General features: G+C 70.3%; 47 protein-coding genes (1 of these 47 running past the window's edge). 29 read left to right on the forward strand and 18 right to left on the reverse strand.

Going from position 1 to position 57,671, the window contains the following annotated elements:
• Positions 1-67 precede the first annotated feature (67 nt).
• Together acpA and ODJ79_RS36805 are read right to left on the reverse strand one after the other, a co-directional pair.
• Complete coding sequence (gene acpA / locus ODJ79_RS36800) at positions 68-1,705, reverse strand: acid phosphatase (RefSeq protein ID WP_263028296.1); 1,638 nt, start codon at positions 1,703-1,705, stop codon at positions 68-70.
• A 113-nt stretch (positions 1,706-1,818) separates the two neighbouring features.
• Positions 1,819-2,706, reverse strand: a complete 888-nt coding sequence (locus ODJ79_RS36805; protein ID WP_263028297.1) for a phosphotransferase family protein — start codon at positions 2,704-2,706, stop codon at positions 1,819-1,821.
• A 71-nt stretch (positions 2,707-2,777) separates the two neighbouring features.
• Between ODJ79_RS36805 and ODJ79_RS36810 the strand changes: the two genes are divergently transcribed.
• The 4 genes from ODJ79_RS36810 to ODJ79_RS36825 all read left to right on the forward strand — a co-directional run bounded on the left by ODJ79_RS36810 (position 2,778) and on the right by ODJ79_RS36825 (position 7,164).
• On the forward strand, positions 2,778-3,296 hold the full coding sequence (locus ODJ79_RS36810; RefSeq protein ID WP_263028298.1) for a GbsR/MarR family transcriptional regulator: 519 nt from the start codon (positions 2,778-2,780) through the stop codon (positions 3,294-3,296).
• A 2-nt stretch (positions 3,297-3,298) separates the two neighbouring features.
• Positions 3,299-4,195 carry an SAM-dependent methyltransferase gene (locus ODJ79_RS36815; protein WP_263028299.1) on the forward strand — a complete coding sequence of 299 codons (897 nt, stop codon included), beginning with the start codon at positions 3,299-3,301 and terminating at the stop codon, positions 4,193-4,195.
• 163 nt (positions 4,196-4,358) lie between these two features.
• Positions 4,359-6,782, forward strand: a complete 2,424-nt coding sequence (locus ODJ79_RS36820; protein WP_263028300.1) for an ATP-binding protein — start codon at positions 4,359-4,361, stop codon at positions 6,780-6,782.
• Between the two features lie 4 nt (positions 6,783-6,786).
• Positions 6,787-7,164 (forward strand): response regulator, encoded by a 378-nt coding sequence (locus tag ODJ79_RS36825; RefSeq protein WP_263028301.1) that lies wholly within the window; start codon positions 6,787-6,789, stop codon positions 7,162-7,164.
• On the opposite strand, the gene ODJ79_RS36830 is transcribed toward ODJ79_RS36825, so the two are convergent.
• Positions 7,159-8,661: a cellulase family glycosylhydrolase gene (locus ODJ79_RS36830; RefSeq protein ID WP_263028302.1), complete on the reverse strand. Its 1,503-nt coding sequence runs from the start codon at positions 8,659-8,661 to the stop codon at positions 7,159-7,161. The two genes, ODJ79_RS36825 and ODJ79_RS36830, sit on opposite strands and share 6 nt — an antisense overlap.
• Positions 8,662-8,867: 206 nt before the next feature.
• Between ODJ79_RS36830 and ODJ79_RS36835 the strand changes: the two genes are divergently transcribed.
• Both ODJ79_RS36835 and ODJ79_RS36840 read left to right on the forward strand, forming a co-directional pair.
• Positions 8,868-9,587 (forward strand): hypothetical protein, encoded by a 720-nt coding sequence (locus tag ODJ79_RS36835; protein ID WP_263028303.1) that lies wholly within the window; start codon positions 8,868-8,870, stop codon positions 9,585-9,587.
• Between the two features lie 8 nt (positions 9,588-9,595).
• The gene (locus tag ODJ79_RS36840; protein WP_263028304.1) at positions 9,596-10,978 is read left to right on the forward strand and encodes a glutamate decarboxylase; all 1,383 of its coding nucleotides are present in this window, start codon (positions 9,596-9,598) and stop codon (positions 10,976-10,978) included.
• Between the two features lie 73 nt (positions 10,979-11,051).
• Here the strand turns inward: ODJ79_RS36840 and ODJ79_RS36845 are convergent, their stop codons facing one another.
• From ODJ79_RS36845 to ODJ79_RS36860, 4 genes are all read right to left on the reverse strand, one after another.
• On the reverse strand, positions 11,052-12,023 hold the full coding sequence (locus tag ODJ79_RS36845) for a helix-turn-helix domain-containing protein (protein ID WP_263028305.1): 972 nt from the start codon (positions 12,021-12,023) through the stop codon (positions 11,052-11,054).
• A gap of 56 nt (positions 12,024-12,079) precedes the next feature.
• Positions 12,080-15,751, reverse strand: coding sequence for a S8 family serine peptidase (locus tag ODJ79_RS36850; RefSeq protein ID WP_263028306.1), 3,672 nt, complete (start codon positions 15,749-15,751; stop codon positions 12,080-12,082).
• Between the two features lie 195 nt (positions 15,752-15,946).
• Entirely contained in the window at positions 15,947-16,909 is a 963-nt protein-coding gene (locus tag ODJ79_RS36855) for a pectinesterase family protein (protein WP_263028307.1), read from the reverse strand.
• A 144-nt stretch (positions 16,910-17,053) separates the two neighbouring features.
• Positions 17,054-18,232 (reverse strand): ROK family transcriptional regulator, encoded by a 1,179-nt coding sequence (locus ODJ79_RS36860; protein ID WP_263028308.1) that lies wholly within the window; start codon positions 18,230-18,232, stop codon positions 17,054-17,056.
• Between the two features lie 80 nt (positions 18,233-18,312).
• On the opposite strand from ODJ79_RS36860, the gene ODJ79_RS36865 reads away from it, so the two are divergent.
• The 5 genes from ODJ79_RS36865 (at position 18,313) to ODJ79_RS36885 (ending at position 25,494) form a co-directional block, all read left to right on the forward strand.
• Positions 18,313-19,239, forward strand: a complete 927-nt coding sequence (locus tag ODJ79_RS36865; protein WP_263028309.1) for a carbohydrate ABC transporter permease — start codon at positions 18,313-18,315, stop codon at positions 19,237-19,239.
• Positions 19,240-19,249: 10 nt separating this feature from the next.
• Positions 19,250-20,191, forward strand: coding sequence for a carbohydrate ABC transporter permease (locus ODJ79_RS36870; protein ID WP_263028310.1), 942 nt, complete (start codon positions 19,250-19,252; stop codon positions 20,189-20,191).
• Complete coding sequence (locus tag ODJ79_RS36875; protein WP_263028311.1) at positions 20,188-21,561, forward strand: ABC transporter substrate-binding protein; 1,374 nt, start codon at positions 20,188-20,190, stop codon at positions 21,559-21,561. Before ODJ79_RS36870 ends, ODJ79_RS36875 begins: the two co-directional genes overlap by 4 nt.
• Positions 21,558-23,693, forward strand: coding sequence for an alpha-galactosidase (locus ODJ79_RS36880; RefSeq protein WP_263028312.1), 2,136 nt, complete (start codon positions 21,558-21,560; stop codon positions 23,691-23,693). Before ODJ79_RS36875 ends, ODJ79_RS36880 begins: the two co-directional genes overlap by 4 nt.
• Positions 23,694-23,832: 139 nt before the next feature.
• The gene (locus tag ODJ79_RS36885) at positions 23,833-25,494 is read left to right on the forward strand and encodes a methyl-accepting chemotaxis protein (protein ID WP_263028313.1); all 1,662 of its coding nucleotides are present in this window, start codon (positions 23,833-23,835) and stop codon (positions 25,492-25,494) included.
• A gap of 27 nt (positions 25,495-25,521) precedes the next feature.
• Here ODJ79_RS36885 and ODJ79_RS36890 read toward each other — a convergent pair whose 3' ends face one another.
• The gene (locus ODJ79_RS36890) at positions 25,522-25,986 is read right to left on the reverse strand and encodes a group II truncated hemoglobin (protein ID WP_263028314.1); all 465 of its coding nucleotides are present in this window, start codon (positions 25,984-25,986) and stop codon (positions 25,522-25,524) included.
• A 55-nt stretch (positions 25,987-26,041) separates the two neighbouring features.
• Between ODJ79_RS36890 and ODJ79_RS36895 the strand changes: the two genes are divergently transcribed.
• The 3 genes from ODJ79_RS36895 to ODJ79_RS36905 all read left to right on the forward strand — a co-directional run bounded on the left by ODJ79_RS36895 (position 26,042) and on the right by ODJ79_RS36905 (position 29,632).
• Entirely contained in the window at positions 26,042-26,374 is a 333-nt protein-coding gene (locus ODJ79_RS36895; RefSeq protein WP_263028315.1) for a winged helix-turn-helix transcriptional regulator, read from the forward strand.
• Positions 26,375-26,458: 84 nt separating this feature from the next.
• Positions 26,459-27,745: a carbohydrate-binding protein gene (locus tag ODJ79_RS36900; RefSeq protein ID WP_263028316.1), complete on the forward strand. Its 1,287-nt coding sequence runs from the start codon at positions 26,459-26,461 to the stop codon at positions 27,743-27,745.
• Between the two features lie 168 nt (positions 27,746-27,913).
• Complete coding sequence (locus ODJ79_RS36905) at positions 27,914-29,632, forward strand: glycosyl hydrolase family 18 protein (protein ID WP_263028317.1); 1,719 nt, start codon at positions 27,914-27,916, stop codon at positions 29,630-29,632.
• 46 nt (positions 29,633-29,678) lie between these two features.
• On the opposite strand, the gene ODJ79_RS36910 is transcribed toward ODJ79_RS36905, so the two are convergent.
• Both ODJ79_RS36910 and ODJ79_RS36915 read right to left on the reverse strand, forming a co-directional pair.
• Entirely contained in the window at positions 29,679-30,248 is a 570-nt protein-coding gene (locus ODJ79_RS36910) for an NADPH-dependent FMN reductase (RefSeq protein WP_263028318.1), read from the reverse strand.
• A gap of 259 nt (positions 30,249-30,507) precedes the next feature.
• Positions 30,508-30,999 (reverse strand): RDD family protein, encoded by a 492-nt coding sequence (locus tag ODJ79_RS36915; RefSeq protein ID WP_263028319.1) that lies wholly within the window; start codon positions 30,997-30,999, stop codon positions 30,508-30,510.
• Between the two features lie 375 nt (positions 31,000-31,374).
• Here ODJ79_RS36915 and ODJ79_RS36920 point away from each other — a divergent pair, with 375 nt between their 5' ends.
• The 4 genes from ODJ79_RS36920 to ODJ79_RS36935 all read left to right on the forward strand — a co-directional run bounded on the left by ODJ79_RS36920 (position 31,375) and on the right by ODJ79_RS36935 (position 35,908).
• Positions 31,375-32,316 (forward strand): hypothetical protein, encoded by a 942-nt coding sequence (locus tag ODJ79_RS36920; protein WP_263028320.1) that lies wholly within the window; start codon positions 31,375-31,377, stop codon positions 32,314-32,316.
• 97 nt (positions 32,317-32,413) lie between these two features.
• Positions 32,414-32,740, forward strand: coding sequence for a hypothetical protein (locus ODJ79_RS36925; protein WP_263028321.1), 327 nt, complete (start codon positions 32,414-32,416; stop codon positions 32,738-32,740).
• The gene (locus tag ODJ79_RS36930; RefSeq protein ID WP_263028322.1) at positions 32,737-33,186 is read left to right on the forward strand and encodes a MerR family transcriptional regulator; all 450 of its coding nucleotides are present in this window, start codon (positions 32,737-32,739) and stop codon (positions 33,184-33,186) included. The genes ODJ79_RS36925 and ODJ79_RS36930 overlap by 4 nt, the downstream gene beginning before the upstream one ends.
• A gap of 61 nt (positions 33,187-33,247) precedes the next feature.
• The gene (locus ODJ79_RS36935) at positions 33,248-35,908 is read left to right on the forward strand and encodes a PEP/pyruvate-binding domain-containing protein (protein WP_263028323.1); all 2,661 of its coding nucleotides are present in this window, start codon (positions 33,248-33,250) and stop codon (positions 35,906-35,908) included.
• Here ODJ79_RS36935 and ODJ79_RS36940 read toward each other — a convergent pair.
• The 3 genes from ODJ79_RS36940 to ODJ79_RS36950 form a co-directional block, all read right to left on the reverse strand.
• Positions 35,886-36,467 (reverse strand): DUF305 domain-containing protein, encoded by a 582-nt coding sequence (locus ODJ79_RS36940; RefSeq protein WP_263028324.1) that lies wholly within the window; start codon positions 36,465-36,467, stop codon positions 35,886-35,888. The genes ODJ79_RS36935 and ODJ79_RS36940 overlap by 23 nt on opposite strands.
• A gap of 71 nt (positions 36,468-36,538) precedes the next feature.
• A complete protein-coding gene (locus ODJ79_RS36945) occupies positions 36,539-37,804 on the reverse strand; it encodes a primary-amine oxidase (RefSeq protein WP_263028325.1) in 1,266 nt (421 codons plus the stop codon).
• Between the two features lie 11 nt (positions 37,805-37,815).
• Positions 37,816-38,541, reverse strand: a complete 726-nt coding sequence (locus ODJ79_RS36950) for a hypothetical protein (protein ID WP_263028326.1) — start codon at positions 38,539-38,541, stop codon at positions 37,816-37,818.
• 134 nt (positions 38,542-38,675) lie between these two features.
• Here ODJ79_RS36950 and ODJ79_RS36955 point away from each other — a divergent pair, with 134 nt between their 5' ends.
• Both ODJ79_RS36955 and ODJ79_RS36960 read left to right on the forward strand, forming a co-directional pair.
• Entirely contained in the window at positions 38,676-39,188 is a 513-nt protein-coding gene (locus ODJ79_RS36955) for a hypothetical protein (RefSeq protein WP_263028327.1), read from the forward strand.
• A 7-nt stretch (positions 39,189-39,195) separates the two neighbouring features.
• The gene (locus ODJ79_RS36960) at positions 39,196-39,798 is read left to right on the forward strand and encodes a class I SAM-dependent methyltransferase (protein ID WP_263028328.1); all 603 of its coding nucleotides are present in this window, start codon (positions 39,196-39,198) and stop codon (positions 39,796-39,798) included.
• Between the two features lie 7 nt (positions 39,799-39,805).
• Here ODJ79_RS36960 and ODJ79_RS36965 read toward each other — a convergent pair whose 3' ends face one another.
• Positions 39,806-40,735 carry a LysR family transcriptional regulator gene (locus tag ODJ79_RS36965; protein ID WP_263028329.1) on the reverse strand — a complete coding sequence of 310 codons (930 nt, stop codon included), beginning with the start codon at positions 40,733-40,735 and terminating at the stop codon, positions 39,806-39,808.
• Positions 40,736-40,855: 120 nt separating this feature from the next.
• Here ODJ79_RS36965 and ODJ79_RS36970 point away from each other — a divergent pair, with 120 nt between their 5' ends.
• From ODJ79_RS36970 to ODJ79_RS36995, 6 genes are all read left to right on the forward strand, one after another.
• Positions 40,856-42,073, forward strand: a complete 1,218-nt coding sequence (locus tag ODJ79_RS36970) for an MFS transporter (RefSeq protein WP_263028330.1) — start codon at positions 40,856-40,858, stop codon at positions 42,071-42,073.
• The gene (locus ODJ79_RS36975; RefSeq protein ID WP_263028331.1) at positions 42,070-42,453 is read left to right on the forward strand and encodes a PadR family transcriptional regulator; all 384 of its coding nucleotides are present in this window, start codon (positions 42,070-42,072) and stop codon (positions 42,451-42,453) included. The genes ODJ79_RS36970 and ODJ79_RS36975 overlap by 4 nt, the downstream gene beginning before the upstream one ends.
• Entirely contained in the window at positions 42,450-43,826 is a 1,377-nt protein-coding gene (locus ODJ79_RS36980) for a permease prefix domain 1-containing protein (RefSeq protein WP_263028332.1), read from the forward strand. The genes ODJ79_RS36975 and ODJ79_RS36980 overlap by 4 nt, the downstream gene beginning before the upstream one ends.
• 193 nt (positions 43,827-44,019) lie before the next feature.
• Positions 44,020-44,631 (forward strand): DoxX family protein, encoded by a 612-nt coding sequence (locus ODJ79_RS47050; RefSeq protein ID WP_317620736.1) that lies wholly within the window; start codon positions 44,020-44,022, stop codon positions 44,629-44,631.
• A gap of 202 nt (positions 44,632-44,833) precedes the next feature.
• Entirely contained in the window at positions 44,834-46,396 is a 1,563-nt protein-coding gene (locus tag ODJ79_RS36990; protein ID WP_263028333.1) for a methyl-accepting chemotaxis protein, read from the forward strand.
• An 83-nt stretch (positions 46,397-46,479) separates the two neighbouring features.
• On the forward strand, positions 46,480-46,842 hold the full coding sequence (locus ODJ79_RS36995; RefSeq protein WP_263028334.1) for a PleD family two-component system response regulator: 363 nt from the start codon (positions 46,480-46,482) through the stop codon (positions 46,840-46,842).
• Positions 46,843-46,872: 30 nt separating this feature from the next.
• On the opposite strand, the gene ODJ79_RS37000 is transcribed toward ODJ79_RS36995, so the two are convergent.
• The 4 genes from ODJ79_RS37000 to ODJ79_RS37015 all read right to left on the reverse strand — a co-directional run bounded on the left by ODJ79_RS37000 (position 46,873) and on the right by ODJ79_RS37015 (position 54,814).
• Entirely contained in the window at positions 46,873-50,427 is a 3,555-nt protein-coding gene (locus ODJ79_RS37000) for a PAS domain S-box protein (protein WP_263028335.1), read from the reverse strand.
• Positions 50,428-50,647: 220 nt separating this feature from the next.
• The gene (locus tag ODJ79_RS37005; protein WP_263028336.1) at positions 50,648-52,876 is read right to left on the reverse strand and encodes a M4 family metallopeptidase; all 2,229 of its coding nucleotides are present in this window, start codon (positions 52,874-52,876) and stop codon (positions 50,648-50,650) included.
• A gap of 157 nt (positions 52,877-53,033) precedes the next feature.
• Entirely contained in the window at positions 53,034-53,789 is a 756-nt protein-coding gene (locus tag ODJ79_RS37010; protein WP_263028337.1) for an SDR family oxidoreductase, read from the reverse strand.
• Positions 53,786-54,814: a zinc-dependent alcohol dehydrogenase gene (locus ODJ79_RS37015; RefSeq protein ID WP_263028338.1), complete on the reverse strand. Its 1,029-nt coding sequence runs from the start codon at positions 54,812-54,814 to the stop codon at positions 53,786-53,788. The genes ODJ79_RS37010 and ODJ79_RS37015 overlap by 4 nt, the downstream gene beginning before the upstream one ends.
• A gap of 110 nt (positions 54,815-54,924) precedes the next feature.
• On the opposite strand from ODJ79_RS37015, the gene ODJ79_RS37020 reads away from it, so the two are divergent.
• The 3 genes in view from ODJ79_RS37020 to ODJ79_RS37030 are tightly spaced (at most 2 nt apart) and all read left to right on the forward strand, a layout consistent with a single transcriptional unit that may run on beyond the window.
• Complete coding sequence (locus tag ODJ79_RS37020; protein WP_263028339.1) at positions 54,925-56,277, forward strand: ABC transporter substrate-binding protein; 1,353 nt, start codon at positions 54,925-54,927, stop codon at positions 56,275-56,277.
• Complete coding sequence (locus ODJ79_RS37025; RefSeq protein ID WP_263028340.1) at positions 56,274-57,206, forward strand: carbohydrate ABC transporter permease; 933 nt, start codon at positions 56,274-56,276, stop codon at positions 57,204-57,206. Before ODJ79_RS37020 ends, ODJ79_RS37025 begins: the two co-directional genes overlap by 4 nt.
• A 2-nt stretch (positions 57,207-57,208) precedes the next feature.
• On the forward strand, positions 57,209-57,671 hold the 5' portion of the coding sequence (locus tag ODJ79_RS37030; protein WP_263028341.1) for a carbohydrate ABC transporter permease. Its footprint extends 437 nt past the window's final position; the window shows 463 of its 900 coding nt (coding positions 1-463); the start codon lies at positions 57,209-57,211; the stop codon falls past the right edge of the window.

Raw genomic sequence — 57,671 nt, forward strand, 5'->3', positions numbered from 1 at the left:
GGCGTTCAGCCGTGCCGGCCGGGCGCCTCCGGGCGTTCAGCCGTGCCGGCCGGGCGCCTCCGGGGGCTCAGCCGTGCCGGATGCCGCCGGTGCGGAGTGCGGGGCCGAGGTCGTTGACCCGGGCATCGCGTCCGAAGCGGGTGTCGAGCGGCGCCAGGCCGTACTGGCGTTCGATGGTGCGCACGATCGACGTCGTGTCGTAGGAGGTGTGGTCGACTCCGGACCTGCGCAGCCCTCCCGAGATCAGCAGGGCGGGGATGCGCGTGCCGGGACCGTACTCGTCGGACGGCCCGGGCGTGGCATGCCGGCCCTGGCCGGGCGGGACGACGTGGTCCCACTGGCCGCCGAACTCGTCGTAGGTCACCACGACCAGGGTGCTGGCGGCCTGCGGTCCGGTCATGACCGCGGTGAGCAGGTCGACCAGGTGCCGCTCGCCGTTGTCGGTGCTCGCGTAGCCGGGGTGCTCGTTCTCCGCGCCGTACGGCTTGACGAAGCTGACCGCGGGCAGCGTGCCCTGCCGGGCGGCGGCGAAGAACGCGGTCTCGTCCCGGAGGTGGTCGCGGGGGTGCTCGCCGGTGCGCGGGTCGACGTAGCCGGGCGCGTACCGGGCGAAGTAGTTGAACGGCTGGTGGTGGTACTGGAAGAGCGGCCCGGGGTGCCCGGCCGCCGCGTCGTCCCAGCCGCCCGCATACCAGGCCCAGGGAATGTTCCGGTCGGACAGCTCGTCGCCGATGGTGCGGCGGTAGTTCGGCGCGGTCGGGTCGACGTCGTTGACCAGCGGCAGCGTGTTGGCGCCACCCGCGCTGGGCGGGTTGGCCGGCTGGACCGTGTTGACCGCGTAGTCGCCGCAGGCGAAGCCGGGCCGGCCGGGGCACGCCTGGGTGACCGGGCCGTCGTTGAGCGACGGGTCGCTGGTGTGCAGCGGGTAGGAACGGGCGCCCGTTCCCGCGGCGGGCGGATTCGGGTTGGGGAAGCCCTGGGCGTCGACCACCGAGTGTGCGGTGGCGGGCGCGCCCGGCCATGGTGGCGCCTGCGCGGCGACCAGGTACTGGTGGTTGAGGAACGACCCGCCGAACGCGGCCTGGAAGAACCGGTCCGCGACCACGTAGTTCGGCGCGTCGGCGGCGTGCAGGTATTGGTAGATGGGCAGCTGACGGGTGTCGTAGTAGCCCTGAGTGAGGCCGGCCGCGTCGCTGCCGGTGCTGTAGCGGTCCATCCGGCCGCCGTCGAGCTGGTACTGCTCCTGGTAGAACCGGTGCACCAGGTCGCGGGTGCAGCCGCCGGGCGTACCGCCCGGGCAGGTGGGGCTCTCCGGGGTCAGATGGTCGTTGAGCGAGAACGGCCGGTTGGTGAAGTGGCTCGCGTACGAGAATCCGTTGGTCGCCGTGTCGGTGCCGCAGGCGGCGTCCAGCGGCGGCGTCGCCAGGCTGGGGTCGTTCTGGTACAGGCACCGGTACGGGCTGCCGTCCTGCCGGACCTGCACACTGCGCCGCGCGTAACCGGGAGCGCCACGCCCGTCGACGCGCTGGTCGCCGACCTGGCCCCAGCCCGCGTACAGGTTGTCGAAGCTGTGGTTTTCCTGGTAGATCACCACGAGGTGGGTGAACGGGCCGAGCGGTCCGTGCCGCGGATGGGCCTGAGCGGGGGCGACGACCAGCCCGAGCACGAGAACGAGCACACCGAGCACCACGCCAACCCGCCTCATCCGTCCGCTCCTTCCAGCCGGCTCACCGCAACCTATCGCGATGACATGATCGCGCACGGTGTCGGTCGTGGCGTCCATCATCGAATGCGACGAGCCGGGCGAGTCTTCTCGGATCAGGCCAGTGCCAGCAGCCACTCGGCGTTCAGGGCCACGTCGTCCCAACGGTCGCGGGTGGCGCAGTAGCCGATCGAGCCCAGACCGATGTGAATCCGGTACGCGCGCAGCGCAGCCGGATCAGGGTCCCAGCGGCGTCCGATCGCCGCCTCGATGTCGACCGAGGACCACTGCGGGTACCACCCCCAGCAGTACAGCAGCCAGGCGGCGTCGTAGAGCGGATCGCCGAAGCAGGCGCTGCCCCAGTCCAGGACCCCGGCGATGCGGTCGCTCCCGACCAGCACGTTCCGGGCGAGCAGGTCGTCGTGGATCATGCGGCGCTCGTCCGGCAGGCCCGGCGCGAGCCGGCGCAGCGTGGCCAGGCCCCGTTCGAACGGCTCCAGACCGACGTCGGACGCGGCCAGCGCGGCCCGCCAGCCCGGGACGCGTGGGGTCTCGTGTTCGACCGCGAGCAGGTATTCCGGCCAGGAGCGGTGGGGCGCCGTCCGGGACGGGTCCCAGATGCCGTAGCCGCGGCCGCCGACCTCGATCCGGCCGATGGCGTCCATGACATCGAACAGATCGGGCAGGACGGCGGCGAGGGCGCCGGCGTCGAGATCGTCGAGCGGCGTGCCGGTCAACCGCTCCGACACGGCGTACGCCCACCCGCCGGTCTCGCCGCGGGCGATGACCGCGGGTACCGGCAGCACGCCGCGCACGACCGCGCCGACGGCCTCGTCCTTCGCGAAGTCCCCGCCGTACCGGCTGACCCGCAGCACCATGTCCTGCCCGGCGACGGTCAGCGCGTACGCCGTCGACCAGGCCCCGGCGGCCAACCGCTGCGGAAAGCCCGCGTCGCCCAACAGGCTGCGGGCGACGTAGCCGGCCACCTGATCGGGATGGTCCATCCGGCCACCGTATCCAGGCGACGCAGCCACCGGCCTGGACAGGCACGCCGCTTCAGTGAAGACTGAAACTTATGAAACGGCCATCCGATGCTGAAGCGTCTGACAACGATGCAACAGGCGCTCCCTCGGCAGCCGTCCTGGAGTGGGTCGAACGGCTCGCCAAGTACTGCTCCGACCAGGACGGCGTGCCGCTGATCGCCGGGCGCGTGCTCGGCTGGTTGATGATCTGCGACCCGCCCGAGCAGTCCGCGCAGCAGATTGCGACCGCGATCGGGGCCAGCCGGGCCTCCCTGTCGACCAACCTTCGCCTGCTCAGCTCCGTCGGGTTTGTTCGCGTCCTGACCAAGCCGGCGTCCCGGACCGTGTACTACCGCGTCGACGACGACGCCTGGGAGAAGGTCGTCCAGCGGCAGATCGCCTCGCTGGCCGCCCTCGGGAAGATCTTTCAGGATGGCGCGCCCCTGGCCGGTTCGTCGCCCGATCGCGGTGGGCGCATCGCCGCGGCCAACGAGGTCTTCCGATGGATGCAGCAGATCTTCGACGACGCGCCGCCGCTGCCGTCGACCGCCCGCGCAGCCAAGGAGTCATGAGGATGACAGCGCTACCGGCCGTGTCACAGACCGCCTTCGGCCCGATGGTCATCGCCGCCTGCGAGCAGATCCGCCCGCCGGATCAGCGGCTGTTCGACGACCCGGACGCCGTCCGCCTGCTGCCACCCGGCCAGCGGCTGATCGTCGGCGCTTGCCGATGGAAACCGGTCCACCGACTGCTCGTCCGGGCCACCGACAGCAAAGCGCACGGGCTGTGGGCCGGCATGCTGTGCCGCAAACGGTACGCCGACGACAAGGTCCGAGATGCTCTGCACGACGGCATCAAACAGTTCGCCTTTCTCGGCGCCGGCCTCGACACCCGCCCCTACCGGCTGGTGACACCGACCGGCGCCCGCTCCTTCGAGACCGACCTGCCGGCCGGCATCGCCTACAAGCGCCGCCGCCTCACCGACGCCTACGGCCAGCTGCCGCCCAACACCACCCTCACCGCGGTCAACCTCGAAACCGACGATCTCACCGCCGCGCTGACCGCGGCCGGCTTCGACTGGAACGAACCGGCCATGTTCGTCTGGGAAGCCGTCACCCAGTACCTGACCGAGGACACGGTCCGCAAGACGCTTGCCTGCCTCGGCTCGTCCGCGCCCGGGAGCCGGCTCATCTTCACCTACCTCCGCCGGGACTTTCTCGACGGCACCGAGGACTACGGCGCCGCGCCCGCGCGGCAGGAGTTCGTGACGAAACGCCACGTCTGGCACTTCGGGCTGCGTCCCGAAGAAACGCCTACGCTGCTGCGCGACTACGGCTGGATCGAACGGGAACAGGTGGGACCCGCCGAGTATGCCGAACGATATCTCGTCCCCCTCGGACGAGACCTGACCGTGTCGCCGATCGAACGATTCGTGTACGCCGACCGCTCGACGAACGAAGCTCAGACCTAGGCCGAACCATCGGGGACGCGGTGTGACCTGCTGCACCTGCCCATCTGTCTGATGCCCGGAAATTTGCGCTGCGGGGTGTCAGGGTGGTGGTCATGCGGGAGCGGTCTGACGGGTTGGCCGCGCCGGACCCCCGCTCCGATGCGCGGCCGGCATGAAGGCGATCGTGCAATGGATTGACGGCACGGTCGCCTCCCTGCCGCTCGGCGTTCTCGAGGTCTGGGGCAAGCTGGCCTACCTCGTCGGGATTCTGCTGGTGGTCGTCGCGTACGGCGGCTTCACCTTCAGGCCGGGCGGGCATTGGCGGCTGGGACGGGAGCGGCAGGCCTGGGATGCGAAGGCCGTCGTCAGCATCCCGTTGACCTTCATCCTGATCGTGGTGTCGGGCTACCTCGGGTCCTTCATCGTGCTCGTTCCCGAAGCGCAGACCTTTGAGTCACTCAAGGATTTGGCCGTCTTTGTCTGCATCCTGCTGCTCGGCTATCCCGCCCTCATCACGGTGCCCTTCGCGTACGGGTTGTCCGACCTGATCGAGGGCGTACCGCCCGGATTCCTGCTGGACTGGCTGCCGGGCTACTTCATCAACCCGGCCTGTTTCTGGGTCGCCTATCTTCTGATCGGCCGGAACCCGGACTTCCGCCGGCTCCGGACCTGGCGGCGGTACCTGCTGTTCGTCGCGGTGTTCCTGGCCGTCGAGCCGATGCTGTGGGGTCACCTCACCGCGGAGCAGTTCACCCCCGCGATCTCCTACCAGGGCGTCAGCTCCGCGCTGTTCTTCACCACGAGCATCACCTGGATCCTGGCGCCGGTGGCGATGCTCGCCGCGTTGCCGGCCGCGCGGAGGTTCGGACTGTTCTGGGCGGAAATCCCGGGCCATGTCCGGGAACGGGTCGTGGGACGTAAGGAGTGGGTCTGGACCTCCGGCACCGGCACCGAGGATCCGGCAACGGTCGCGACCCGTGAGGTCTGGCCCATCCGCATGGTGCTCCTGACGCCGTTCATGACCCTCGTGCTGTTCATGGTGGGTGCGACATCCTATGTCACGCTCCGAAGCGCGGAGGAGGATTCGGACAACCTCGCGTCCCGGCTTCATGAGGAGATCTCGGACAACATCCGCCTCCGCCTCGCCGGGCGTCCGGCGGGCGCCGAGGACGACATCAGCGGTTTGCTCCGGAGCCTCCCGGTAGCGCGTCACGGCGTCGCGCTCGTCGTCGATCGCTCGGGGCAGGTGGTCGGCTCGTCGGCGGCCCCGGGGGACCCGGTGGCGGCGAAGGCGGTCGCCGAGCTCGGCCGGACACCGCTGGATCCGGACCGGTTCCGCGCCGGCTTGCCCTATCGCTTCGTGCAGGTCACGCGTAAGCCACTGCACCGGGAGACCTGGCTGGCGCGCGCCATCGCCTACCCGGACCCGCAGACCGGCAACGACTGGCTGGTGCTGACGGTGATGCCGGAGTCGTACTACCAGGCCGGCGCGCAGGCCGGCAGCAGCCGCACGGCCGTGGTTTTCGCGCTGGCGCTGCTCTTGTCGCTGGCCATGGCCGCGGTGCTCGCGGCCATGTTGACCGCACGGCTGCAGCGACTTTCGCTCGCCACGCGCCTGCTGGCACTGGGAGATCTCCGGCAGCGGGTGCCCGGCAGCCGGCTGGCCGAACTGGACAGTCTGGCCGGCTCCTTCAACGACATGGCCGAACAACTTCAAAGGTCCTTCAAGGATCTCAACGACGAGGTGCGGCTGCGCAAGCACGCGGAGAGTGCCGTACGTGAGTTGAATGACGACCTCGAACACAAGGTCGCCGAACGCACCCTCGAGCTGCAGATCGCCACGGCCCATGCGGAAGCGGCCGACCGGGTCAAGTCGACGTTCCTCGCGCAGATGTCCCATGAGCTCCGGACTCCGCTCAACGCGATCATCGGCTTCGGGGAGATCCTCTACGACCGGCAGGTCGATCCCTCGTCACCGCAGGCGCAGGAGTTCCTGGGTGACATCCTGACCAGCGGCCGCCACCTTCTGCAGCTCGTCAACGACATCCTCGACCTGTCCAAGATCGAGGCCGGCGGGTGGGTGTTCCGGCCCGAGAGCATGGATGTCAGCGCGGTCGTCGGCGAGGTGTGCGGCATCGTGCGGACGGCTGCCGCCGAGAAACACATCCGGGTCGAGGCGGAGGTCGAGCCCGGGCTCGACGCCACCCTGGATCCGGCCCGCTTCAAGCAGGTGCTCTACAACTACGTGTCCAACGCGCTGAAGTTCACGCCGGAACGGGGACGTGTGGTGGTCCGGGTACGGGCTGAGGACCCGGATCGGCTCCGCCTGGAGGTGGAGGACACCGGCGTCGGGATCGCACCCGACGACATCGCGCGACTCTTCGCCGAGTTCGTCCAGCTCGATCCCGGCAAGGATCGCGTGCTCGGCGGGACCGGTCTGGGGCTTGCGCTCACCCAGAGACTCGTCGAGGCGCAGGGTGGCTCGGTCGGGGTCACCAGCGAGCTCGGCAAGGGGAGCCTGTTCTTCGCGGTCTTCCCGCGACACGGCCCGATTGATGAACGGACACCGCACCGAACTGCAAGGGAAGGTGAGACCGATGCCGGGTGAGCCCGTGCTCATCGTCGATGACCATCCAGCCAACCTGAAGCTCCTCGACTTCGTGCTGGCCCGGCAGGGCTACGAGGTCCGTACCGCGCCCGATGCCGAGGAGGCGCTCAAGATGCTGCAGGACTGGCAGCCGCGGATGATACTTCTCGACCTGCAGATGCCGGGGATGGGCGGCTTGGAAATGGCGCGGCGGCTCAAGGCCGACCCGGCGACGCAGGGGATTCTGCTCGTCGCGGTCACCGGGGCTGCCATGAAGGGCGACGATCAGATCGCCTTGGAGTTCGGGTGCGACGCGTACCTCAGCAAGCCGATCGATACGCGTACGCTGCCCGACTTCGTGGCGCAACTGCTCGTGAAGAGCGCCCCGCCGGGCGTGCTATGACACCGACATCGCGACGTCGTCGAACCACACCGTGCCGGTGTTGGCGCCGGACTTGAGGTGCACCTGGAGGCTGGCCGCGCCGGCCGGCGCGACGTCGTCGACGGTCAGCTTCGTCCACCCGGTGGTGCCCGGAGCGAGCGCCGCCGAGGACGTCCCGCCGAGCCACTTGTCGGTGGCGTCGAACCAGCTCAGCGCGATCTGGGTGGTGCCGGTGGCGGCGTTGCCCCGGGCGTACACCTCGGCGTGCCATTTCTGTCCGGGCTGGACCGGCGTGATCGGCGAGACCCGGTAGGACGGCGAGCCGGCGGCGGTCTTGCCGGTGTTGCTCAGGCTGACCGACCAGGTCCCGGTGTGCGCGACCGCCTGCGTCTTGGTGGCCACGCCGAGCTCCGGCAGGTAGGGCCGCCACGGCGTCTGGTTCGCGGCGTTCTCGAAGCCGAGATCGAGCAGGTCCGCCGGGTACGCGGTGCCGGTCCAGGCCGCCTTCACCACGGCGGCGACCGGTTTCGCGGTGCCGTCGGTGCGGTAGAGGCCGAACTGGTACTGGGCGGGAATCTTGGCGACCGCGGAGTCGGGGATGGTGCCGGCGGCGAAGTCGGTGAGCGTCCACGGAGCGACCGAGCGGATGCCGGCCACGGCCGCCGCTTGGAAGACCCGGGCCAGGTACGCGGCCTGTTCGCCCTCGGTGGAGGTCAGGCTGCTCAGCCCGGTCTCGCCGATCACCAGCGGAGTGGGCGCCACGGCGGCCTGGGCCTCCCGCAGGATCGCCAGCGCACGCTCCGAGGTGGCGTAGAAGTGGAAGTCGTAGTAGTCCAGCGGGGTCGCGGTCAACGCCGCCTTGAGCTTTGCCAGGCCCGCCGTGCCGTCGGAGGCGCTGACCGAGATGGTCACCGGGGTCGCCGGCGCGGCGGTGCGCAGTACCGGGAGAAGCTGCTTGGCCCAGGCGACGGCCGCCGCGTTGTCCGGGTGGAGCTCGTTCTGCAGATCGATCGAGATGATCCGGCTGTCGTACCGGTAGGGCGCCAGGACGGCGGCCGCCCAGGTGCTGCTCCCGGTGATGTCGGTGTAGCCGTCCCACCAGTCGAAGAGGGTCAGCTTCACCGTCATGTCGTGCGCGGCGGCCAGCGAGACGAACTGGGCGAGCTTCGCGGTGTACTCCGGTTTCGGCGTCGGATAGCCGAAGATCGAGGGAAACAGATTGGCGCGTACGCTGTTCGCGCCCAGCGCGGCCGCCCTGGCCAGGTCGGCGTCGACGGTTGCCGGATCGAAGGCGGTCCACATCTTCGTCCAGCCCGCCGCGGACGGGTAGTAGTTGATCTGCTTCGCGGCCTGGACCGCGGCCAGTCGTTCCCCCCATCGACCGACGTCGTCGGTGGCCGGCGCCGGGGTGACGGGCGCGGCCACGTCGGCCACGGCGTTCATCGGGGCGCCCGCCAGCAGCAGCGCGGAAGCAAGGGCGGCCAGGAGCGCCCTCCGGAGAGTGGGGCGAGCGTGCATGCGGTCAGTCCTCGGCGGGGGGATCGAACAGGTGATCAGCCCTGTCGGCCGCGGTCCGGGTCCGATCAAGCCCTTCCGGTTGCGGTTGGGGGAGCGGTTCGGGTTCCGTCCCGGTCCGTCGCATCGCCGGTCTTCACCCCGGGTGGGTGAGCCGCCGGCCCGCGATCGGGACGAAGCTGAAGGTCCCGACCAAGCGGAGGAGCGGCATGAGGGTGCGGCCGGGCCGGCTCAACACGGCGATCGCGAGCCTGTTCATCGTGGGCTCGGCCTGCTTCGCCCTGGGCTCGGTACCGGACTTCGCCGACGCGGTCGGCGGGGTTGCCGACGGCGTCATCTTCTTCGTCGGATCGATCTTCTTCACCACGGCGTCGTTCCTGCAGCTCGTGCAGGTGCAGACCCCGGGGTTGACCGCTGTCGGGTCCGAGGGTCAGCGCACGCGGACGCCGGTGCGATGGTGGCGCCGGCTCCCGCACGACCGGAACTGGTGCGCGGCGGTCACGCAGTTTCCCGGGACGCTGTTCTTCAACGTGAGCACGCTGGCCGCCCTGGCACACAACGCCTCGGTGCGGGAGCAGGACCGGCACGTGTGGCGACCGGACATCTTCGGATCGACGCTGTTCCTGGTTGCCAGCGCGTTCGGCATCCTGGCGGTCGGCACCTTCTGGAGCTGGCGGCCACGGTCCGTTCCGTGGTGGATCGCCTGGCTGAACATGATCGGCTCGCTGCTGTTCATGTCGTCGGCGGTGACCAGCTTCGTCCTTCCCAGCTCCGGTGACGTGATCAACCTGCGGGTCGATGTCGCCGGCACGCTGTTCGGCGCCCTGTTCTTCCTCGTCGGGGCCGTTCTGATGTTTCCGGCCTGGCGACGGGCCGTCCGCGAGGCGGACACGGCCGCCGCGCAGGCACAGTCGATCACCAAGTCCTAGGGGGACGCATGAGCACGAACGCCAAGACCGACACCGACGCGGGTGCCGCGCTGTACGGCAACCGGTTCATCACGCGGGAGGCGCCGAGCCAGACGTTCCCGGACGAGGGCATGCCGGCCGTGGACGCGTTCCGTCTCGTCGCGGAGGAGATGGCGCTGGAGGGCGATCCCGCCCGGAACCTGGCCACCTTCGTCACGACCTGGATGGAGCCGGAAGCGCAGCGGCTGATCGCCGCCAACCTGCACCGGAACTTCATCGACCACGCCGAGTACCCGCGCACCGCGGAGATCGAGCAGCGCTGCATTCGCATGATCGCCGACCTCTTTCACGCGCCGGGCGAGACGACCGGCGCGCGTACCCAGGGCTCCTCCGAAGCGATCATGTTGGGCGGCCTGTCCCTCAAATGGAACTGGCGGAAGCGGCGCGGCAGCGCCGGCTCGTCGACCGCGAGCCCGAATCTGGTCTTCGGCGGCGACGTGCACGTGGTGTGGGAGAAGTTCTGTCGCTACTTCGATGTGGAACCGCGGATCGTGCCGCTACGGCCCGGCAAGTACACCATCGGGCCCGAGGACGTCGAGCCCCACATCGACGAGAACACGATCGGCGTCGCGGCCGTGCTGGGTACGACGTTCACCGGGCACAAGGATGACATCGTCGGCATCAACGACCTGCTGCTGCAGATCAAGCGCGAGCGCGGCCTCGATGTGCCGCTGCACGTGGACGGCGCCAGCGGCGGCTTTGTCTGGCCGTTCCTCTACCCGGACTCGCCGTGGGACTTCCGCCTCGAGCAGGTTCGCTCGATCAACGTGTCCGGGCACAAGTTCGGCCTGGTCTATCCGGGCATCGGCTGGCTGATCTTCCGAGAGAAGGCGGATCTGGCCAAGGAGCTCGTCTTCGAGGAGAACTACCTCGGCAAGACCGACTCGACGTTCACCCTCAACTTCTCCACCGGATCGGCGGTGGTTCTCGCCCAGTACTACAACCTCGTCCGCTACGGCCGGGCCGGATACCGATACATCATGAAGAACATGCAGGCCAACGCCCGCATACTCGGCGAGAAGCTGGCGGCGATGAACCGTTTCGAGCTGATCGGGCCCGACCTGGAGCAACTTCCCCTGGTGGCGTTCCGCCTGGCCGCCGACAACGGGTTCGACGAGTTCGACCTCGCGTGGCAGCTGTCGGCCGAGCGCGGTTGGATGGTGCCCGCCTACACCCTCCCGCCGGACGCCCAGAATGTGACGATCATGCGGGCGCTCGTCAAGGAGACGATGAGCCGTCAGCACGTCGACCTGCTCGCCGAGGACATCGAGGACGCCTGCGCCACGCTCGCGAAGAAGGGCGGTGCGCACGAATCGGAGCGCCGCAAGATCGTCCAAGGGCCGGGTCACTGATCAGGCCCAGCCATTCCGGTCAGGCCCAGCCATTCCGGTCAGGCCCAGCCTTTCGGTAGGCCCAGCCTTTCGGTCAGGCCCAGCCTTTCCGCGCCGCGTGCCAGCCGAGCTGCACCCGGGTGCCGACGCCGGCCCTGGCCATCAGCTGATGGATGCGGCGCTGCACCGTGCGCAGCGACAGCCCGAGCTTGCCGGCGACGGCCTGGTCGGTCAGCCCGCTGAGCAACAGCGCCAGGATCCGCCCGTCGACCTCGTCGATCTCGGCCGGATCGACGCCGGAACCGGGCAGCAGCGGATAGCCCCGCTCCCAGAGCACGTCGTGGAAGGCGAGCATCGCGTCGAGCAGCCCGCTCGGGTGGATGAGCACCGACGCGGCGGCGGTGTGCTGGTTGTGCCGCAACGGCAGCATCGCCACCTCGCGGTCGACGATCACCGCCTTGACCGGGACCCGGTCGACCACCCGGATCTCCTGCCCGGCCGCGGCGCTGGCGACCACGTCGTCGACCATGCCCGGCTGGTCCAGCACCCGCCGGTCGATGATCGCCCGATAGCGGACGCCGCGGCGCAGGCAATCGTCGCCCGCGGCGTTCTCCCGGTGCAGCACCACGGACAGGTGCGGTACCACCAGGGAGAGCACCTCCTCGCGGGCCGCCTCCTGCAGCTGGGCGAAGCGGTGCCGCACCGCGTCCACGTCGGTGATCACCTCGATGACGTCGGCGGACGTCCGGCCGGCGCTCGCCGACCGGTACGTCTCGGCCAGCGCCGCGATGGCGAGCTCCGCCGCGCGGAGATCGTCGTGCCTGCTGCGCAGCAGACCGGCCAGGGCGATCGCGGGCGGCGCCGGGGCGAACCGCACCGGCCCGTCCCCGGCCGGCGGCTGCGCGGTGGCCAGGCCGCGCCCGACCAGCGCGGCCAGCGAGGCGGCGAGCTCGGCCCGGGCCAGGCCCGCCTCGGGAAGCAGGTCGTCCAGGGTCACCGCGCCGCTCGCGACGAGCAGGCGATAGGCCTGCTCCTCGGCGGGATCGAGGCCCAGGGCGGCGAGCATGCTCCGAGGGTACGAGCGGGGGCCGCGGCCACCAACGGGCCGCGGCCTTTCGGTGCTCATCTGAGGCCGTACGCCCGGATCACCTCGCTCGTGACCGCGTTGCCCGCACTGTCCCAGGCGCGCGCTCTCAGCGACACGTATCCGGCGCGCGGTGCCACGAAGGACGCCGACCAGCCGCCGCCCGCCCGGCCGGACAGCGCCGCCGGGCGCCAGGTGACACCGTCGTCGTAGGAGACCGAGAGCGTCGCCCCGGCGATCCGCCCGGCGCCGACCGCGCCGGCCAGGTGGCCGGCGGTCAGCCCGATCTGCTGCCGCCCGCCCGGCACGTTGCCGGCCAGGTCGGCGCCGACCAGGTAGTCCAGCTGCAGGACGGGCATCAGGTCGACCTTGCCCGGCCCGGCCGGAAGCGACTTGACGGTCCAGACGGTGTGGGTGCGCGGCGACAGCCGGAAGACCGCCGGGTCCCGGCTCGCGACCAGATCCAGGGTGTACGTCGCGGGTCCGGCCGGGATCGGGTACAGCGAACCCGACGCCCAGTCGAAGGTGCCCACCAGCGTGCCGTCCTGGTACACCGTCAGCCGCTTGGTGTCGCCGTCCTGGAGGTAACCGGCGTGCCCCGCGCCGCCGTCCGCCCACGGCTGGACGTTGAACGCGATGGACAGCTCGTCCCGGGTGGACGACCAGAAGCCGCCGCCGTCGCGGGGCCGGACGACCGGGCCGAACCAGTCGTCGACCGTCCGCGCGCCGCGCCGCAGGGCGTGCACCTCGGCGCTGGAGACCAGGTTCGGGCCGGGTCCGGTGACCGCGGCCTCGGCCCAAGCGGTGCCGGGCTGGGCCGAGGCGTAGTCGACCCGGGTGCCGGGCATCGTGGTCCGCAGCAGGGCACCGAGGCCGTACGTGCGGTACGGCCGGTAGTCCCAGCGGAACTCGCCGCTCGGGTATCGGGTGTGCCCGTCGAGGCTGTGGAACCGCATGTCGACGGTGGCCAGGTCGGCGGGCCGCGGCCGGTAGGCGAGGTTCACCGGTATCCGGCCGGGGTGCGGGTCGACCAGGTCGTAGACGTACGGCGAGTCGGGCACTCCGGCCACGGTCAGGCGTAGCCGGCCCGCCCGCGCCCGCGGGATCAGGTTCGCGCCCTCCCGGGCGGTCACCGACACCACGGGCACGGCGCTGAGGCCACCGTCGTCGGTGCCCACGTAGTCGGTGAGCTTGCCGGGCCGGTCGTTGACCACGATGAGCAGCCGCGCGCCGGCCCCCGCCGCGTTCCGGGCCCGCTCGGCGCCGGTCAGCGCATCCGACCGGGTGACCAGCACCGCCCGGCCCTTCGCCCGCAGGCCGGCGTAGTCGGCCGGCGTTCCGGCGCCGGCGTAGACCGCGTCGAGGTCGCCCCGGCCGTCGTAGAACGAGGATCCGGCGAGGCCCAGGATCATCAGCGGCCGGCCGCGGTCGGCGACGGTGAGCAGCGGGTACGCCTTGCGCCAGCGCGCCTCGAACTCGAAGTCGCCGGTGGTGACCGGTGCGGTCGGCAGCGCGTACATGGTGTCGTAGACGGCGGGCAGCAGGTATTGGCTCGCGATCACGCTGTCCGCGCCGAAGCTGCGGTACCAGTCGAGGTAGAGCATGCGGTCCTCGGTGGTGCGCGGCACCTGGGCGGTGACCTCGCGGGCCTTCCGGGCGTCGAGCACCAGCGACCGGTCGTGGTCCAGCACCACCTCGGGCGCGCCGAGCAGGGCCAACCCCGCCGAGTCCGGGCCGTGGCTGCCGGCCACCTCGGCGTAGGACACCACGCTGTACGTGCCGGCGCGCAGCCGCAGGTCGGCCGTGCCGTCCACGAACACGTACGTCGGGTCGGGGACGCCGGCCTGCTGGATCTCCAGATACCCGGACACCGCCGCGCCGGCCCGGTCCTTCACGTCGACGTGCAGGGTGTACCGCTCGTCCTCGCGGTAGAGCCCCACCTGGGTGCGGACCGCCGCCCCGGTCGCCCGGTCGGTGGCGACGACCTGGCCCAGGTAGCGGCGTCCGGCGGCGGCCAGGTCGAGCCGCGCGCTCGCGGTGACCGCCGCCGTCCCGTGGGCCGGCACCGTGACGGTGCCGGCCGAGAGGCCGAACATCCCGTCCGGGGCGGCCTGCCCGGCGTCCGCCTGCGGGTCCGTGTCGTACGGGCCGCCGGCCACCGCCACGGTCTCCCGCAGATCCAGGGTGACCGCCGCATCGCCGCTGTTGGCGTAGGTGACCATCCGCTCGGCCGTCCGGCCGCCGGGCTGCGGCCACGCGTCGAAGCCGAGATACGCCGAGCCGGTCGCGGTGATCGTCGCCCGCAGCGCCGCGGCGACGTCGACCCGCCCCGCGCCGGACTGGTACGCGGTCGTGGACAACTGCCGGGAGCTGCTCATCAGCGCATCCTTGAGCTGCCCGGCCCGCCACTGCGGGTGCTGCTCGGCGAGCAGCGCGGCGGCCCCGGCCACGTGCGGCGTGGCCATCGAGGTGCCGCTCAGGGTCTGATACCAGCCGCCGTCGGCGGTGCCGCCCGCCTTGGCGGCCAGGATGTCGACGCCGGGCGCGGCGATGTCCGGCTTCAGGGCGTAGTCGCCGATGCGCGGGCCCATCGACGAGAACGACGCCAGCTGATCGTCGGAGTCGACCGCGGCGACCGTGAGTGCGGCGTCCGCCGCGCCCGGCGAGGAGATGGCGGCCTCGCTGTCGGCGTTGCCGGCCGCGATGACGAACAGTGCGCCGGTCTGCTCGGTCAGCCGGTTCACGGCCTGGCTGAGCGGGTCGTTGCCGTCGCTCGGGGACGATCCGCCGAGGCTCATGCTGATCACCCGGGCGCCCTGGCCGGCGGCCCACTCCATGCCCGCGATGATCCACGAGTCCGCGCCGTACCCCTCGTCCGAGAGGACCTTGCCGACCAGCAGGTCGGCGCCGGGGGCCACGCCGCGCTCGGTGCCGCCCGACGCGCTGCCACTGCCGCCCACGGTGGACAGCGTGTGCGTGCCGTGGCCGTTGCCGTCGCGGGCGGTCTCGCCCGGCACGAAGCTGACCGCCTGGCTGACCCGGCCTGCGAGGTCGGGGTGGTCCAGGTCGGCGCCGGTGTCCAGGACGGCGACCTTGACCCCGGCGCCGTCGATGCCGGCCGCCCACGCGGCCGGCGCGCCGATCTGTGCGGTGCTCTGCGCGAGGTCGGCGTGCTTGCGGGCGTCCAGCCAGACCTTGGCCGCGCCGGCGTTCGCGTGCTTCGCGACCAGCGCCGTCCAGGCTTGCCGGGTGCGGTTCTTGGCGACGCGTACGGCCCGGCCGTGGATGCTGGGCAGCGCCCGGATCGGGCCGGCACCGGCCGGGACGGGCGGCAGGGCCGCCGCGGCGGGCGAGGACAGGATCAGCGGTACGCCGCTGCTGTGCGCGTCGTCGTAACCCTGCTCGATCAGTGCGGTCACGTCGAACAGCCGGCGGTCGACCTGATCGGCGGCCAGGTAGGGCAGCGCCTCGTCCGGCAGGACGTACAGGTCCTTGCCGATTGTCTCGGCGCGGACGCCACCATGCGCGCCGTGCGGGCGGGTGACGTCGACGGTGTGCCGGCCGCCGCCGGCGTCGGACACCCGCACGACGTCGCCGGTCACCAGCGTGACGGTGTGCGTGCTGTCCGGCGCCGCCGTGGCGGCCGGGGTGACGGCCGCCGTGGACGGTGCCGGCGTAGCGGCGCCGGAGAGCAGGAGGAGGGCGACCATACCGGCTGCGGACACGGTCAGCGCGCGTCCGGATCGCCGCCCGGGCTGGGGGAGATTCATGGCCCTCGGTCTACCGGCTGACGTCCCGGTCCCGGAATCCTCGCGGACTGGCGGGGACGTGCATTGGCGGCGACCCGCCGTCGCCGCTGCACGACGGCGGCGACGACGGCGGTGCCGCCGGCCATGCCCGGGCGGTCAGGCCGTGGGATTCCAGCCGTCGGCGCCGGCCAGGTACTTCTGCTGGGTGTAGTTCGCGGCTTGCGCGTCGGTCAGCTGCGTGCGGTTGCTGTTGACGGTCGCGCCCGCGCCGGTGTTCTTGTACTCGTAGAACCGAGCGTTCTTCCAGGAGTTGCCGGACATGTCGGTCCACGGCTGGGCGACCTTGATCGTGGCGCTCAGGCTCGACTCGCGGAATGTGACCTGTGCCGAGGCGCCCCACGGCCGGCCCAGGTAGGTGACGTTGGTGGTGGCGCCCGTGACGGTCGACTTGTAGAACAGGAAACCGTAGGTCGAGCCGGCGTCGGTGTTCGCCGCGGTCAGGTAACCGCCCGTGCTGCGCTTCTCGTAGATCTGGCAGGCGTAAAAGACCGCGGCGCCGTTGCCGTAGATGAAGTCCACGGTGCCCTCGATGTAGGAGCTCCAGACGTACGCCCGGGCCTTGTTGTAGATCAGCAGGGTGTCCTGGTCGGCGATCACTCGTACGTTGCCCAGCCGCGCCCGGTCGCCGTAGAGCGCCAGGGCGAGTGCCTGGGAGGCGCCGTTGGCGGCTTCGTCGTAGTCGTTGCTGAACGTCAGGTTCTTGGCGTAGAACTCCTTGGCCTGCACGTAGACCGTGGCGGAGCCGGTGGTGCCGGCGGTCGAGGCGGGCTTGTTGTTGACGATGACCGTGGCGGCCGCGCTCGAGCCGAGGCCCTCCAGCGTGATGTACGGCTTGGTCGACGGGATGACCACGCTCTCCCGGTAGGTGCCCGCCTTGATCGTGATCGTGACGCGGCTCGTGTTGCCGGCCGGGACCGCGTTCACGGCGGCCTGGACTGTCCGGTAGGTGGCCGAGCCGTCCGACGCGACGGTCAGGGTGGTGGCGGCCTCCGAGGACACGGAGGTGATGCCGAGGACGGCGGCCGGCACCGCGACGAGGGCGGCCGACCAGAGCGTCATTCTTCGCGACGTACGCAAAACGTCTCCTTTGCCTGGGGCACGGGCCCGGCCGTCGGTGGTACGGCCGGACGCGTGCGGGACGAGGTGCACCGATCAGTAGATGCGCCGCCGCCCGCCAGACAACGACAAATATGAATATCCGAGTCAGGCGCCGCCGAGGACGTGCTGGATGCCGGCCACGGCGGCGCCGCGGGCCCAGTCGGTGAAGGTCAGCGGGGTGGAGACGATCTCCAGGGCGCAGCGCTGGACCTCGCGGGGGCCGGGGCGAAGCCGGTCGGCGATGACCTCGTCTATCTCGGGTGACGCCGTGAGCGCGGCGACGTCCTCGCCGGCGAGCACGATGCAGGTCGTCTGGAGCGCTCCCGCGAACGTGGCGACCAGGTGGCCGAGGGCGCGAGCGGCGTCCGCCAGCTGCCGGCCGGACTGCTCGTCCCCGGACCGGCTCGCCTGTGCCAGCCCGCCGAACGTGACCGGGCGCGGGACGGCGCCGGACGCCCGGTCCTCGGCGTCCTCGCGATTGAGGTACGCCGCGACGCAACCGGGATGACCGAGCCGGCAGCGCGGCCCCCGGGGGTCGACGGGCGCGTGCGCGAGCAGGTGACCGTTGTCGATGAGGCGTTCGACGGCGACGCCCTCCCGGACGACGGCGAAGCCCACCCCGGCGCCGACCGTGAGGACGCCGAACGTCGCGTGCGTCCGGCCGGCGCCGAACCACAGCTGCTCGCGGGCGAGGGCGGTGACGTCGTTCGTCACGATCACCGGCAGGCCGGTGCGCTGCTCGATCGGCGTGGCGAGATCGACGTCGCGCCAGCCGAGGAACGTTCCCTCCTGGACGATCGCGCGGTCGGCGACGACGCCGCCGATCGCGACGCCGACGCCGTCGAGGGTCGGGACGCGCCGGGCGAGTTTGCGGGTCAGCTGGGCGATGACCTTGATGGAGCCGGCGACCGGCACGCTGCCGTCGTGGTCCGGCTCCGGAAGCGTCGCCCGGGCGGTCGCCTTGACCTCGCCGAACATGTCGCAGACGACGCCGAAGGCGGTGTCCGCGGTGAGTTTGAAGCCCGCGACGTGACGGGCGCCGGGCACCGCGGCCAGCACCTGGCGGGGACGGCCCACGGCCGGTTCCCCGTCGAGCGCCTCGGAGGCCACGCCGTCGTCGACCAGAGCGCGGGCCAGGCGCGAGGTCGAGGCGTACGACAGGTTGAGGTGATCGCCGAGGGCCTGCCGGGTGGCCGGTCCATGGACGAGCAGGTGCCGGGTGACGGCAAGCTCGGCGGCGGACAAGCCCCGCCGCCGTCCCCGGGAAGCGCCCGTCATCACCATCTGCTCAGTTTACGAGCGTCGCTTGTCACGCCCAGCGGCCCGCTTTATTTTCAATCTGATTGTAAATAAAGGAGGCACCGATGGCGATCAGCACCTCCACCGCCCGGCACGCGCGGGCCGCCGCCGTCATCCGCCCGCGACGCCGGGACGACACCCGGCTCGCGATCCTGTTCATCGCCCCGGCTCTGATCGGCTTCCTGGTCTTCATGGTGTGGCCGACCCTGCGCGGCATCTATCTGAGCTTCACGAAGTTCAACCTGCTCACCCCGCCGCAGTTCAACGGCCTGGACAACTACGTCCGCATGGTGCAGGACCCGGTGTTCTGGAACGCGCTGCGGGTGACCGTCTACTACGTCGTGGTGAACATCGCGATCCAGACCGCGTTCGCGCTGGTCATCGCCGTGATGATGCAGCGGCTGACGCGGCGCACCTGGTTGCGCGGCATCGTCCTGACGCCGTACCTGGTGTCCAACGTGGTCGCCGCGATGGTCTTCCTGTGGATTCTCGACTACCAGCTCGGCATCGCGAACCATGTGATCGAGTGGCTGGGGCTGGACCGGATCGCGTTCCTGTCCGACAGCCGCTGGGTGATTCCCACGATCGCGCTGATCAACGTGTGGCGGCATGTCGGCTACACGGCACTGCTGATCTTCGCGGGCCTGCAGACCATCCCCGAGACCGTGTACGAGGCGGCACGCGTCGACGGTGCAAGCGAGATCACGATGTTCCGCCGGATCACCATCCCGCTGCTGCGGCCGATCATGGCGCTGGTCCTGATCATCACGGTGGTCGGCTCGTTCCAGGTGTTCGACACCGTCGCGATCACCACCCGCGGCGGCCCGGTGGACTCGTCCCGGGTGCTGCAGTACTACATCTACGACATGGCGTTCGGCCGCTTCCAGTTCGGCTACGCCTCGGCGATGTCGGTCGCCCTGCTGATCATCCTGGTCGTCGTCACCTTCGTGCAGTACCGGCTCACCCGCGCCGAGTCGTCGGATCTGGCCTGAGGAGGACAGGATGGCCACCACCGTCACGCCGGTCGCCGCGCCGGCCGTTGCCACCGCCGCGCCGGCCGCCCCGAAGCCGCGCTTCAACATCGGCCGGGCGCTCGCCTGGGCGTTCATGATCCTGGTGATCTTCGCCAGCCTCTTCCCGTTCTACTGGATGCTGCGCACGGCCCTGTCCAGCAACAACGCGCTCTACGCCGGGTCCGACAGCCTGCTGCCCGTGCAGTTCTCCTGGGGCGGGTTCGCCCGGGTCTTCGGCCTGCAGACCGGGCAGGAGGCGATCGACGCCGGCGGCGCCGGCCAGCCGATCCAGTTCTGGCACTACCTGCTCAACTCGGTGATCGTCGCCACCCTGGTGACGGGCGGCCAGGTGTTCTTCTCGGCCATGGCCGCGTACGCCTTCGCCCGGCTGCAGTGGAAGCACCGGGAGAAGGTCTTCGCGTTCTTCCTCGCCGGCCTCATGATCCCGGCGATCTTCACACTGCTGCCGAACTTCGTGCTGATCAAACAGCTCGGCCTGGTCGACACCCTGCTGGGGGTCTCGCTGCCGACGATGCTGATGACCCCGTTCGCCGTTTTCTTCCTGCGCCAGTTCTTCCTCGGCCTCTCCCATGAGGTCGAGGAGGCCGCGCTGGTCGATGGGGCCAGCAAGGTACGGGTGTTCTTCCGGCTGATCCTGCCGATGTCCTCGGCCCCGCTGGCAACGCTGGCGATCCTGACCTACATCACCTCGTGGAACGACTACTTCTGGCCGCTGATGGTCAGCTACACCGACCGGTCCCGGGTCCTCACCGTGGCCCTGGGCGTCTTCAAGTCGCAGACACCGCAGACCGGCCCCGACTGGTCCGGGCTGATGGCGGCGACGCTGGTGGCGGCGCTGCCGATGCTCGTCCTCTTCTGCTTCTTCGCGAAGCGGATCGTCAACTCGATCGGATTCAGTGGGATCAAATGAGACGCGCATTCGCTCTGTTCTCCGTCCTTCTGCTCGCCGGGTGCGGGTGGAGCGGGGCCGACGCCGCCACCGCGGCCGGCGGCAACGGCACCATCGAGTACTGGCTGTGGGACTCCGGTCAGCAGCCCGGCTATCAGAAGTGCGCGGACGAGTTCGCCAAGCAGAACCCGGGGCTGCGGGTGCACATCTCGCAGTACGGGTGGGATGTGTACTGGCAGAAGCTCACCGCCGGGTTCATCGCCGACACCGCGCCCGACGTGTTCACCGACCACCTCGCCAAGTACGCCCAGTTCGTCGACCTCAAGGTGCTGCGGCCGCTCGACGACCTCGGCCCGACCAGCGACATCCAGGACACCGACTACCAGCCCGGCCTGGCCCAGCTGTGGAAGGGCCAGGACGGCAAGCGGTACGGCTCGCCGAAGGACTGGGACACCATCGCGCTGTTCTACGACCGGACGGCGCTGAAGCAGGCCGGTGTCGACCCGGCCACGCTCGACGACCTGACCTGGAACCCGACCGACGGAGGCACCTTCGAGAAGCTGGTCGCGCACCTCACCGTCGACGCCAACGGCGTACGCGGAGACCAACCCGGCTTCGACCGGAACCACGTCAAGATCCACGGGCTCAGCTCGGAGGGCTCCGGTGGCGGCGGCTGGGGTCAGACCCAGTGGTCCGCGTTCACCGGTAGCGCCGGCTGGCAGGCCACCGACCGGAACCCGTGGGGCACCCACTTCAACCTGGACCAGCCGGCCTTCCAGCAGACCGTGGACTGGTATTTCGGCCTGGCGCGCAAGGGCTACATGCCGACCTACGAGGAGATCGGCGGCGCCAACGCCATCGGCACCGACAAGCAGATCCAGTCCGGCATCGCCGCCATGGGTCTCAGCGGTTCCTGGATGATCTCGACGTTCAGCAAGCTCACCGATGCCGCCGGCAAGAAGCTGGACATCGGCATCGCGCCCACCCCGATCGGGCCGGCCGGCAATCGGGCCTCGATGTTCAACGGCCTCGCCGACTCGATCACCACCCTGTCGAAGCAGCCGGACAACGCCGCGAAGTGGGTCAAGTTCCTCTCCGGCGCCCAGTGCCAGAACATCATCGGCCAGTCCGGGGTGGTGTTCCCGGCCCGGCCCGAGGGCACCCAGCTCGCCATCGCCTACAACCGCGACCAGCGCAAGCTCGACGTCACGCCGTTCACCGACCAGGTCAAGAACAAGACCACGTTCCTGTTCCCGGTGACCAGCAACGCCGCGGACATCGTCGCGCTGATGAGTCCCCGGATGGACGCGGTCTACATCGGCAGCTCGCCGGTGTCGTCGCTGACCACGCTAAACGACCAGTTGAACCGGCTGTTCGAGGTCGCCCAATGACGGACATGCTGCACTGGCGGGCCGCCGGGGTGAGCCTCGTGCTGGACTGCTCCGGACCGCTGCTGCCCCGGGTGCTGCACTGGGGCGCCGACCTCGGCGACGGCTCGGCGGGGGAGCTGGCCGGCCTGGCCGCCGCGGCGACCCCCCAGCAGGTCACCAACGACATCGACACCGTCGTGCCGGTCAGCCTCCTGCCGGAGCAGTCGGCCGGCTGGCTCGGCACGCCCGGCCTGACCGGCCACCGCGACGGCGCCGCGTTCTCCACCGCCTTCGCCGTGGTCGGCCGGGAGGAGGACGCCGGGCGTCTCGTGGTGGCCGCGCGGGACGACGTGGCCGGCCTGGCCCTGCGGATCGAGCTGGAGATGACCGAATCCGGGCTGGTGCGGCAGCGGGCGACGCTGACCAACGACCACGCCCTGTCGGCCTTCACGCTCGACGGGCTGATGGCCACGCTGCCGGTGCCGGCGCAGGCCACCGAGCTGCTCGACTTCACCGGGCGTCACCTGCGCGAACGTATCCCGCAGCGGCAGCCGTTCACGCTCGGCACGCGGCTGCGCGAGAACCGGCGCGGGCGCACCGGCGCCGACGCCTCGATCGTGCTGGCCGCCGGGACGCCCGGGTTCGGCTTCGCGACCGGCGAGGTGTGGGGAATCCACGTGGCGTGGAGCGGGAACCACCGCACGCTCGCCGAGCGGACCGCGGCGGGCGTCGCGCTGCTCGGCGGGGGAGAGCTGCTGCTCGCCGGCGAGATGCGGCTGGCGCCCGGCGAGACGTACCGGGGTCCCTGGCTCTACGGGTCGTACGGCCGAGGGCTGGACCGGCTGTCCGAGCGGTTCCACCGTCACCTGCGGGCACGGCCGCAGCATCCGCGCTCGCCCCGGCCGGTGATCGTCAACACCTGGGAGGCCGTCTACTTCAACCACGACCTGGCCAAGCTCACCGAGCTCGCCGACGTGGCCGCGCGGGTCGGCGCGGAGCGGTTCGTGCTCGACGACGGCTGGTTCCGGCACCGCCGCGACGACCACGCCGGGCTGGGCGACTGGTACGTCGACGAGACGATCTGGCCGAAGGGCCTGCACCCCCTGGTCGACCACGTACGCGGGCTCGGGATGCAGTTCGGGCTCTGGTGCGAGCCTGAAATGATCAATACCGACTCGGACCTGGCCCGCGCCCACCCGGGCTGGATCATGTCGACCGGCGGCCGGATGCCTCCCGAGGCCCGCCACCAGCAGGTCCTCGACCTGGGGCACCGGGAGGCGTACGACTACCTCCTCGAGCGCCTGGACGCGCTGCTCCGCGAGTACGACATCGCGTACCTGAAATGGGACCACAACCGCGACCTGATCGAAGCCGGTCATTCGCCCGGCGGCGAGGCGGGCGTCCACGTGCAGACCCGTCAGCTCTATCGGCTGCTCGACGACCTGCGCGCCCGGCACCCCGGCGTGGAGATCGAGTCGTGCTCCTCCGGCGGCTCGCGCGTCGACCTCGGCGTGCTGGAGCGCACCGACCGGGTCTGGGCCAGCGACTGCAACGACGCGCTGGAACGGCAGCACATCCAGCGCTGGACCGGCACCCTCCTGCCGCCGGAGCTGATCGGCGCCCACGTCGGGCCCACGGTCTCGCACACCACCGGGCGCGTGCACACCCTCGATTTCCGGGCCGGGACGGCGCTGTTCGGCCACTTCGGGATCGAATGGGACCTCACCGAGGTCGGCGAGGACGAGCGCGAGCGGCTGGCCGCCTGGGTGCGGCTCTACAAACAGCTGCGCGGCCTCCTGCACGGCGGCACGGTGGTGCGCGCCGACCACCCGGATCCGGCGCTGTGGGTGCACGGCGTGGTCGCCGAGGACCGTTCGGAGGCCGTCTACGCGCTGGTGGCCATGGCCACCGGCGTGGCGTCGCCGCCGGGGCGGGTGCGGCTGCCCGGCCTGGACCCGGACGCGGTCTACCACGTCACCCCGCTGGCCCCCGGCGACCGGCCGCAGGGCCCCACCCGGCATTCGCTCGGCTGGTGGGCCGGCGGTGTCGCCCTGACCGGCCGGATGCTGGCGGTCGCCGGGGTGCAGGCGCCGGTGCAGTTCCCGGAACGACTGGTGCTGATCCGCGCCGAGCGGGTCGAGGTCGGTGACTGAGAGATCAACGTCACGCCGTGGTCCGGCCTGGCGGCCGAACAGTTCTAACGTCCCGCAGTCGACCGGCCGATGAGGCGGACGAGCATCGAAGGGCGGTGCGGGCCGTTCGGCTCGGATCGGGGCGAAGGAGCAACATTCCATGGACAGCGTGAATCCTGCGGAGGCTGTCGCGTCCGGCCGCCGGGGCCTGCGGCAGTTCCTCGCCGACCTGTCCGTCGCGCACAAGATCACCACCGCGATCGTGCTCATCGGGATCGTCGCCGGGCTGGTCTCGTCGTATGCGCTGGTCCAGCTGCACGGCATGAGCACGAAGCTCGACGCGATGCACCGCGAGAATCTCGGCAACGTCGTGCTGCTCGACGAGGTCCGGCACGGCGTCCAGAACATGAACGGCAACATCGGCTCGTTCGTCGCGGTCCGCGACGACGCCAGCCGCCAGGTCTTCGCCGACAAGCTGTTCGCCAACGCCAAGGACCTGGACAAGGTCTTCACCACCTACCGCTCCGGGCTGGCCGCCGACGACTCGCGACAGCACGAGGCCGCCGCGTTCCGCGCCGCCTTCGACGCCTATCTCAAGATCGGCCAGGTGGCGGTGCAGCGCGGCGCGGAAGCCGCGAAACTCCCCGGCGGCTTGGGCGCCGCCGCCGGCTACGACGACCTGATCAAGACCGCCTACCAGGCCGGCGGCACGCTCGACGACGCCCTCGCCGCACTGGTCAAGGCCGAGGTCAAGGCGGCGGACGTAGCCGCGACCCAGGGCCAGGCCGCCTACCGTAAGGGCTTCAACCTGACCCTCGGTCTGCTCGCCGCCGGGCTGCTGTTCGCGCTGGCGCTCACGACCTGGGCGATCAAGATGCTCAACTTCCGGATCCGGCTGTTGTTCCAGGGCCTCGAGGACACCGCGTCCGGTGATTTCACCAACGAGATTCCGGTCACCTGCGCCGACGAGATGGGCATGATGGCCGCCAAGCTCAACCGCACGATCGCGCTGATGCGCCGGGTCATGAACGGCGTGTCGTCGGGCGCCGACCACATCGCCTCCAGTTCGCAGCAGCTGGCCCAGGCCACCGAGGAGATCGCGACGCAGGCCGAGTCGGGCAGCGCGCGGGCCGCCGACGCCGCGAGCGCCGCCGATCAGGTGTCCGGCAACCTGCAGACCGTCGCGTCGGGCGCCGAGGAGATGGGCGCCTCGATCCGGGCCATCGCGCACAGCGCCGGACAGGGCGCCGAGGTGGCCGCCAAGGCCGTCGACGCGGCCCGCGCGACCACCGAGACGGTGGCCAGCCTGGGCGCCTCGTCCGCGCAGATCGGCAGCGTCGTCAAGACCATCACCATGATCGCCGAGCAGACCAATCTGCTCGCCCTCAACGCCACCATCGAGGCGGCCCGGGCGGGTGACGCGGGCAAGGGCTTCGCGGTCGTCGCCGGCGAGGTCAAGGATCTCGCGCAGGAGACCGCCAAGGCGACCGAGGACATCTCCATGCGGGTCGAGGCCATCCAGGCCGACACCGAACGCGCGGTGGACGCCATCGCCGAGATCAGCGAGATCATCGCCCAGATCAACGACTTCCAGACCGCGATCGCCGCCTCGGTCGAGGAGCAGACCGCGACCACGGCGGAGATGAACCGCAACGTCACCGAGGCGGCAGCGGGCGGCTCCGAGATCGCGAGCAGCGTCGGCCTGGTCGCGGAGGCCGCCCAGAGCACCGCGGCCGGTGTCGACCGCAGCCGTGCGGCCGCGGTCGCCCTCGCCGACGTGTCCGAGCAGCTTCGCGAGAGCATCGCCGACTACCGGTACTGAGCGGGCGCCGGCCGGCGTCGTCGACGGTCAGGGCTGGTAGGGCGGTGCGACGCCCCAGCCCCAGTGCGGAACCGGGGCGTCGCGGAGCACGTCCGCGCCGGGTTGCGAGTTCTGCCGGGCCAGCCGGGTGCCCCACTCGATGTAGGCGAGGAACGCGGCCCGGAACTCCGGATCGTCCGGCAGGCCGGCCTCGTCGGCGGCGTCCTGGATGAGGTTCACCCAGCGGCGGCGCTGCGGCTCGGTGATCGCCATTCCGATGTGCTTGGCCACCATGTGCGGATAGCCCCCGTGCTCCTTCGTGTACGTCGCCGGGCCGCCGAACACCTCGGCCAGCCAGATCGCCACGCTGCGGGCGTGCGTCGGCGACATCCGCTCGAACAGCGGTGCCAGCAGGTCGTCGGTGATCACCCGCGCATAGAACGCGTCGGTCAGCCGCGTGAACGCGTCGAGGCCACCGGCCCACTCGTACAACGTCGGTGTCGTCTCCGTCATGACCGTCAGCTCATCAGCCGGGCCGATCGCTCCACAAGTACGCACATAATGGTGCGTGCCCAAGCGATACAGCTGCCCGGTCGAGCTGACCGTCGACGTGGTCGGCGGCCGGTGGCGCACGGTGATCCTGGCCCGGCTCAAGGAGGGCGTGCACCGCTACGGCGAGTTGCGCCGCCGCACGCCCGGCATCAGCGAGAAGATGCTCAGCCAGCGCCTGCGCGAGCTCGAGGCCGACGGCCTGGTGGTCCGCCGCGATCACGGCACGGTCCCGCCGCACGTCGAGTACGAGCTGACCGAGGAGGGTCGCAGCCTCGCCCCGGTCCTGCAGGCCATGTACGACTGGGGCGTGGCCCGCGCCGCCCGCACCGGCGCCGACGTCGGCGACTGAAGTCCGGCCTGTCACATCTAGCGCTCTCGATGGAAAACTGTTAAGAATGTGACCAGTTTCCGGAGCGCGTGACAGGGAGTCACCATGAGAGCTCGACGACGGATCGTTGCGGTCATTGCCGGTGCGGCATGCGCGGTGGGCCTGGTGGTGGCGTTCGCACCCAGCGGGTATGCCGCGATCAACGCCGCCGCGGTCGCGTGTTCGGCGCCGGCCTGGGCCGAGGGCAACACCTACACGGCCGGGCAGCAGGTGACCTATCAGGGCCACCTCTACACCGCGCTGGTCACGCACACCGCCTGGCCGGGAGCGGGCTGGAACCCGGCCTCGACTCCGTCGCTGTGGAGGGACGAAGGGGCGTGCAGCGGGACACCCACGACCCCGCCCACCACGCCGCCGACGACGTCGCCCACCACGCCCCCGACGACCCCACCGACAACCCCGCCGACGACCCCGCCGGGTGGCGGCAGCTTCAAGGCGCCCGTCTACTTCATGCCGATCGAGAACAGCCCGCAGGACGTCGGCACGGCGATGTCCGCCTCCGGGGTGAAGTACTTCAACCTCGCCTTCGTCAACGACATCGGTGGCTGCACGCCCGGCTGGGGTCCGGGCCTGCCGGTGTCGTCCGATACCAGGGTCGCGTCGCTGATCAGCACCGTCCGCGCCCGGGGCGGCGACGTCTCGGTGTCGTTCGGCGGCTACCTCAGCAACGAGCTGGGGGCGAGCTGCGGGAGTGCGAGCTCACTGGCGAACGCCTACCAAGCGGTGATCAACAAGTACGGCCTCACCCGGCTCGACTTCGACTGGGAGGGCGACGACATCGACGCGAACATGGACGTGCGGATGGGCGCCCTGCGCATCCTGCAGGACAACGCGCGGTCGGCCGGCCGTCAGCTGCACCTGACGCTGACCGTACCGATGACCACGATCGGCTTCTCCGGCTCGGACACCGACGAGATCAACCAGGCCAAGTCGCACGGCGTCACCTTCGACCTGATCAACATCATGGCCTTCGACTACGGGCTGACCAACGCCTCGACCATGACCGACAGCGTCAAGCTGGTCGCCACGGCGGCGAAGAACCAGATGAAGACGCTGTTCGGGTACGACGACGCCACCGCCTACGCCCACTTGGGCCTGCAGCTGATGAACGGGCACACCGACCAGCCGAGCGAGCTGTTCCTGCAGTCCGACTTCACCAACCTGCTCGCGTACGCCCGGGCCAACCACTTCGGCTGGCTGTCCTACTGGTCACTCAACCGGGACCGCGCCTGCGACCCGAGCGTGCCGCACAACTGGGCCGACGGCACCTGCAGCAGTGTCAGCCAGAACGACTGGGACTTCACCAAGATCGTCGCGCAGTACAACGGCTGACGACCGAACCGGCGCGGGCGGGGATCGGACTCGGTCCCCGCCCGCGCCGTGTTCGGCGGCAGGCGTTGACATCGATGACTATCGACCTTACGGTGTGGACAAGTAATAAAGACTGTTAACAGTAAGGCGGCGCGCGCGCATACCTCGATGATCGGCGAGGAGGACAGCATGCGAAGTCTCAAAACAGTTGTGGTCGGTGTCGGAGCCGTGTCCCTGCTCGCGATCGGCGTCGGAGCGGCCGCCGCGGCGCCTGCCATCGGGGCGGCGACCGCGCTGGCGAGCAGCGGCGGAGTGAAGATCGCGTACTACACACAGTGGAGCATGTATCAGAACGCCTTCTACCCGAAGAACCTCGACACCGAGGGGGTCGCGGCGAAGACCACCATCCTGCAGTACGCCTTCGAGAACATCGACCCGGTCAACCTGACCTGCTTCGAGACGACGAAGAGCACGACGCAGGGCGAGGCCGGCGAGAGCGACCCGAACGCGGGCGACGGCGCCGAGGACGAGTGGGCCGACTATCAGAAGCCGTTCGACGCGAGTATCAGCGTGGACGGGGTCGGCGACGCGTACAACACCCCGCTCGCCGGGCAGTTCGGGCAGCTCAAGAAGCTCAAGGCGAAGTATCCGAACCTGAAGATCCTGCTGAGCCTGGGCGGTTGGACGTACTCGAAGTACTTCTCCGACGTGGCGGCCACCGCGGCGTCCCGGCAGAAGTTCGTGTCCTCGTGCATCGACATGTTCATCAAGGGCAACCTGCCGATCCACGACGGCGTGCACGGCGGCACCGGGGTCGCCGCCGGCATCTTCGACGGATTCGACATCGACTGGGAATACCCCGGCTCGTCCGCGGGTCACCTCGGCAACCACTACTCGGCCAACGACACGGCCAACTACACCCTGCTGCTGGCCGCCTTCCGGTCCCAGCTGGACGCGCTGGGCGGCACCCACAGGCTGCTGACCGCCGCGCTTCCCGGCGGCGCCGACAAGATCGCCAAGATCGAGACCAGCAGGATCGGCCAGTATCTCGACTACGGCAACGTGATGACCTTCGATGACCACGGTGGCTTCTGGGAGCCCTCGGGCCCGACCAACCACCAGACCGGTCTCTACACCTCGCCGAACGACCCGATGAAGCCGGTGCCGCCGGGCACCCAGAAATACTCGGTGAACGACCCGGTCCAGTCCTTCGTCAAGGGCGACCCGGCGTACGGGATTCCCGGCGGCTTCCCCGCCGCCAAGCTGACCATCGGCTACCCGATGTACTACCGCGGCTGGACCGGCGTACCGGCCGGCAACAACCACGGCCTGTACGGGTCGGCCACCGGTCCCGCCCCCGGCAACCCATTGTCCGGCAACGTGCGGGGCGTGTCGTACTACAAGGAGATCAAGAGCGTCGTGGACAACGACGCGTACTGGGACGACCTGGCCAAGGCGTCGTACTTCTACGACGGCACCAACTGGTGGAGCGGCGAGAACGCCCGATCCGTCCAGGCCAAGGCGGACTACCAGCACTGCCAGGGCCTGGCCGGGGCGATGGTCTACTCGCTCGAGGACGACGACCCGTCGATGTCGCTGTACAACCGCATCGTCAACGCCACCAACGGCGCGGCACCGGCCACCTGCACCACGCCGCCCACCGGCGGCCCGACCACGCCGCCCACCACCGGGCCGACCACGCCGCCCACCACCGGGCCGACCACGCCGCCGACCACGCCGCCCACCACCGGCCCGGCGCAGTACCCGGCGTGGGAGGCGTACCACGCGTACGCCACCGGCGCGCTCGTCTCCTACAACGGAATCAACTACCAGTGCATCCAGGGGCACACCTCGCTGCCCGGCTGGGAACCGCCGAACGTGCCGGCCCTCTGGAAAGCGCTGAGCTGAACCACCGGTGGGGCGGGGCCGCGCCTCCGCGGTCCCGCCCCGCCCGCTACGACTGGTAGACCGCGCGGGTGGACCGCATCGCCTGGCTCCATGAGATGAGCTGATCGAGCAGGGTGGTCAACGCCATCTCGTGGTGACCGGCGGGTTTGAAGACGCTGAAGTTCTCGAAGTCGGTGTACAGCGACAGGGCGACCTGGGCGCGTACGGTGGCCAGCTGCAACTCGGCGGCGGTCAGCCGCAGTTGTTCGACCGCTCGGGCGCCGCCGACGCTGCCGTAGCCGACGAACCCGGCCGCCTTGTTGTTCCACTCGGCGTACACGTAGTCGAGGGCATTCTTCAGGGCGCCCGAGGTGCCGTGGTTGTACTCCGGGGTGACGAACACGTACCCGTCGAACTCGGCAACCTTGGCGGCCCACCGCTGCGTGTGTTCCTTGCTGTACTGGCCCATCGACGGCGGCGCCGGCTCGTCCAGCAACGGCAGGTCGAAATCGGCGATGTCCACCAACTCGAACTGAGCGTCGCTGCGTTGGCCGGCGAGCCGGTAAACCCACTGGGCGACGGCCTCGCCGTTGCGGCCGGGGCGCGTGCTGCCCACCACGATCGCAATCCTGACCATGAGCATGCTCCCTTGAACGACGTCTGCGCCGATCAGCGTCGCATCCCACAGCCGTGCCGCGCCGCGTTTTGCCAGGTGAAGGCAGGTCGGGCGGTCGCGACACCACGCTCGGCCCCGATGTAGGGCCGCTCCATCATGCACCGGCGCGCCGGCCAGGCTTGAGCTCATGCCGGTGCCGGCCGATCCGTGCCCGAGCGGAAGGCAACTCGAGCACGGACGGGCAAGCGTGACCAGGTCACCGGCGTGCGCGTGACGCCGGTCAGCCGACCTTGATGACCTGGGTACCACCGGCGAACTTGTCGAACCAGTGCTGACGCTGCGGGTCGTTGTTGATGTTGACGGCAATCAGGATCGCCGCGGCCAGTCCGGCCACCCCGCTGAGGAAGCCGCCGAGGATCGGAATGATCCCGGCGATGCGGAACCCCATGTAGATGTTCCGGCGGATGGCCTGCTCCAGCGTCGGGTTGCTGACGCGATCCGGGCCGAACACCCGCAGCTTCATCAGCTGCTTGCCGATCGTCTGGCCCCGGCTGGACTCGAAGTAGGCGAAGTAGCCGAGATACAGGACCGCGAGCAGCACGGACGTGATGAACCCGGTGATGATCCAGGAGGGCGAGATGTACCCGATCATGATGCTGAGGACCACGCCCACGACGCCGACGAGGAGACCGTCGATGAGCCTCGCCACGAACCGGTCGGCCAGGTTGCCCGGCTGGCCCACCGCGTTGGTGGGCGCTCCCGGAGCCCCCATCGGCGGGTAACCGCTGCCCGGCGGCGGAGCGCCATAAGGAGGCGGCGGCGGAGCACCGTACGGAGGCGGCGGCGGAGCGCCGTAGGGAGGCGGCGGCGGAGCGCCGTAGGGAGCCTGCGGCTGAGCACCGTACGGAGGCGGCGGCGGAGACGCGGGTGGTACTTGGGAAGTCGGCTCGTCGCCAGGTGACGCCCCGTAGGGCCCGGGATTGGCCATGTCGTGTTCCATTTCTGGTAGGTACGGCGCGTTTTGTCCCCGGTTGGGGAGACGCCTGTGAAAGCTGAAGAAGTTGTGACACTTTCCTGCATGTGGCCTTGAATGGCAAGGCTAGGCGGCCGCGTCCACCGGCTTGCGAACGCCTGCTCTCATTGCGGTGTGGAGATTGAAGAACGGCTCTCTCGCCTGGCCCGGCAACTGCGCGAGCGCGAGATCATCGGCTCGCGGGTGGCCGTGCTGCGCGGTCGGCAGGGCGAGCTGGCCGCCGAGCTCGACCAGCTGCGAGGGCAGCACGCGCTGGAACAGCGTGACGTCGAGAAGCTCGAGTCGCTGTCGCTGACCCGCATCGTCGCCGGGTTGCGTGGCGCCGGGCGCCGGGAGGACCGGCTGGCCCGCGAGCGGGCCGAGGCGGCCGCCGCACGCTACCGGGTGGCCGAGGCCGGGCAGCGGCTCGCCACGATCGAGCGGGAGCTGGCGCAGGCCGAGGCGCGGCATGCCGGCCTGGCCGGCGTGCCGGCCGGCTTCGCGGCCGCGCTCGACGACAAGGAGGCGTGGGTACGCGCTGCCGGCGGTCCCGCCGCCGACCAGATGATCAGGCTCGCCCAGGAACGCGGGCGCACCGAGGCCGAGCTGCGGGAGCTCGCCGAGGCAACCCAGGCCGCCGGGCGGGCCGCGCAGGCGCTGGAGGCCGTGGGCGAGAAGCTGGGCAGCGCGGACAGCTGGTCGGCGTACGACACGTTCTTCGGCGGCGGGGTGATCGCCAGCTCGTTCAAGCACGACCGGCTGGACCAGGCGGCAGAGCTGGCGGCGTACGCGGACCGGTGCCTGGCGGTGCTGCGGACCGAGCTGGCCGACGTCGGGATCGTCCGGCCGGTGGGCCGGATCGGGGTCGGTAGCGGGACCCGGTTCCTGGACGTCTGGTTCGACAACATCTTCACCGACCTCGCCGTACGTGATCACATCAAGCGCGCCCAGGCCAACCTGGCCGACGCCCGTCAGCGGGTGGCGGAGGTCCGCCGGCAGCTCGCGGATCGGACCGCGGCGGCGCGGCAGCACTGGGCCGATCTCGCCCGGGCCCGGCGGGACCTCCTCGTCGGCTGACGGAAAACGCGGGTTGCATTCGGTACCCAGGTACAGGTTTACCGTCGGGTGGACGGCGCCGGTCCGGCGCCGGACCGACCGTTCGAAGGAGCCTGTGATGTCGTACGACGTTCCCGACGCGTGCACGCTGCCCACCGCCGAGCGGCCGTTGCGGCTGGCCGAGTTCGACGACCTGTTCGCCACGGCCGTGCGCCGGATCGACCGGCTCGGCGAGAGCCACGCCCGGTTGCACCTGACCGGCCCGGCCGGGCTGGCCGCCCGGGTGCGGGATCTGGCCGCGCGGGAGTCCGAATGCTGCTCGTTCTTCACCTTCACCACCACCGAGCAACCGGCCACGGAGGGCGAGGTGGTCGTGCTCGACATCGAGGTCCCGGCCGCCCACGCCGACGTGCTGGCGTCCCTGATCCGGCGCGCGGCTCGGTGAGTGCCCCGGAACAGGCGGGGCTGCGCTCCGGTGAGGTCGCCGAACGGGCCGGGGTCAACATCCAGACCCTGCGCTACTACGAGCGCCGCGGGCTGCTGGCCGCACCGCAGCGGTCGAACGGCGGGCACCGGCTCTACCCGCCGGACGCCGTCGCTCTGCTCCAGGTGATCAAGGCCGCGCAGCGGCTCGGGTTCACTCTCGACGAGGTCGCCGAGCTGCTCGACGCGGGCCGGCGCCGGCACCCCACCGCCGATCTCCGCGAGCGGGCCATCAGCAAGATCGCCGAGATCGACCAGAAGATCGCCGACCTCACCACCATCCGCACCACGCTCACCGAGGTCGTCGACGCCAACTGCGACAGCCTCACCAACTGCACCTGCGCCGACTGCCCCATCCCGTTCCTGACCATCGGCACCGCCGACCGGCCGGTGGGAGGCACCGCATGAGCCGGCCGGTCCCGCTACCGATTCATGCGCCGTTCCGGGCGCGTCCGGGCTAAATTCCGGTATGGGATCGATCGATGCCGTCCGCGACCTTGTTCTGGCCTTCGACCGGATCGACGGCTCCATGCTCGGTGCTGTCGGCGGCAAGGCGGCCAACCTCGGCGAGATGACCGGGGCCGGGCTGCCGGTCCCGCCCGGGGTCTGCGTGACCACCGAGGCGTACGGCATGGCGGCCGGGTCGATTCTCGACGATGTGCACGAGGCGCTCGACCGGGTCGACGCCGGCGACGTGCCGTCGTTGACTGCGCTCGCCGGTCGCGCCCGCGAGGCCCTGCTCTCCGTCGCGGTGCCCGCCGCGGTCGCGGACGCCGTGACCACGGCCTATGCCACGCTCGGCGCGGAGGTGCCGGTCGCCGTCCGCTCCTCGGCGACCGCGGAGGATCTGCCCTCCGCCAGCTTCGCCGGCCAGCAGGACACGTACCTCAATGTGGTCGGTTCGGCGTCGGTGATCGACGCGGTGGTCCGCTGCTGGGCGTCGCTCTGGACCGACCGCGCCGTGGTCTACCGGGCCGTCAACGGGATCGACCATCGGGCCGTCCGCATCGCCGTGGTCGTCCAGCGGATGGTCGACGCCCGGGTTGCGGGCGTGCTGTTCACCGCCGACCCGGTCACCGGCCGGCGCCGCCAGGCAGTGATCGACGCGAGTCCCGGCCTCGGTGAGGCGGTGGTCTCCGGCGCCGTGAACCCGGACCACTTCGTCGTGGACACCGCCACCGGCACCATTCTCGAGCGGCGGACGGGCGACAAACGCGTCGTGGTCCGCGCCCGGCCGGGCGGCGGTGTCGAGCACGTGACCGGGGAACAGGACGGCCCGTGCCTGACCGACGAGCAGGTACGCGCCCTCGCCGCTCTCGGCGACCGGGTGGAGGCGCACTATCGAGCACCGCAGGACACCGAATGGGCGATGGACGCGGCCGGGACGCTGTGGCTGACCCAGGCCCGGCCCGTCACCACGCTCTACCCCGTACCGGAACCCGTCCCGGAAGATCTTCGGGTGCTCTTCTGCTTCAGCGTGGCGCAGGGACTGAACCGGCCGATCACCCCGATGGGCCTCGCGGCATTCCGGCTGCTGGGCACGTCCGTCTCCGGCGAGTTCGGGTTCCCGGTCGGCGACCCGCTCGCCGGTCCGCCCCAGCTCGTCACCCCGGGGGAGCGGATCTTCGTGGACATCACCGGCGTTGTTCGCAGCCGGGTCGGCCGGTTCTTCCTTCCCCGGGTCCTCGATGTCATGGAGGCGCGGTCGGCGGTCGTCCTGCGGCGGTTGTTCGACGATCCGCGGCTGTCGATCACCCAGAGGTCGCGGCGGCCGTTCCTGCGCCGGGTGCTGCGCCTGGCGATCCGGCATCACCTGCCCGTACGCCTCGTCCGCGGCCTCGCGAACCCGGACCGCGTGCACCGCGAGCACGCCGCGCTGCCCGGCGAGATCCGCCGAAAGCTGTCGCTGCCGGACACCGGCACGCCTGCCGAGCGACTCGACCTGGTCGAGAAGACCCTCGAGGCCGAGATCTTCCCGCTCGCGCCGCGGGCGATGGCACCCGCCGTGGGCGGCTTCGCCATGCTGGCCCTGGCCGGCAAGCTCGCCGGCGCCCGCCCCGGCGAGCTGGCGACCGTGCTGCGCGGCCTGCCGCACAACGTCACCACCGCCATGGATCTGGAGCTCTGGCGCCTGGCCCGCACGATCCGGCAGGACGCCGCCGCGACCGACCTGCTGCTCTCCACCCCACCCGAGGCCCTGGCCGCCCGGTGGGGGGACGGGTCCCTGCCGCCCGGCGTCCGCGACGGGCTCGCGGGGTTCCTCAGCCAGTACGGCGAACGCGCCGTCGCGGAGATCGACCTGGGCCTGCCACGCTGGTCCGAAGACCCCCGGCACGTGCTCGGCGTCATCGCCAACTACCTGCGCCTCGACGACGACCGCGCCGCGCCCGACACGGTCTTCGCCGCCGCCGAGGCCCAGGCGAAACAGGCCGTAGAGTCCCTCGTCGACCGGGCCGGGCCGGTGCGCCGGCCGCTGGTCCGCTTCGCGCTCGACCGGGCCCGCCGCCTCGCCGGCGTCCGGGAGATGCCGAAGTACCTCCTGATCGTCGCGCTGGGCCGGCTCCGCGCCCAGCTGACCCTGGTGGGTGAGGCGCTGGCCGCCGAGGAGCGGATCGCCTCGGCCGATGACATCTTCATGCTGAGCACGGCGGAGGCCCGCGCCGGGCTTACCGGCCTCGACCTGCACGACCTGGTCTCCGCCCGCCGCCACACGTACGAGAGGGAGATGCGCCGCCGGCACGTCCCGCGGGTCCTGCTCTCCGACGGCACCGAGCCGGAGGCGGCGGTCGCCGCGGACGCTCCGGAGGGCGCCCTGGCCGGCACCCCTGCCTCCGCCGGCACGGTCACCGCGGTGGCCCGCGTCGTGCTGGATCCCGTCGGCGCGCATCTCGAGCCGGGCGAGATCCTCGTCGCCCCGTCGACGGATCCCGGCTGGACGCCGCTGTTCCTGACCGCGGGCGGCCTGGTGATGGAGATGGGCGGGGCGAACTCGCACGGCGCCGTCGTCGCCCGCGAGTACGGCATCCCGGCCGTGGTCGGGCTCCCGAACGCCACCACGCGCATCTCGACCGGAGACCGGATCACCGTCGACGGGGCGACCGGAACGGTCACGCCGAGTCCGAACCCGTGAGAAGCGCGGTCATGGCGGAGTTTTCCGCGGTCTGTTCGTTGATGACGTGTTTGGCGACGCGGTGGATGAAGACGTTCTGGCCGCCACCGTTGAGCAGCCCCCGCGACATGTCGATGGCTCCCTGGTGATGTTTGATCATCAGACGGAGGTAGAGCGGGACGGCCTCGGCGGTCGGCGCCTTCGCCAAGCGGGTCAGGTCGGCGGGGGCGAGCATGCCGTGCCCGGCGGCGCTGTCCGGGTCGAGGTGCCAGGCAGTCAGCCACGCAGTGAGCTGGTCGATCTCGCGCTCCTGGTCGGCGACGATGAAGCGGGCGATGTCGGCGATGCGGTCGGGCACGCCGGGGCGGCCCAGGAGGTCCTTGCTCATCCGTACGGCCTGGGCATGGTGAGCGATCATCATCTGGGCGTAGTCGGCGTCGGCGGCGTCGGGCACCGCGGTCTGGGCCTGAGCGGCCGATCGCGGCTTCGGCGCGGCGTGGTGGCCGCGGCCGAGGGCGACGACCGCCGCCGTGGTGGCGACCAGGACGAGCGCGACGGCCAGGTAACGGCGTACGGCCAAGGGGTTTGCTCCTGAGAAAGGGCCGTCCGGCCCGGCTCCTCCGCGGGAGAAAGGGCCGGGCCGGACGGGGGTTAGGACGGCTGGCCGTTGACGTCGGCGCGCCCGTCCGGGGCGGCCGGGTTGATCGCGGTGAAGTCCCGGGGCAGGAGGTCGAAGCCCTGCCAGTGCAACGGCATCGGGCTCTGGTCCTCGTCGCGAGGCACGTGGTGGAAGCCGACGCGAACCCACATGATCGGGTCGGTCAGGGTCTCCTTGTTCTTCGCGAAATCGAGGATTGTCTTCTCCCGTGGGCATTGCGGGTCGGCGTTGCCGGTGGCGAACTTCTCGCAGGCGTGCGCCTGGGTGAAGGTCACGTCGGGCGTCGTCTCCGGGTGTGCCTCGTAGACGTCGTTGGCGCCGGTCACCAGCTGGTAGGAGCGCAGGTGGCCGTCGGCGTTCTTGCTGGTCGGGCTGACCAGCCGCCACCAGCGGCGGTTCGCGGTGCTGAAGCTGCCCTCCTGGGCGATGGTCTTCTTGGCCGTGGTCAGCTTGGCGGCCATCGAGCCGCGGCCGTTGACCTTGGTGTCGTACTGCTCGACCCTCTCCTTGCCGGCGCCCGCGATGTTGAGGTCCACCCGCCAGAACGCGTTGTGGTAATGCATCGCGGCGTAGTCCTTGGCGCCCTTGCCGATCGGCCAGCCGTCGTCGGCCTTCACGTAGTCGCCCGGCGACAGGTCACCGGTGGCGCCGAGCCGGGCCGAGATCTGGCCGGCGTCGCCGAACCGGTACTCGGAGACGTACTCGTACCAGCCGACCTTGCTGATCGACCGGAGTACCAGGTCGGAGCCCTGCTTGGAGTAGACCTTGGGGGTGTCGCCCTCGTCGTTGAGCCGGTAGGCGAGCCCGGACGGCTCCGCGCTGACACACAGGACGGTGCGCCGGGTGCCCTCGGGCCCGCCGTCGGAGCCCTGGCGCGCCGATCCACCCTTGCAGTCGTCGCCGGTCAGCGTCTGCATGTTGTCGCCGCCGAAGCCATAGTCGGTCAGGTCGTTGAACTCGGTGTCGCCGGAGTCGTACGGGACGTTGAGCTGGCCCAGCCGGATCGACTCGAGCACCTGGGTCGGCGTGGCCGACCGCTTGGCCGAGAAGGACACCTGGTCGAGCACCAGCCCGGCCCGGGCGTCCATGTGCCAGCACATCTCCCACGTCGTGCCGTTCGGCAGGGTCTCGCGGACGGTGGCCGACGAGACGCACGACGCGGACGGGGCCGCCTGCGCCGCAGCCGGTGCCGGCCCGACCGCCAGCAAGGCGACGCTCAGGACGACGGCCGCGCCGGCGGCGGTGTTGCGATAGGTCATTCCCGTTCCCATTAGGTGAGGCGGGCGACCGTACGCCCGGAGAGGTCGACGATGATCTTGTCGAGATCGAGGATGTGGCCGTCCGAGGTCTGGACGATGAGCCGCAGGCAGCGGTTCTTCCCGCACTGCGCTGCGCCGGTGTCGGCCGGCAGGGCGTGGTAGATGTGCGCGGTGGGGCTGAGTTCCTGGCCGGTGAACGGCCGGCCCGTTGCCTTGGCGTACGCGTCCTTCAGCTCGGTCGACAGTGGATTCGCCAGCAGCAGCTCCAGCGCCGTCTTCACCTCGCGCTCGGAGGGTGGCAGTTGCATTCCTTCTGCCGCGTACGAGGCGACGAGCTTGCCGCCGGCGAGGTCGACGACCTGCTTGACCAGCCGGTTGCCGTGATAGTCGTAGTAGTACAGCTCGGCCGTGCGGCCCGAGTCGGCGTCGGCGATGTCGGCGGCGAGGTATTCCGGGCCGGCCGACCCGGTCACGTCCTTCGCGCCGGTCTTCAGCGCGGTCGTCTCCGCCAGCGCCCGGGCCTTGTCCAGTTCGGTGCTCGTCAGCGCGTCCTGGCCGATCCCGGCCGACGGCGCCGGGCCCGGATCCGGATTGGACACGGTTGCCTGCTCGGCGGCGACCGTCGGGGTCGCGCCGGGCGGAGGCGCGGCGCTCGCCTCCCACGAGGCGATACCGAAGGCGATCACCGCGGACACGGTCGCGGCGCCGAGAACCCAACCCCATTTGGGGTATGTCATTGTCTGCCCCCCAGACGTAGATCTGTGAGGACCGATGTTTGCAGGCCTGAAGCGGCGCTATCTCCCCCGAAAATGCCACATGCTCGTCGCCGGGGAAGGTCACAACGGTTGACGCTCTCGGTGACCCTGAACCCATGACTCAGGTGGTTCTCGCCCTCCTCTCGGTGACCGGCGCGTTGGTCGGCGTGCTGCTGGGCTCGCTGCTCAATGCGCGGGTGCAGCGTGCTTCCTGGCAGCAGCAGGAGAGCGCAATGTCCATTCGGGACCGACGCACGACGTACGCTGCCTTCGTCGCCGCCTGCCGCGAATGGCGGGCGACGGTGCTGGCCCCGGACGTGCGGATCCTTCCGGCGTCCTCGGTCTCCCGCCAACCGCACGCGGACGGCGGCCAGGCGCGCGTCCAGGTCGTCCGGTACCGAGCCGAGATCGGCCTGATCGCGCACCGCACGGCGACGCTCCAGGCCGCTGCCGCCCTCATGCTTGCGGTGGGACAACTGGCCGAGGTGCGGGCCGGTCACGAGGCCGGCGAGGTTCCCGAGCCCTTCATCGAGGCATGCCGAGGCGCGGAACGCGAGTTCAACCGGGTCGCTCGGGCGGAACTACACAGCCCGGAGATTCATCTGGAGACTCCCACCGGTCTCATATAGTCGCGTGGTGAACTTGGCGCGGGTCCGGCAGGCGTATGCGTCCGCCGCGGAGCTCTACATCGAGCGGCTGGGCACCACCCATCAGGTCCACGCCGACGACCTCGCCTTCATCGGACGGCATCTGGCGGGCCGGCCCGGCACCGTACTCGATCTGGGGTGTGGGCCCGGCCACCTCACCGATCACCTTCGCTCGGTGGGCGTCGACGCGGTCGGAATCGACATGGTTTCCGAGTTCATCGCCCATGCGCGGGCCACCTACCCGAGCGGTGACTATCGGCTCGGGTCGTTCGAGGACCTGGCCGTCGCCGACCGCTCGGTCGCGGGCATCCTGGCCTGGGGCTCGTTGATCCATCTGCCGCCGCACGAGCTCGACGGCGTGCTCGCTGAGTTCCGGCGGGCGATGGTTGCTGGTGGAGCGCTGGTGGTCGCCATCTTCGTCGGCGACGAGGTGGCTGCCTTCGACCACAAGGTCGTGACCGCTTATCGCTGGCCGGTTGACGAGTTCGGCGAGCGACTGGCGCGGGCCGGCTTCGCGGAGGTCGAGCGCCTGCAGCGGCCCGGCGACGGCACCCATCGGCCACACGCGGCCGTCGCGGCGGTAGCGACCTGAGTCGCTCTTACTTCGCCCAGCTCGGAAGCCAGGTTCCAGGGCTGTCGTGGCCGGCCGTCGTGGCGGCGAGGTGGGCGCGGAGGGTCGCCAATGCCGGGTGGAGATTGTCGCGGTGCCAGAGGAGCGAATGCGGGTAGACCGGCGTCGGGCTGGTGACCGGAACGCGGCGCAAACCGTGGCCGGCGGGCCACACGAGGCGCGTCTGCTCGCCGATGAAGGTGGCCAGGGCCGGGGTGTCGGCGACGGTGTCCAGGAGCGCGTCGGCGCCGAGGTTCGGGCCGGTGGCCTCGATGGCGAGACCGAACTCGGCGACCAGGGCTTCGTAGTAGGCCGCCCATTCGGTACCGGCGACGATGCCGGGCATCCAGATCCGGTGGCCGGCGAGCTCGGTGACGGTCACCGACCGGGCCGACGCCAGCCGGTGGGCCGGGCCGGTGAGCAGGTGAAGCGGCTCGTCGAGCACCCGGACGGTCTCGATGTCCTCGGGCAGGGGCCGGCCGGGCATGGCGACGGCGCGGAAAGATGCGTCGATCGCGCCGGATCGGATGGCCGCGACGGCCGACTCGATGTCGAACAGCCTCATCACGTCCAGCTCGATCGCCGGGTGCACCCGGTGGAAGTCGCGGATCAGGCCGGACGTCGCGAGGCGTGAGGCGATCACGTCGACGCGCAGCGGGCGACTGCCGGGGCGTACGGACGCCGCCGCGCGCTCGGCGGCGCGCAGCAACTCGCGGGCATGGGGCAGGAACGCCTGCCCGTCGATGGTGAGCTCGGCGCCGCGCGGCGTCCGCGTGAACAGCCGTACGCCGAGGTTGCGCTCCAGGGCGGCGATGCGCTTGGAGACGGCCTGCTGGGTGATCGACAGCTCGGTGGCGGTCTCCTGGAACTGGCCCGCCTGCGCGACGGCGACGAAGGTCCGCACGGCGTCGAAGTCCACGCCGACAACCTACTCTCACAACCAAGAGTTGTGCGGTTCCGGCGTGCCGGTTGTTTGAAATGCAGCAGCGTCCCCTGCTTGGATCTCGGCGGGCAACTGAGGGTTGTGCGAGGGGGTGCGGTGGGGCGGGAGTTCCGGTGGCTGTGGACGGCGTACGCGATCAGCACCTTCGGCACCTGGCTCGGCTTCGGCGCGTTTCCCCTGATCGCGATCCGGGTGCTGGAGGCCGGTCCGCTCGAGGTGTCGCTGCTGTCGGCTGCGGGGTTGGCGGTCGGGGCGGTCGTCGCGGTGCCGCTCGGCCCGTGGGTGGAGTTTCGCCGGAAACGGCCGGTGATGGTGGCGATGGACCTGATCCGGTTCGCCGCGTTGATGAGCGTTCCCGCCGCCTTCGCGCTCGACCGGCTGACCTTCGCCCAGCTCGTTGTCGTATCGGTTGTCGCCGCCGCGGCCGACATCACCTTCAAGGCTGCCGGCGGCGCCTACCTCAAGGCCCTCGTACCGCCGGCGGACCTCCTTGTCGCGAACGGCCGGTTCGAGGCCACGACCTGGAGCGCCACCGTGGTCGGACCGCCGCTCGGCAATGCCGCGCTCGGGCTGTTCGGGCCGGTGACGACCGTGGCGATCGACGCGATCAGCTACCTGCTCTCGGCGTTGGGGATTCGCGCGATCGGCGGAACCGAGCCGCGCCCCGGCCGAACCGGCGGCCCGCGGTTACGAGTCGGCGACCTGCTCGATGGGTGGCGCTACATCCTGACCCACCCGGCGCTGCGCCCGCTGTTCTTCAACACGGTCCTCGTCAATGGCCTGATCATGGCGACCGCACCGGTGCTGGCCGTCCTCATGCTCGACCGGCTCGACTTCGCGCCCTGGCAGTACGGCCTGGCCTTCGGCGCGCCATGCATCGGCGGGCTGATCGGCGCACGACTGGCTCAGCCGCTCGTCACGAGCTTCGGACAGCGCCGGATCCTGCTCACCACCGGGGCACTACGCGCCTGCTGGCCGCTCGGGCTCGCCTTCGTCGGCCCCGGTGCCGCCGGTCTGGCGCTCGTCATCGCCGTCCAGTTCGGCCTGGTTGCCTGCATGGGCGTGTTCAACCCGGTGTTCGCCACCTACCGGCTCGATCAGACCCCGACGGACCGGGTCGCCCGCACGCTCTCCGCGTGGTCGGTCACCAGCAATGCCACCATCGCCGCCCTGACCGCCCTCTGGGGCCTGCTGGCCGCCGTCACCAGCCCGCGCACCGCGATCGCGATCGCCGGCCTGCTGCTGCTGACCACCCCGCTCCTGTTGTGGGGAGTTATACCTAGCAGTACTATGCATCGAACTTCTAGGGTATGAGCGGGGTGAGGTGGGTGAAGGTCGCCAAGGATCTGGTGGCCGCGTCGGCGACACCGATGGTGCTCGGCATCCTGGCCGAGAGCGAGAGCTACGGGTACGCCATCCTCCGGCGGATCAACGAGCTGTCCGGCGGCGAGCTGGACTGGACCGAGGGGCTGCTGTACCCGTTGTTGCACCGGCTCGAGCGCCTCGGCCATGTGGAGTCGAGCTGGCAGTCGGTCACCGGCGAGCGGAAGCGCAAGTACTACCGCATCACCGGCAAGGGCCTGGCCGAGCTGGCCGAGCAGCGCCGCCAGTGGGACACCGTGGTCGACGCGCTCAAGGAGCTCTGGCACGACCGGGCGCCGCTGACGCTGAACCCGCTGGAGGGCCTCGCATGACGGCACCGGACGGGCAGGCGGAGCTGGAGGCACAGTTCGACCAGTGGCGTCAGTACGTGCTGCGCCGCCGCGAGCTGCAACCCGTCGACGCCGACGAGCTCGAGGACCACCTCCGCGGCTCCGTCGACGAGCTCGTCGACGGCGGCCTGCGCCCCGACGAGGCGTTCCTGGTCGCGGTCAAACGGATGGGCAGCCTCGACGAGCTCTCCCGCGAGTTCGCCCGGGAGCATTCGGAACGGCTCTGGAAGCAGCTGGTGCTGACCGGTGACACCGGCAGCCCGGCCGCCGACACGCGGGCCCGGCGGGATCTGCGGGCCATGGTCGTCTGCGCGGCCGGCGCGGTGGTGTCGGTCAAGCTGCCGGCCCTGTTCGGGCTGAGCCTGGCGGACGACGGTCCCTTCTACGCACGGAACTTCGCCCTGTTCGTGTTGCCCTGGCTGGCGGGCTTCCTGGCCTGGCGCCGGCAGGCGCGGCGCTCGACGATCGCGATTCTGGCGGCCTTTTTCGCTCTCGGCGCGGTGGCTGCCAACGCCTACCCCCTGGCCGACGACTCGCAGTCCGTCGTCGTCACCAGCATCCATCTCCCCATCGCGCTGTGGCTCGTGACCGGTCTGGCCTATGTGGCCGCCGAGTGGCGCTCCTCCCGCCGCCGCATGGACTTCATCCGCTTCACCGGCGAGTGGTTCATCTACTACGTCCTGATGGCCCTCGGCGGCGGGGTACTCTCCGCGTTCCTCTACAACACCTTCCAGGCCATCGGGATCTTCCCGGAGGAGTTCGTCTCCTTCTGGCTGCTGCCCTGCGGCGCCGCGGCCGCGGTCGTCGTGGCCGGCTGGCTGGTCGAGGCCAAGCAGAGCGTCGTCGAGAACATCGCACCGGTCCTCACTCGCCTGTTCACGCCGCTGTTCACCGCCGCCCTCGTCGCCTTCCTGGTCGCCGTCTTCTGGACCAGTCACGGCATCGACGTCGACCGCGAGACGCTGATCCTGTTCAACCTCCTGCTGGTCGTGGTCCTGGGACTGCTGCTCTATTCACTCTCGGCCCGCGATCCGCTGGCCGCACCGGGCCTGTTCGACAAGCTCCAGCTCGCGCTCGTGGTCAGCGCGCTGGCCATCGACGTGCTGGTCCTGCTGGAGATCACCGGGCGGATCACCGACGAGTACGGCAGTACGCCCAACCGCACCGCCGCACTGGGCGAGAACGTCATCCTGCTGATCAACCTGGCCTGGTCGGCGTGGCTCCTGCTGGCCTTCCTCCGCCGGCGCGCGCCGTTCGCGGCCCTCGAACGCTGGCAGACCGGCTACCTGCCGGTGTACGCCGCGTGGGCCTGGATCGTGGTCCTCGTCTTCCCGCCGCTGTTCAACTACATCTGACCGAGAGGAGCGCCCGCCGCGGGGCGGGACAGGCCGGCGGCGACCAGCCGCATGGCCGCCGCCCGCTGCTGCCCGTTCCGGCAGGTCAGCCGCCTTTCTGCCGCTACGCTGGGCCGGAGGTCCTCCGGTCGCCTCGGAGGTGACCCGTGACGGCCGCAGCCGGCGGAAGGTCCTGGTTTCAGGAAGGTTTGCCATGCTGTCATCGCGGTTGTCCGGCCCCGTACTGTCTGCGTTCCGTGTCGTCGTCGGCCTGTTGTTCGCCTGCCACGGTGCGGCATCCCTGTTCGGTGTGCTCGGTGGCGTACGCGGCACCGGCGCCACCGTACGATTCCCCGCCTGGCCCGGCTGGTGGGCCGCCGCCATCGAGTTCGCCGGCGGCAGTCTCGTACTCCTGGGTCTGTTCACCCGCTGGGCCGCCCTCGTCTGTTCCGGCGCGATGGCCTATGCGTACTTCACGGTGCACCAGCCGCGATCGCTGTGGCCGTTGAACAACGGCGGTGAGCTCGCGGTGCTGTACTGCTGGTCGTTTCTCACCATCGCCGTCCTCGGCGCGGGCGCCTGGTCGCTCGACGGGTTGTTCAGCAGCCCAACCGTCGCCGCAGCAGGGAAGTGGCGTGACGACGCGGCCCGCACTCTGCATCGGCACGGCGCGCAGCACGTCAGCGAGACCTTGGGTGGCCGGCGTTCTCGGATGGCGCCATCGGCCGTCCGGAGATCGAGTGCGGGATCTTCCCGGCCGCCGCATCGAGGACAGCGAGCCGCCGGGCGTCCGTCGTTCCGGCGAACACGACGAGAGCCTTGCTGAACATTTCCCGCGGGAACGCCGTCCGAGTGAGCTCACTCGGACGGCGTCTTCATGTGACCTGGGCGACTGCACCGAAACTGCAACCGTCGGGCACCGCGTTCGGCACCGCGATCGTCAGTAGATGTACGCGTTGGTTGAACGGTCCTGGAGCTCTCGTCCTTGGCGCTGAAAGCCGCAACGGATGCGGCGGAGGGGAACGGCTATGCCTTCTCTGACGAACCTGAGCCTGACCATAAGGCTCGTGATGATCGCCGCTATCGGGATCGTGACGACCGCGGCAGTGTTCGCGAACGGCATCCGGACCGGGACACAGGTGTCCGAGGCCAGCACCGCAGTCGAGAAGATGGAGCGGGCCGAGTCGGCGCTGCATCACCTCAACACCCGCGAAAGTGAACTGCGGGTCGATGCGTACCGGGCCGCTCTCGGGCAGGACATGACCAACAACGTCGCCGGTGATGTGCAGGCCTCCGCCGATGCCGTCAAGACGATCAGCGATCTGCACCTGTCCGGCACGTTCGGTGCGAAGTTCGCGCCGGTGGCCTCGGCAGTCGACGACTTCTCCAAGTTCGTCACGCAGTTCGCCGCCGACGCGGCCAAGAACCCGGACGCCGTGCGGCTACGCCTCGGAGAGGTCTACGAACGCAACTCGGCCGCCGACGGCCTGATCGTCTCTGCGACCGCCGCGGTGTCGCAGGCGGTCACCAAGGCCGTCGCGGAGAAGACCGCGACGGAGTCACGCGGGCGGATGGTGTCGCTGGTCATCGGCCTGCTCGGCGTCGCGGTCATCGTCGGGTTCACCATCCCTCTCGTTCGTTCGGTGCTGCGGCCGATCCGCGCCGTCGGCCGGGTGATCGAGGCGCTCGACCAGGGCGACCTGACGGAGCGGACCGGGGTCACCAGCCGGGACGAGATCGGAACGATGGCCAGGTCGTTGGACCGGGCGATCGACAGCCTTGCCGAGTCGGTGCGGACGGTCCGCGGTGATGCCGGGACGTTCTCCGAGGCGGCCGAGCGGCTGACGTTGATCGCGTCGCGGATCGGCGGGGCGGCGCAGCTGACCGAGCAGCGGACCAGTTCCGCGACCGGAGCCGTCGACGAGGTGGCGGCCAATGTGCGGACGATCGCGGCAGGGGCCTCCGAGATGGGCGCGTCGATCCGGGAGATCTCCACGAACGCGGCCGCGGCCGCCGATGTCGCGGCCCGTGCGGTCGCGGAGGCGACGAACGCCGGCCGGCAGATCGCGAAGCTGGGCGAGTCGTCGGTGGAGATCGCCGAGGTGGTCAAGACGATCACGGCGATCGCCGGGCAGACGAACCTGCTCGCGTTGAACGCGACGATCGAGGCGGCCCGGGCCGGGTCTGCCGGCAAGGGCTTTGCGGTGGTCGCGTCCGAGGTGAAGGAGCTGTCGCAGGAGACCGCCCGGGCGACCGAGGACATCACGTCCCGGGTTGCCGCGATCCAGGCGGAGACGGCGGGTGCGGTCGAGGCGATCCGCATGGTCACGGACATCATCCACCAGATCAACGATTTTCAGACGACCATCTCGTCGGCGGTCGATGAGCAGACGGCGACGGCAACGGAGATGTCCCGCAGCGTCGACGAGGTCGCGAACGGCTCGTCCGTCATCGCCGGCGAGATCCACGATGTGGCCCGGTCCGCCACCGATACCACCGGCGCGGCAACGGACGCGCTCGACTCGTCGACCGAGATCAGCCGGGCGGCGCGGACGGTGCTCGAGACCGTGTCCCGCTTCCGAACACACTGAGGGTTTAGCTCAGATGATTGCGGTACACGCCGATGGGAGTTTGTTACCTCCGGTCTTGGAAAGGCGGGCACATGCTGGCCCTGGTGGTTGACGACTCGAGCACGATGCGGAACATCCTCCGCCGGATCGTGACCGGGCTGGGATTCGCGGTGTACGAGGCCGGCAACGGTCAGGAAGCCTTGGACCTGCTCAATGAGATCCCCAAGGTGCCCGACGTCGCGCTGGTGGACTGGAACATGCCGGTCATGGACGGCCTGCAGCTGATCCGTAGCGTGCGCAAGATCCCTCCGCTGCGGGACATGTGCATGATGATGGTGACCACCGAGAGTGAGCACAGCCAGATGGTGCGGGCGCTGGCCGCCGGTGCCCACGAGTACGTCCTCAAGCCGTTCACGCCCGAGGTCATCCAGCAGAAGCTGGCCTACCTCGGCCTGGTCAAGGCCTGACCGTCCGGGCCGTATCGAGATCCGCCCCGGTCACGCCACCCCGGGCTGGACCGCCCAGCGCTCGAGCGTTTCGGCCAGCTTGTCCGGCATGATCGGTTTGGTCAGGCACTCGTCCATGCCGGCGTCCAGGCAGCGCTGCAACTCGTTGCTCATCGCCCCGGCGGTCATCGCGATGATCGCCAGGTGCTGTCCGGGCGACTCGTCTCCGCGTATCTGCCGGGTGGCTTCGTAGCCGTCCACCTTGGGCATCTGACAGTCCATCAACACGGCGCTGTAGCTGTTCGCGCCCACCATGCGCACGGCTTCCTCCCCATCCTCGGCGATGTCCACGACGTAGCCCAGCGAAACGAGCAGGTGCTCGGCGACCATCTGGTTGATGGGGTTGTCCTCCACCACGAGAATCCGTCCGTGGCCGGGACGGGTGACCTCGTCGCCCGGTGGCCCGTAGTCGGCCGGCTCCTCGTCGCCGCGTGGTTCCAGCACCTCGACGAGGCAGTCGAAGAGGGTGGACGGATCGACGGGCCGTTGCAGGACGTCGGCCACGCCGCGTTCGCCGGCGAGCTGGTTGCTCTGCGCGGGGTCGTTCGACAGAACGATCACGCAGGCGCGGCCCCCGCGTACGAAAGTGCGGAGCAACGCGGCGAAATCCTGCCCTGCCAGCTGCCACGCGGCCGGATCGGCGACCACTACATCGACGCCCTCGAGCAATTCGGAGAGACTCGCGACGCCGAGCGGGGACCGCTCACCGCTCGCCTCCGTGACGATCATGCCCCAGTGGCGTGCATGGTCCGCGAGGAGCGCGCGGGAGGATTCGACGTGGTCGGCGAGAAGCAGCCGCCGGCCGATGACGTTGACGTTCGCCGAGCGGCGAGGGCCGACGCCGGGCCGGCTCGGCGGCAGGTCCAGGGTGAAGCCGAAGGTGCTTCCACGGCCCGGCTCGCTGATCACCGTCAGCTCGCCGCCCATGAGCTCGACCAGGCGCCGGCTGATCGTCAGGCCGAGCCCGGTGCCACCGTGGGTGCGGTTGCTGCCCTGTTCGGCCTGCACGAACGGCTCGAACAGCGCGGCCAGTCTGTCCGGCTCGATCCCGATGCCCGTGTCGGTGACGCTGAACTGGCACAGATCGCCTTCGCCGGTTTCGGCTACCGCCAAGCGGACGGCGCCCGCGTCGGTGAATTTCACCGCGTTGCCGAGCAGGTTTATCAGCACCTGGCGAATCCGATCGGCGTCGCCATGACGGCCGCGGCGCAGATCGGGCGCGTAGTAGCCACTGACCTCGAGGTCCTTGCCGCGCGCGATGTCGGCGGCCACCCGGGTGGCGTCCGCGATCACCTGGGCGAGATCGAAGTCGACGGGCTTGATGGTCGTCTTGCCCGCCTCGACCTTCGAGAAGTCCAGGATGTCGTTGATGATCGAGAGCAACGCCCGGGCGGAGGTCCCGATGCCGTCGGCGTATCGACGTTGATTGGGCCGCAGGTCGGTCTTACCCATGAGGGTGTTGAGGCCGATGATGCCGTTGAGCGGCGTGCGGATCTCATGGCTCACCGTGGCGACGAACTCGCTCTTGGCTCGGTCCGCGGCCAGCGCCTGGTCCCGCGCGGCGGCCAGCGCCTGCTGCTCCTTGATGCGGTCGCTGATGTCGCGCGCGATCGAGGACGCGCCGACCACGGTGCCGTCGGCGTCCCGGAGCGGAGAAATGGTCAACGACAGGTGTACCGGTGTGCCGTCCTTGCGGCGGCCGACTCGCTGATGGTCCTTGACCGGTCGTCCCTGCGCGATCTCGACCATGCCGGCCTCGACGTCGTGGAGCTGGTCGGGCGCGTATATCAGGGACACCGGCCGGCCGACCGCCTCCTCGGCGCTATAGCCGTAGATTCGCTCGGCGGCGGCGTTCCAGCTGGTGATGACGCCGTCCAGGGTCTTGGTGATCACGGCGTCGTCGGTGGACTCGATGATCGCCGCCAGCTGGGTCCGGGCGGCGCGTTCGGCCCGCTCGTCGGTGACGTCCCGGGCGGCGGCGTAGATGAGGTGCTCTCCGGGCGCGACGGTGGAGTTCCAGCTCAGCCATCGATAGCTGCCGTCGGCGTGGCGGTACCGGTTCTCGAAGGAGTGCGAGCTCCGCTCGTCGATCTCGACCGTCTTGGCCTCCTGGGCCGTGCTGGGCCGGTCGTCGGGGTGGACGAAATCCAGGTAGGGGCGTGCCATCAGTTCGTGCACGGGGTGGCCGAGGACGCGCTCCCAAGCCGGGTTGAGCAGCTTGAAGTAGCCGTCGGTGCCCGCGATGCACAGCAGATCGGTGGACATGTCGAAGAAATGGTCCAGCCGTTCGGCCATGATCCGGCGTTCTGCTCTGGCCTCGTTGCGTTCGGTCAGGTCCCGGTAGGTCACCACGTACAGGGAGACGTCCTGGTCGATCGTGAAGGCCGCGGAGACCGAGCGCTCCACCGCGATCCGCGTTCCGTCGGGCCGCAGCACCTGCGTCTCCTCCTGAACGCGGATGTTCGCCGCGAGCCTGTCCTGGGGCAGGCGTTCCGGTGCGAACCGCCGTTCCGGCGTCCACCAGGAGTACGGCGGCCGTTGACCGAGGACCGTCTCGGTCGAGAGCCCGGTCAACTCGCAGAACCGTTCGTTGACCGCGACGATGGTCCCGTCCGGCTCGCAGGCGACGACTCCGTCCAGCAGAGCACCGAAAATCGCGTGGTTGAGGTCGCGTTCCCGGGTGAGCCGCTCGTTCAGGGCGTCCTGCCGGTTGCCGATGTCCTCCAGCAGCAGTGCCGTGCTCAGCAGCGCCCCGTACATGACGGCCAGCAGCGCTCCGATGGCCAGCATCACCTCGAGACCCTGCAGTGAGTCGGCCCCGCGTCGGGTCAGCACGAGAATCACGGCGACCGCCAGCAGGACGACGACCGCGGAGGGCACGATCTGGCGTGTCATCCGGCCGCCGATTCCGGTGCTGAAGAAGAGATTGACCGGACGGCGATGACATCGGACCAGCACCAGCGCGGTGGCGAGCAGGGCGTAGCCGAGCATGCTCGGCCGGCTCATGCCGGCGACCGTGGTGTTGCCGCGCAGGTAGGGCACCCCGTGGAGCGCTCCGAGGACGGTCGCCAGCGCCATGATCACCGACAGCGGGGCGAGGATTCTGAAGAGAAGGTGGTCGTGGGCCCGGACATCGACCGTCAGCAGGGCCAGCGCCAGCAACGCGAATGCCGCAGCGGAATGCGGTGACGGTCGCCCCGGATACGGCACCGCTGCCCAGTCGTCGAGGCGGCCACCGAAGATCAGCTGATCGATGCCGAGCTCGCGACCGGTCAGGTATTCGCCCAGCACCCAGAGGTGCACCACGAGGACGATTCCCAGCCCGGCCTGGCCGGCCCGCCGCAGCCACCGGCGGGGGAGGAATCCGGCCGTGGCGGTCCCGCACGCCAGCAGGCACAGCGACCCGGCCGCGATCGGCGAGATGAACGGCGGCGCGAGCAGAAGGGAGACCATCCGCCGTACGCCGAACAGGTAGCCGAGCAGGCAGGTCAGCCCGATCGCGAAGGTCGCCGCGCAGCAGCCGGCCAGCGCGACGTCACGCCTCATCCGCACTCTTCGTCCACCCCTCCTCGCGCGACGAACCGAGGCCCGTCGCTGGGGCTTCCCTGCCGCGCGCCGGCGCCGCCGCACGGCTGGAGTCGAAAGCGGTACCGAAAAGTCTATCTACGTATAGAGGAAGCTATTTGGCGAATAGGGCCAAACCAATATGACGGCCGGGCGGCGGCGTGGCGGCCGCCGCCCGGCGCGGCAGTCAGCGGGGCGGCACTCAGAGGGAGAGCGTCCAGCTGTCGAGGTAGCCGGTGTCGGCGGAGGCGGCGTCCTGGACGCGCAATGTCCAGGTGCCGTTCGGGGCTTCGCCGGCCAGGTTCAGGGTGTAGGTCTGGTTGATGTTGTCGGCGCTGCCGCCGGCCCGGTTGTGCAGGACGTAGGCGGTGCCGTCCGGCGCGATCAGGCTGACCACCAGGTCGCCGATGTAGGTGTGGACGATGTGCACCTCGACGGTGCTGGCCGTGGACGGGGCGGTGGCGCAGTCGGTGAGGCCGATGGTGCTCTGCACGGTGGTGTTGTCGGGAATGGCGACGTCGGTGCCGTTGGTGCCGGAGCAGCCGGGTCCGCTGTTGACGCTGACGGTGAGCGCCGCCGACCGGGTGATCGACGCGGCGGTGGCGGTGATGGTGACCGGGGCGGTGCTGCGGCCGGCGCCGGCGTCCACGCTGACCGTGACCGTGGTGGACTCACCGGCGGTGATGGTGGCGGGCTCGAACGACACGGTGACCCCGGCCGGGGTGGCGCCGGCGGCGAAGGTGATCGCCTCGGCCTCGCCGTTGATCAGCGCGGTGCTCGCGGTGAGCGTGGCGGACGTGCCGGGGTCGACCGCTGCGGTGCTCGACGACAGGGTGAGGGTGAAGTCGTTGCCGGTGGAGCAGATGTCGTCCCCGGCCACGTTCACCGCGGTCCACGCGGCCCGCACGGCCTTGTACTCGGTGCTGCAGAAGCCGTACAGGTCGGCGGCGGCGGACAGGGTGTAGCCGCGCGCCGCGGCGTAGGTGGTGCTGGACACGAAGTAGGCGTCCAGCGCGCGGAACCAGATCGCCGCGGCCTTGTCCCGGCCGATACCGGTGACCGGCTCCGCCGAACCGCAGAGCGGCGAGGTCCCGTACGGGGTGACGCCGCTGCCCTCGGCGAGGTCGAAGAAGAAATGGTTGGCGACGCCGGAGGAGTAGTGCACGTCGATGTTCTTCGTGGTGGTCGACCAGCAGCCGTGCGAGGAGCCGTCGAGGGTGGGGTTGTACATGTACCGCAGCGGGGTGCCGTTGCCGTTGATGTTGATCTTCTCGCCGATGTCGTAGTCCCCGGCGTCGGCGGTGCTGTCCGCGTAGAACTCCACCATGCTGCCGAAGATGTCGCTGGTGGCCTCGTTCAGCCCGCCCGACTCGCCGGAGTAGGTGAGCCCGCCGGGCACCACGTTCGCGGTGACACCGTGTGACATCTCATGCCCGGCCACGTCCAGCGCGACCAGCGGCCTCGCGTTGCCGGAGCCGTCGCCGTAGGTCATCTGGCTGCCGTCCCAGAACGCGTTGACGTACGCGCTGCCGTAGTGGACCCGGGACGGCACGCCCGCTCCGTTGCCGAAGATGCCGTTGCGGCCGTGCACGTTCTTGAAATAGTCGAACGTCGTCGCGGCCCCGAAGTGCGCGTCCACGGCGGCCGAGGCGCGGTCGCCGGTGGCGCCGGTGCCCCAGACGTTGTCGGCGTCGGCGAAGGTGGTGCAGGTGCCCGAGGTCCGGTTGCCCATGTCGCAGGTGTAACCGTTGCCGCGTACCGGGTCGGTGAGGGTGTAGGTGGACTCGGAGAGCGTCGTCTCGATCGGCACCTGACCCGCGTAGAGGCTGTTGCCGGTGCCCGCGATGCTCTCGATCTCGTCGTAGGAGCCGGTGACCTTACCGGTGCGGGCGTCGCTGATGACGTGCAGGCGGGACGGCGTCTGCCCGTCCGGCCGCCGGCCACTGACCACGGTCTCCCAGGACAGCACGCCGGTACCGCGCCTGGCGTCGACGAACAGTTTCGGTGAGCCGGTGCTGGTCACCGTGCCGGTGAATGCGGCTGTGGCCGTCCGGCGGGCCTGCGCGGCGGTGGTCGAGGGGGTGGTGCTCAGCGCCAGCGGTGCGGTCAGCCCGACCGAGCTGCCGGTGTAACCCCCCTTGGCGTCGGTGCGGACGACCAGGTCGCCGCCGTAGACGCGCAGCCCGGAGTAGGTGCGCGTGTAGCGAACGACACCGCGGCCGGCGGCGTCGGTCTTGCTGCTGTAGACCTGGTAGGCATCCTTGGGCGAGGTTCTGGCGGCGGTGGGGTGCTGGGTGAGCGCCCGATGGGCTGCGTCGATCAGCGACGTTCCCGGTGCGGCGGGCGGTGCGGCCGACGCGGTTGTGGCGGTCGCCGCCAGCCCTCCGCCGGCCAGCGCGATGGTGGCGGCCAGCGCGATAGCGGTTCTCACAGACTTCCTCCCGATAAATTAGGAAGTAGGCATCTATCTATGTAGATCCTTCTATCTACGGGATGCCGGGCGGAAGTTGACGTGAGTAAATTTCTTGTTCCGGACGGGACGGGACGGCGGCGGCGGCGCGGCACGGTGGGCCGACCGAACCCGCCGATCAGCGCCCGAGCCAGCCGCCGTCCACCGCGAGGATCGCGCCGGAGACGTAATCCGACGCGGCCGAGCAGAGGAAGATCGCCGCTCCGGCGAGGTCGTCGGGGCGTCCCCAGCGGCCCGCGGGAATCCGTCCCAGAATCGAGCTCGATCGTTCCGGGTCGGCGCGCAGCGCCTCGGTGTTGTCGGTGGCGATGTAGCCCGGCGCGATGGCGTTGACGTTGACTCCCCGGCCGGCCCACTCGTTGGCCAGGGCCCGGGTGACGCCCGCGATGCCGGACTTGGCGGCGGTGTAACCGGGCACGTTGATGCCCCCCTGGAAGCTCAGCATGCTCGCGGTGAATACGACCTTGCCGCTGCCGCGCTCCAGCATCGGTCCGGCGACCAGCTGGGTCAGGGCGAACTGGCTGGACAGGTCCACCTCGATCACGCGGTCCCACCACTGGAGAGGATGCGTCGCGGCGGGAGCCCGTTCGATCGTTCCGGCGTTGTTGATCAGAATGTCGGGGGCTCGCCCGGCCAGCACGGCGCCGAGTGCCAGCACAGCGCCGCGGTCGGCGAAATCCACCGCGTGTCCCTCGAAGGAGCGGCCGAGCCGGCGGACGGCGGTGGCGACCTCGTCGTCGTCCCGGAGCCGGGCGCTGACGCCGATGATGTCCGCGCCCGCGGCGGCGAGCGCCTCGGCCATGGCGCGGCCGATGCCGCGGCGCGCGCCGGTGACGACGGCCAGCCGGCCGTGGAGGTCGAACAGGGCGTTCATCGGTGCGCCTCGCCGGCGACGTCGACCAGGATCTTCATGGCCCGCCCGGCCGAGAGGTCCGCGATCGCGGAGGCGGTCTCCTCCAGCGGGACGACGGCGGAGATGAGCGCGTCCACCGGGACCCGGCCCCGCGCGAGCAGCTCGATCGCGCGGTCGAAGTCGGAGCGCTGGTAGACCCGGGTGCCCAGCAGCCGCAACTCGCGCCAGAACACTCGCTGCAGGTCGATCTCGCGCGGAGCGGCGTGAATGGCGACGACGACGATCGTGCCCCGGACCTTGGCCAGCACGGTGGTGGACCGGGCCGCAGCGGCCGCTCCGGACACCTCGAACACCACGTCCGCCCCGACGCCGGCGGTCCATCGCTCGACCTCGCCGGCGAGGTCGTCCGATCCGGGATCGATCACCCGGAAGCCGAGCTCGGCGATGCGACCGCGGCGCGTGGGGTCGACCTCCGCGACGAGGACGTCGGCGCCGGCGTCCCGGGCGACGGCGGCGATGAGCACGCCGATCGGGCCGCCGCCGAGCACGACGGCACGATCACCGATCTGCAGCTCCGAGCGTCGGACGTCGTGCACCGCGACGGCGACCGGCTCGACGAGCGCGGCGGTCCGCAGATCCAGGCCGGGCGGAAGTGGCACGGCGATGGACGCCGGCACGTTCCACCGTTGCTGGAGACCGCCGGGGGAGTCGATGCCGACGAAGACCAGGTTCTGGCAGATGTGCTGATGACCGGCGAGACAGGCGGCGCAGGTGCCGTCCCAGATCAGCGGCAGCACGGTGACCGGGTCACCGATCGACCAGCCCCGCACCCCCGGCCCGATCGCGGCCACCCGGCCGGCGGTCTCGTGGCCGAAGACCAGCGGCATCCGGACTCGCGAGTCCATGTCGCCGTGGACGATGTGCAGGTCGGTCCCGCACAGGCCGCAGTAGGCGACCGCGATCTGGAGCTGGCCGGGGCCGGGTGGCTCGACGTCGAGCGTCACCGTCTCCAGGCGACCGTGGCCGTGGTACGCCGCAGCCTTCATCCGGGTGTCCTCTCGTGCTGGCGGGGCCTTGCAAACGTAATACGTATGCTCTTATATTTCGTGGCGATGAGCTCCCCGTCAATACGGTCTCCTCGACAAAGGACCTCAATATGGGTGGAATCGCACGAGCAACACGCTCCTTCGGCGGCGCCGCGGTCTTAGCCCTCGCTCTGGCGCTGGCCGCCTGTGGCGGCGGCAGCGGTGGCTCCTCGACCGGCTCCTACGGCTTTCCGCAGGTCGCGCAGGACGACAAGGCTGAGATCACGGTGTGGGTGGACGCCGACCGCTCGACGGCGGTCGACGCCTTCAAGAAGGCCAACCCCGACGTCGCGATCAAGGTGGTCACCTACGACGGCTCCGCGAACGGCTCCAACTCGTTCCGGACCAAGATGCAACTGTTCGACCGGGCCGGCAGCGGCTGGCCGGACGTGGTGTTCTCGAGCCAGAACAACGACGCGGCGTGGGCGAGCCAGAAGTCCAACGGCAAGCAGGCGTTCGCGGCCGTGCTGAGCGGCGGACTGGTCCCCAAGGCCACCCTCGACGGGTTCACCCCGGGCGCGCTCGCCCCGTGCACCGTGCAGGGCAAGGTCTACTGCCTGCGCAACGACCTCGCCCAGGTGGTGTTCTGGTACGACAAGAGCCTGCTGACCAAGTTCGGCTACCCGGTGCCGACCACCTGGGAGGAGTATCAGGCGCTCGGCGAGAAGGTGGCGCGGGAGCACCCGGGCTACCTCGTCGGTACCGTCGGCGACGCGTTCGCGCCGGAGATCTACTTCTGGAGCGGCAAGTGCCAGGCGAACGGCATCACCGGGCCCACGTCCGTCACGGTCAACACCGACACCGCCGAGTGCAAGCGGGTCGCCGCCATGCTCGACACCCTCATCAAGAACGGCACCACGCCCAACGTCAGCGTCTTCACGCCCGAGTTCGTCAAGAAGTACACCGGCAAGGTCCTGGTGATGCCCGGACCGGCCTGGTACGCCGGGGCGATCTTCAACAACCCGCAGTCGCTGAACGTACCGAAGGGGCAGCTCGGCGTCGCGGCCCCGCTCGCCTGGCCGGGCGACGCCGCGGTGACCGGCAACGTCGGTGGCGGAACGTGGTTCATCAGCAGCCATTCGAAGAACCTCAAGGCCGCGGAGAAGTTCGCCGAGTTCGTCACCACGGCCGACGACTACCAGGTGAACCTGGCCCCCGGCTACCCGGCCTTCGCGGCAGCCGGCGACAAATGGATCAAGAAGCAGGAGTCGAGCGGGTACTACGCGACCGATCTGCAGTCGATCGTCAAGGCCGGCACCGAGATCTGGGACGGCTGGGGTTACGGGACCTTCAGCCAGGAGGCGATCTGGGCCAAGACCATGACCCCGGCCATCGCCGGCGGCAAGAGCCTGGTCGACATGCTTCCCCAGTGGGAAACGGCGATCAAGAACCAGGCCCAGGTCAACGGTTACACGGTCCAATGACCGCTGTGGAACAGACCGCACGGCCGGCGGCGCTTCCGCGCCACCGGCCGGGCGGCCGGCGATCCGGCCGCGGCCGCGGCGCCATCAGCTATCTCTTCATCTCCCTCTACACGGCCCTCACCTTGGCCTTCGGGGTCGTGCCCGCCCTGTACGCGCTGTACCTCGCCGTCACCGACGCGAACGGCGGCTTCGCCGGGGCGGCCAACTTCACCAAGGTCGTCAAGGACTTCCGGTTCCTGCCCGCCGTCGGGCACGTCGCGTACTTCCTGGTGATCTGGCTGGTTGCCCTCGTCCTGTTCGTGACGGTCCTGGCGATCGCGGTGCATGCCCTCCGGCTACGGTGGCTCGGCAGCAGCCTGCGGTTGATCTTCTATCTGCCCGGCGCGCTGGCCGGCGCGTCGAGCGTGCTGCTCTGGCTGTTCCTGCTGGACCCGACGGCCAGCCCGGTCGGCGGCCTGCTGCGGTTCCTGGGTTTCGACAGCTTCGTCCAGGTCATCGTGCCCGCCAACCTGCCGCCGATCTTCGCGATCATCGCATTCTGGACCGGCGCCGGCGGCTGGATCGTGATCATGTACGGCGCGCTCAACAACATCAGCGCCGACGTGATCGAGGCCGCCCGGATCGACGGCGCCGGCCCGATCCAGATCGCCTGGCGCATCCAGCTTCCGCTGCTGCGCAAGTGGATCTCGTACCTGGGGATCATGTCGCTCGCCGCGGGGATTCAGCTCTTCGTCGAGCCGCAACTGCTCTCACAGGCCAGCAACGCGGTGGTGCCGAACGACTATTCGCTCAACCAGCTGGCCTACCAGTACGCGTTCCAGCAGAACGACTTCAACGGCGCGGCGGCCATCTCGTTGCTGCTGCTGGTCATCGCCCTCGCGCTCTCCGCGGTGTTCGTGCTGCGCGGCGGCCTGTTCGAGACGGACTGACCATGACGACTGCAACCACCGAAAGGCGCCCGGGGCTCGGCGGCTGGAGCGGCCGGACGATCGTCGGGGTCCTGCTCGCGATCTTCGTGCTGTTCTTCGCCATCCCGATCGTCTGGCTGCTGCTGGCGACGACGAAGTCGGCCCGCGGCCTCATCGTGGACAACCCGTTCGCTCCGGGCAGCCTCGCCGATCTGCGGGCCAACTGGCAGCAGCTCTTCGCCTTCCAGGACGGCGCGGTCACGACGTGGGTGGCCAACTCGGCGCTGTACGCCGTGGGCGCGCTGGTGATCACGCTCATCGCCGGCATCCCGGCCGGCTACGCGCTGGCGCTGACCCGGTTCCGATTCCGGCGGCTGCTGCTGATCGTGACGCTGATCGTCATGCTGATCCCGAACACCGCACTCGTCCTGCCCATCTTTCTCGAGCTCAACACACTGGGCCTGATCGGCAGTCCGCTCTCGGTGA

Origin of the sequence: Actinoplanes sp. KI2, assembly GCF_025630775.1 — a bacterium.
GTDB lineage: Bacteria > Actinomycetota > Actinomycetes > Mycobacteriales > Micromonosporaceae > Actinoplanes.

Excerpts from the sequence above, each read along its gene's own strand:
- acpA (WP_263028296.1), bottom strand. The coding sequence starts at position 1,705 with ATGAGGCGGGTTGGCGTGGTGCTCGGTGTGCTCGTTCTCGTGCTCGGG.
- ODJ79_RS36805 (WP_263028297.1), bottom strand. The coding sequence starts at position 2,706 with ATGGACCATCCCGATCAGGTGGCCGGCTACGTCGCCCGCAGCCTGTTG.
- ODJ79_RS36810 (WP_263028298.1), top strand. The coding sequence starts at position 2,778 with ATGAAACGGCCATCCGATGCTGAAGCGTCTGACAACGATGCAACAGGC.
- ODJ79_RS36815 (WP_263028299.1), top strand. The coding sequence starts at position 3,299 with ATGACAGCGCTACCGGCCGTGTCACAGACCGCCTTCGGCCCGATGGTC.
- ODJ79_RS36830 (WP_263028302.1), bottom strand. The coding sequence starts at position 8,661 with ATGCACGCTCGCCCCACTCTCCGGAGGGCGCTCCTGGCCGCCCTTGCT.
- ODJ79_RS36835 (WP_263028303.1), top strand. The coding sequence starts at position 8,868 with ATGAGGGTGCGGCCGGGCCGGCTCAACACGGCGATCGCGAGCCTGTTC.
- ODJ79_RS36840 (WP_263028304.1), top strand. The coding sequence starts at position 9,596 with ATGAGCACGAACGCCAAGACCGACACCGACGCGGGTGCCGCGCTGTAC.
- ODJ79_RS36845 (WP_263028305.1), bottom strand. The coding sequence starts at position 12,023 with ATGCTCGCCGCCCTGGGCCTCGATCCCGCCGAGGAGCAGGCCTATCGC.
- ODJ79_RS36850 (WP_263028306.1), bottom strand. The coding sequence starts at position 15,751 with ATGGTCGCCCTCCTCCTGCTCTCCGGCGCCGCTACGCCGGCACCGTCC.
- ODJ79_RS36855 (WP_263028307.1), bottom strand. The coding sequence starts at position 16,909 with ATGACGCTCTGGTCGGCCGCCCTCGTCGCGGTGCCGGCCGCCGTCCTC.
- ODJ79_RS36860 (WP_263028308.1), bottom strand. The coding sequence starts at position 18,232 with ATGGTGATGACGGGCGCTTCCCGGGGACGGCGGCGGGGCTTGTCCGCC.
- ODJ79_RS36865 (WP_263028309.1), top strand. The coding sequence starts at position 18,313 with ATGGCGATCAGCACCTCCACCGCCCGGCACGCGCGGGCCGCCGCCGTC.
- ODJ79_RS36870 (WP_263028310.1), top strand. The coding sequence starts at position 19,250 with ATGGCCACCACCGTCACGCCGGTCGCCGCGCCGGCCGTTGCCACCGCC.
- ODJ79_RS36875 (WP_263028311.1), top strand. The coding sequence starts at position 20,188 with ATGAGACGCGCATTCGCTCTGTTCTCCGTCCTTCTGCTCGCCGGGTGC.
- ODJ79_RS36880 (WP_263028312.1), top strand. The coding sequence starts at position 21,558 with ATGACGGACATGCTGCACTGGCGGGCCGCCGGGGTGAGCCTCGTGCTG.
- ODJ79_RS36885 (WP_263028313.1), top strand. The coding sequence starts at position 23,833 with ATGGACAGCGTGAATCCTGCGGAGGCTGTCGCGTCCGGCCGCCGGGGC.
- ODJ79_RS36890 (WP_263028314.1), bottom strand. The coding sequence starts at position 25,986 with ATGACGGAGACGACACCGACGTTGTACGAGTGGGCCGGTGGCCTCGAC.
- ODJ79_RS36900 (WP_263028316.1), top strand. The coding sequence starts at position 26,459 with ATGAGAGCTCGACGACGGATCGTTGCGGTCATTGCCGGTGCGGCATGC.
- ODJ79_RS36905 (WP_263028317.1), top strand. The coding sequence starts at position 27,914 with ATGCGAAGTCTCAAAACAGTTGTGGTCGGTGTCGGAGCCGTGTCCCTG.
- ODJ79_RS36910 (WP_263028318.1), bottom strand. The coding sequence starts at position 30,248 with ATGGTCAGGATTGCGATCGTGGTGGGCAGCACGCGCCCCGGCCGCAAC.
- ODJ79_RS36915 (WP_263028319.1), bottom strand. The coding sequence starts at position 30,999 with ATGGGGGCTCCGGGAGCGCCCACCAACGCGGTGGGCCAGCCGGGCAAC.
- ODJ79_RS36925 (WP_263028321.1), top strand. The coding sequence starts at position 32,414 with ATGTCGTACGACGTTCCCGACGCGTGCACGCTGCCCACCGCCGAGCGG.
- ODJ79_RS36935 (WP_263028323.1), top strand. The coding sequence starts at position 33,248 with ATGGGATCGATCGATGCCGTCCGCGACCTTGTTCTGGCCTTCGACCGG.
- ODJ79_RS36945 (WP_263028325.1), bottom strand. The coding sequence starts at position 37,804 with ATGACCTATCGCAACACCGCCGCCGGCGCGGCCGTCGTCCTGAGCGTC.
- ODJ79_RS36950 (WP_263028326.1), bottom strand. The coding sequence starts at position 38,541 with ATGACATACCCCAAATGGGGTTGGGTTCTCGGCGCCGCGACCGTGTCC.
- ODJ79_RS36955 (WP_263028327.1), top strand. The coding sequence starts at position 38,676 with ATGACTCAGGTGGTTCTCGCCCTCCTCTCGGTGACCGGCGCGTTGGTC.
- ODJ79_RS36975 (WP_263028331.1), top strand. The coding sequence starts at position 42,070 with ATGAGCGGGGTGAGGTGGGTGAAGGTCGCCAAGGATCTGGTGGCCGCG.
- ODJ79_RS36980 (WP_263028332.1), top strand. The coding sequence starts at position 42,450 with ATGACGGCACCGGACGGGCAGGCGGAGCTGGAGGCACAGTTCGACCAG.
- ODJ79_RS47050 (WP_317620736.1), top strand. The coding sequence starts at position 44,020 with ATGCTGTCATCGCGGTTGTCCGGCCCCGTACTGTCTGCGTTCCGTGTC.
- ODJ79_RS36990 (WP_263028333.1), top strand. The coding sequence starts at position 44,834 with ATGCCTTCTCTGACGAACCTGAGCCTGACCATAAGGCTCGTGATGATC.
- ODJ79_RS37000 (WP_263028335.1), bottom strand. The coding sequence starts at position 50,427 with ATGAGGCGTGACGTCGCGCTGGCCGGCTGCTGCGCGGCGACCTTCGCG.
- ODJ79_RS37010 (WP_263028337.1), bottom strand. The coding sequence starts at position 53,789 with ATGAACGCCCTGTTCGACCTCCACGGCCGGCTGGCCGTCGTCACCGGC.
- ODJ79_RS37015 (WP_263028338.1), bottom strand. The coding sequence starts at position 54,814 with ATGAAGGCTGCGGCGTACCACGGCCACGGTCGCCTGGAGACGGTGACG.
- ODJ79_RS37020 (WP_263028339.1), top strand. The coding sequence starts at position 54,925 with ATGGGTGGAATCGCACGAGCAACACGCTCCTTCGGCGGCGCCGCGGTC.
- ODJ79_RS37025 (WP_263028340.1), top strand. The coding sequence starts at position 56,274 with ATGACCGCTGTGGAACAGACCGCACGGCCGGCGGCGCTTCCGCGCCAC.